The 57,671-nt window shown below is 43.5% G+C and carries 41 protein-coding genes (1 of these 41 running past the window's edge); 19 read left to right on the forward strand and 22 right to left on the reverse strand.

Annotated features, from left to right (window positions below; genetic code table 11):
- Window positions 1-339: RNA polymerase sigma factor (locus AC1DRQ_RS06790; protein ID WP_477423108.1), on the reverse strand; the 339-nt coding region annotated here is incomplete at its 3' end.
- Window positions 340-542: 203 nt separating this feature from the next.
- Here AC1DRQ_RS06790 and AC1DRQ_RS06795 point away from each other — a divergent pair.
- Window positions 543-740, forward strand: coding sequence for a hypothetical protein (locus AC1DRQ_RS06795; protein WP_429399553.1), 198 nt, complete (start codon window positions 543-545; stop codon window positions 738-740).
- Window positions 741-756: 16 nt separating this feature from the next.
- Window positions 757-1,671, forward strand: a complete 915-nt coding sequence (locus AC1DRQ_RS06800; protein ID WP_477423110.1) for a glycerophosphodiester phosphodiesterase family protein — start codon at window positions 757-759, stop codon at window positions 1,669-1,671.
- Between the two features lie 18 nt (window positions 1,672-1,689).
- Here AC1DRQ_RS06800 and AC1DRQ_RS06805 read toward each other — a convergent pair whose 3' ends face one another.
- The 4 genes from AC1DRQ_RS06805 to AC1DRQ_RS06820 form a co-directional block, all read right to left on the reverse strand.
- Window positions 1,690-2,616: a S1C family serine protease gene (locus AC1DRQ_RS06805; RefSeq protein ID WP_477423112.1), complete on the reverse strand. Its 927-nt coding sequence runs from the start codon at window positions 2,614-2,616 to the stop codon at window positions 1,690-1,692.
- Window positions 2,617-2,805: 189 nt separating this feature from the next.
- Complete coding sequence (locus AC1DRQ_RS06810) at window positions 2,806-3,423, reverse strand: gluconate 2-dehydrogenase subunit 3 family protein (protein ID WP_429399550.1); 618 nt, start codon at window positions 3,421-3,423, stop codon at window positions 2,806-2,808.
- 2 nt (window positions 3,424-3,425) lie between these two features.
- Window positions 3,426-5,183 (reverse strand): GMC family oxidoreductase, encoded by a 1,758-nt coding sequence (locus AC1DRQ_RS06815; protein WP_477423114.1) that lies wholly within the window; start codon window positions 5,181-5,183, stop codon window positions 3,426-3,428.
- Window positions 5,184-5,194: 11 nt separating this feature from the next.
- The gene (locus AC1DRQ_RS06820) at window positions 5,195-6,199 is read right to left on the reverse strand and encodes a sugar phosphate isomerase/epimerase family protein (RefSeq protein WP_429399548.1); all 1,005 of its coding nucleotides are present in this window, start codon (window positions 6,197-6,199) and stop codon (window positions 5,195-5,197) included.
- A 141-nt stretch (window positions 6,200-6,340) separates the two neighbouring features.
- Here AC1DRQ_RS06820 and AC1DRQ_RS06825 point away from each other — a divergent pair, with 141 nt between their 5' ends.
- Window positions 6,341-7,117 carry an NUDIX hydrolase gene (locus AC1DRQ_RS06825; protein WP_477423116.1) on the forward strand — a complete coding sequence of 259 codons (777 nt, stop codon included), beginning with the start codon at window positions 6,341-6,343 and terminating at the stop codon, window positions 7,115-7,117.
- 43 nt (window positions 7,118-7,160) lie between these two features.
- On the opposite strand, the gene AC1DRQ_RS06830 is transcribed toward AC1DRQ_RS06825, so the two are convergent.
- The 5 genes from AC1DRQ_RS06830 to AC1DRQ_RS06850 form a co-directional block, all read right to left on the reverse strand.
- Window positions 7,161-7,853 (reverse strand): hypothetical protein, encoded by a 693-nt coding sequence (locus AC1DRQ_RS06830; protein ID WP_477423118.1) that lies wholly within the window; start codon window positions 7,851-7,853, stop codon window positions 7,161-7,163.
- Entirely contained in the window at window positions 7,841-12,799 is a 4,959-nt protein-coding gene (locus AC1DRQ_RS06835; RefSeq protein WP_477423119.1) for an ELWxxDGT repeat protein, read from the reverse strand. Before AC1DRQ_RS06835 ends, AC1DRQ_RS06830 begins: the two co-directional genes overlap by 13 nt.
- Before the next feature lie 398 nt (window positions 12,800-13,197).
- Window positions 13,198-13,515 (reverse strand): hypothetical protein, encoded by a 318-nt coding sequence (locus tag AC1DRQ_RS06840; RefSeq protein WP_477423121.1) that lies wholly within the window; start codon window positions 13,513-13,515, stop codon window positions 13,198-13,200.
- Window positions 13,516-13,616: 101 nt separating this feature from the next.
- Entirely contained in the window at window positions 13,617-14,957 is a 1,341-nt protein-coding gene (locus tag AC1DRQ_RS06845; protein WP_477423122.1) for a serine hydrolase domain-containing protein, read from the reverse strand.
- 120 nt (window positions 14,958-15,077) lie between these two features.
- Window positions 15,078-15,542 (reverse strand): hypothetical protein, encoded by a 465-nt coding sequence (locus AC1DRQ_RS06850; RefSeq protein ID WP_429399542.1) that lies wholly within the window; start codon window positions 15,540-15,542, stop codon window positions 15,078-15,080.
- Window positions 15,543-15,795: 253 nt separating this feature from the next.
- On the opposite strand from AC1DRQ_RS06850, the gene AC1DRQ_RS06855 reads away from it, so the two are divergent.
- Window positions 15,796-18,432 carry a DUF5686 family protein gene (locus tag AC1DRQ_RS06855; RefSeq protein ID WP_477423124.1) on the forward strand — a complete coding sequence of 879 codons (2,637 nt, stop codon included), beginning with the start codon at window positions 15,796-15,798 and terminating at the stop codon, window positions 18,430-18,432.
- A gap of 261 nt (window positions 18,433-18,693) precedes the next feature.
- Here the strand turns inward: AC1DRQ_RS06855 and AC1DRQ_RS06860 are convergent, their stop codons facing one another.
- On the reverse strand, window positions 18,694-19,590 hold the full coding sequence (locus AC1DRQ_RS06860) for a helix-turn-helix domain-containing protein (protein ID WP_429399540.1): 897 nt from the start codon (window positions 19,588-19,590) through the stop codon (window positions 18,694-18,696).
- 200 nt (window positions 19,591-19,790) lie between these two features.
- Here AC1DRQ_RS06860 and AC1DRQ_RS06865 point away from each other — a divergent pair, with 200 nt between their 5' ends.
- The 15 genes from AC1DRQ_RS06865 (at window position 19,791) to AC1DRQ_RS06935 (ending at window position 34,597) form a co-directional block, all read left to right on the forward strand.
- Window positions 19,791-21,431 (forward strand): carboxylesterase/lipase family protein, encoded by a 1,641-nt coding sequence (locus AC1DRQ_RS06865; protein WP_477423126.1) that lies wholly within the window; start codon window positions 19,791-19,793, stop codon window positions 21,429-21,431.
- Between the two features lie 83 nt (window positions 21,432-21,514).
- Complete coding sequence (locus AC1DRQ_RS06870; RefSeq protein WP_477423128.1) at window positions 21,515-22,366, forward strand: aldo/keto reductase; 852 nt, start codon at window positions 21,515-21,517, stop codon at window positions 22,364-22,366.
- Between the two features lie 15 nt (window positions 22,367-22,381).
- On the forward strand, window positions 22,382-22,777 hold the full coding sequence (locus tag AC1DRQ_RS06875) for a (R)-mandelonitrile lyase (protein ID WP_429399536.1): 396 nt from the start codon (window positions 22,382-22,384) through the stop codon (window positions 22,775-22,777).
- Window positions 22,778-22,787: 10 nt separating this feature from the next.
- The gene (locus AC1DRQ_RS06880) at window positions 22,788-23,771 is read left to right on the forward strand and encodes an aldo/keto reductase (protein ID WP_477423130.1); all 984 of its coding nucleotides are present in this window, start codon (window positions 22,788-22,790) and stop codon (window positions 23,769-23,771) included.
- 10 nt (window positions 23,772-23,781) lie between these two features.
- Complete coding sequence (locus AC1DRQ_RS06885) at window positions 23,782-24,243, forward strand: cupin domain-containing protein (protein WP_477423132.1); 462 nt, start codon at window positions 23,782-23,784, stop codon at window positions 24,241-24,243.
- A gap of 28 nt (window positions 24,244-24,271) precedes the next feature.
- Window positions 24,272-24,784 carry a nuclear transport factor 2 family protein gene (locus AC1DRQ_RS06890; protein WP_477423134.1) on the forward strand — a complete coding sequence of 171 codons (513 nt, stop codon included), beginning with the start codon at window positions 24,272-24,274 and terminating at the stop codon, window positions 24,782-24,784.
- A gap of 138 nt (window positions 24,785-24,922) precedes the next feature.
- The gene (locus AC1DRQ_RS06895) at window positions 24,923-25,570 is read left to right on the forward strand and encodes a flavodoxin (protein WP_477423136.1); all 648 of its coding nucleotides are present in this window, start codon (window positions 24,923-24,925) and stop codon (window positions 25,568-25,570) included.
- A complete protein-coding gene (locus AC1DRQ_RS06900) occupies window positions 25,570-26,721 on the forward strand; it encodes a carboxymuconolactone decarboxylase family protein (protein ID WP_477423137.1) in 1,152 nt (383 codons plus the stop codon). The genes AC1DRQ_RS06895 and AC1DRQ_RS06900 overlap by 1 nt, the downstream gene beginning before the upstream one ends.
- Before the next feature lie 253 nt (window positions 26,722-26,974).
- Complete coding sequence (locus AC1DRQ_RS06905) at window positions 26,975-29,236, forward strand: xanthine dehydrogenase family protein molybdopterin-binding subunit (RefSeq protein ID WP_477423139.1); 2,262 nt, start codon at window positions 26,975-26,977, stop codon at window positions 29,234-29,236.
- A gap of 33 nt (window positions 29,237-29,269) precedes the next feature.
- Window positions 29,270-29,743, forward strand: coding sequence for a (2Fe-2S)-binding protein (locus AC1DRQ_RS06910; protein WP_429399530.1), 474 nt, complete (start codon window positions 29,270-29,272; stop codon window positions 29,741-29,743).
- Window positions 29,740-30,339 (forward strand): hypothetical protein, encoded by a 600-nt coding sequence (locus tag AC1DRQ_RS06915; protein WP_429399529.1) that lies wholly within the window; start codon window positions 29,740-29,742, stop codon window positions 30,337-30,339. The genes AC1DRQ_RS06910 and AC1DRQ_RS06915 overlap by 4 nt, the downstream gene beginning before the upstream one ends.
- 850 nt (window positions 30,340-31,189) lie before the next feature.
- Window positions 31,190-31,462, forward strand: a complete 273-nt coding sequence (locus AC1DRQ_RS06920; RefSeq protein ID WP_477423141.1) for a hypothetical protein — start codon at window positions 31,190-31,192, stop codon at window positions 31,460-31,462.
- A 61-nt stretch (window positions 31,463-31,523) separates the two neighbouring features.
- Window positions 31,524-32,969: a family 43 glycosylhydrolase gene (locus AC1DRQ_RS06925; protein ID WP_477423142.1), complete on the forward strand. Its 1,446-nt coding sequence runs from the start codon at window positions 31,524-31,526 to the stop codon at window positions 32,967-32,969.
- Window positions 32,970-32,984: 15 nt separating this feature from the next.
- Window positions 32,985-33,944: a glycoside hydrolase 43 family protein gene (locus AC1DRQ_RS06930; protein WP_477423143.1), complete on the forward strand. Its 960-nt coding sequence runs from the start codon at window positions 32,985-32,987 to the stop codon at window positions 33,942-33,944.
- A 5-nt stretch (window positions 33,945-33,949) separates the two neighbouring features.
- Window positions 33,950-34,597 carry a beta-xylosidase family glycoside hydrolase gene (locus AC1DRQ_RS06935; protein ID WP_477423144.1) on the forward strand — a complete coding sequence of 216 codons (648 nt, stop codon included), beginning with the start codon at window positions 33,950-33,952 and terminating at the stop codon, window positions 34,595-34,597.
- A 148-nt stretch (window positions 34,598-34,745) separates the two neighbouring features.
- Here AC1DRQ_RS06935 and AC1DRQ_RS06940 read toward each other — a convergent pair whose 3' ends face one another.
- From AC1DRQ_RS06940 to AC1DRQ_RS06990, 11 genes are all read right to left on the reverse strand, one after another.
- Entirely contained in the window at window positions 34,746-37,199 is a 2,454-nt protein-coding gene (locus tag AC1DRQ_RS06940; protein WP_477423145.1) for a glycoside hydrolase family 2 TIM barrel-domain containing protein, read from the reverse strand.
- A 594-nt stretch (window positions 37,200-37,793) separates the two neighbouring features.
- Window positions 37,794-39,368 carry a glycoside hydrolase family 43 protein gene (locus tag AC1DRQ_RS06945; protein ID WP_477423147.1) on the reverse strand — a complete coding sequence of 525 codons (1,575 nt, stop codon included), beginning with the start codon at window positions 39,366-39,368 and terminating at the stop codon, window positions 37,794-37,796.
- Window positions 39,369-39,412: 44 nt separating this feature from the next.
- Window positions 39,413-41,521, reverse strand: a complete 2,109-nt coding sequence (locus AC1DRQ_RS06950; RefSeq protein ID WP_477423149.1) for an alpha-L-arabinofuranosidase C-terminal domain-containing protein — start codon at window positions 41,519-41,521, stop codon at window positions 39,413-39,415.
- Window positions 41,522-41,678: 157 nt separating this feature from the next.
- Window positions 41,679-43,862, reverse strand: coding sequence for a glycoside hydrolase family 3 C-terminal domain-containing protein (locus AC1DRQ_RS06955; protein ID WP_477423151.1), 2,184 nt, complete (start codon window positions 43,860-43,862; stop codon window positions 41,679-41,681).
- A gap of 24 nt (window positions 43,863-43,886) precedes the next feature.
- Complete coding sequence (locus tag AC1DRQ_RS06960) at window positions 43,887-45,446, reverse strand: GH39 family glycosyl hydrolase (RefSeq protein WP_477423152.1); 1,560 nt, start codon at window positions 45,444-45,446, stop codon at window positions 43,887-43,889.
- 22 nt (window positions 45,447-45,468) lie between these two features.
- Window positions 45,469-47,556: a beta-galactosidase gene (locus tag AC1DRQ_RS06965; RefSeq protein WP_477423154.1), complete on the reverse strand. Its 2,088-nt coding sequence runs from the start codon at window positions 47,554-47,556 to the stop codon at window positions 45,469-45,471.
- Window positions 47,557-47,607: 51 nt separating this feature from the next.
- Window positions 47,608-49,065: a cellulase family glycosylhydrolase gene (locus tag AC1DRQ_RS06970; protein WP_477423156.1), complete on the reverse strand. Its 1,458-nt coding sequence runs from the start codon at window positions 49,063-49,065 to the stop codon at window positions 47,608-47,610.
- A 225-nt stretch (window positions 49,066-49,290) separates the two neighbouring features.
- The gene (locus AC1DRQ_RS06975) at window positions 49,291-50,505 is read right to left on the reverse strand and encodes a glycan-binding surface protein (protein WP_477423158.1); all 1,215 of its coding nucleotides are present in this window, start codon (window positions 50,503-50,505) and stop codon (window positions 49,291-49,293) included.
- Window positions 50,506-50,539: 34 nt separating this feature from the next.
- Window positions 50,540-52,153 (reverse strand): RagB/SusD family nutrient uptake outer membrane protein, encoded by a 1,614-nt coding sequence (locus AC1DRQ_RS06980; RefSeq protein ID WP_477423159.1) that lies wholly within the window; start codon window positions 52,151-52,153, stop codon window positions 50,540-50,542.
- A 10-nt stretch (window positions 52,154-52,163) separates the two neighbouring features.
- Complete coding sequence (locus AC1DRQ_RS06985; protein WP_477423160.1) at window positions 52,164-55,325, reverse strand: SusC/RagA family TonB-linked outer membrane protein; 3,162 nt, start codon at window positions 55,323-55,325, stop codon at window positions 52,164-52,166.
- A gap of 48 nt (window positions 55,326-55,373) precedes the next feature.
- A protein-coding gene (locus AC1DRQ_RS06990) for a TIM-barrel domain-containing protein (RefSeq protein WP_477423162.1) crosses the window boundary here: on the reverse strand, window positions 55,374-57,671 show its 3' portion. It continues 549 nt past the right edge of the window; 2,298 of the gene's 2,847 nt are visible here — the last part of the coding sequence; its start codon lies off the right edge, out of view; the stop codon is at window positions 55,374-55,376.

The following is a 57,671-nucleotide window of genomic DNA, read 5'->3' on the forward strand; positions in this document are numbered from 1 at the left end:
CTCATAAACCAAACTATCATAAGGTATGGTATCTTCTAACCTCCCCTTATTTGTCGTTTTTTTTCGCAAAAGGTCAACACATTTATTAGAAAATATTTGATAGATGTATGTTTTAAGGGAAGAGCGCCCTTCAAATTTCCCCGAGATTATATTTTTAATAACAGCCAGAATGGTATCGGAGTATATACTTGCAGCTTCCTCATCAGGAATGCCATATTTTTTTTCCGCTTCTTTTATTAAATAGAAAAATGTTTTATAAAGCTCCTTTTCAAAATTACGCCTTGAAGGTTCACCAGATTTCAGTCCGCGCAAGATCAAATTTTCTGAAAATGAAGTCATGGCGTAAAAAATTAGTATTAAGGCATTTAGCGTAGAATTATGGTACAATATTATGAAAAAAAACTACACATACTTTACCATTACTGGCACAATATGGTAACAATAAGTGGTAACTAAACCTCCATAAATGGGTGTAAAATGTAACCATAAAACAAATTTTCGAATTAATAAGAAATTAACCTGCGAACCCTATTTTTGCTGAAATGGAGAATTTGTATGACGAAGCGCTGCATACTTTAATGCAAAATGACAACGTGGGTGCTTTCGCCGTGGTTGTTCACCGCTACCGACAACAACTCCCGATAACTGCCTCTTCCCTACCATACCTGTCAGGGCCGCGCAAGCGCTATCACCAGCATAATGAACATTTTGGGCTTTATGCAGTAAATAAAGCCCGCTAATTTTTAATAAAAGAACATGAAGACAAATTATAACATCGGCATTGCGTTTATTTTAACACTGTTTAGCCAAACGGTAAGCGCGCAAAAAACAACCCGGATAGATAGCCTGGTTAATCAGTTGCACAACCATTCGGATAAGCAGATCATGGTTACCGCGCACCGGGGCGACTGGCGCAATGCCCCGGAAAATTCATTACAGGCTTTCAAAAATGCCATAACCATGGGTGTTGATATTATTGAACTGGACCTGAATAAAACCAAAGACGGTGTAATTGTAATTATGCATGATCAAACTATCGACAGGACCACCGATGGTAAAGGGAAACCGGGCGATTATACATGGAGTGAATTAAAACAGTTCCATCTAAAAAATGGCTTAGGCAGGGTTACCGCTCATACCATACCTACATTGCAAGAGGTAATGCTGCTGGCTAAAGGTAAGGTGCTGATTAACCTGGATAAGAGTTATAACTACTACGATGAGGCTTACCAGATACTAAAAAATACAGGTACTTTAAAACAAGCCATTTTTAAAACAGATGCAGTTTATGAAGCGCTGAAGAACAGGTACCCCAAAGTTATAGACAGTATTACCTTTATGGCAGTTGTTGATTTGGATAAACCTGGTGCCCGGCAAATTATTAAAGATTATCAGCAACATATCAAGCCGRTAGCATTTGAACTTAATTTTAAAACAGATACCTCGGCTATTTTGTCTGATTATGGGTTCATTAAAAATAACGGATCCAAAATATGGATTAATTCTCTGTGGGCAAGCCTGAATGCAGGGCATGATGATGATACGGCTGTTGATTTGGGAAATACAAAGGACAGCTGGGACTGGCTGATCGCTCACGGTGCAACCATCATTCAAACTGACAGACCAAAAGAGCTGTTGGGTTACCTTAAGAAACTGCGATTACATAGGTAAAGCTACCTGGCGACTTATTTAGTCGCCCCTTTCCATTGGTGTAATCCTTAATTCCAGGTTTTGACTCCCTCTGATGATATTCATATATTGAAATTGCCCGATCTTGTCTTCGGAAAGTACTTTAAATAACTGGTCAGAAGTTTCAGTCAAACGATCATTAAACGCGTAAATAATATCGCCACTTAAAAGACCAGCTTTCATCGCCGGGCTATTTCTTTCAACCTGAGTTACAAAAAGCGCTTGTTTGTTTTTCAACCCATGAAAACTCCGCAGTTTTGGAACAAGTTCAATTTGCTGTAAACTGGCACCGATGTAAGCTCTTTTAACCTTGCCGAATCGAATGAGCTGATTTGCGACGGATTTGGCTGTATTAATACTGATAGCGAAACACAAACCCTGGGCCCCATTAATAATAGCGGTATTAACGCCTATGATTTCGCCATCGCTGTTAACAAGCGGCCCACCAGAATTTCCAGGATTTAACGCAGCATCCGTTTGGATCATGCCATCCATCGTTGCCCCACTTACACCCTGAAGTGAACGCCCCAGCGCGCTAACCACCCCTGCGGTAACCGTATACTGAAATCCTAAGGGGTTTCCTATGGCAATCACCATTTGGCCAACTCTCAGCATATCTGAGTCGCCCAGTTTTGCCGGAGTGTAATCATCGGCATCAATCTTTAAAATCGCCAGGTCGGTTAATGGATCTTCCCCTACAAGCTCTGCCAAAAATGACCGGCCATCTTCAAAAATAACTTTGAGTTGCCTCGCTTTGGTTATCACATGACTATTGGTAAAGAGATAACCATCCGAAGAAAACAGGAAGCCGGAGCCTGTTCCGGACGGCACCAGTTTGTCCCTATTGTAAATATATTTTTCGATCTTGACTACTGCCGAACTTACTTTCTCAGTGGCCTGTATAATTGTTTCTGAATATGAGTCCATGTCTTTGTTTATCAAAATGCCGACCATTTAAAATTTGGACAGCATGGCATGTTTTCAGGTCATCGTTTTGTAATCAGGCAAATTGAGGCTGTCTTAATGACACCAAACAGAAGCTGGTGGTGTAATAAAATCCGGTTATTCCCAATAAGGGGTTACATTCCGCCTTCGCAGAAATTCGCTGCATGAAATTTAAACCCCCTCCAACCCATATTGCTTTAAAACACCCGCCGGCACACCCTCCCATTTACCGGGCGAGTTTCCCTTATACCCGAGATCGGCAATACCTATTTTGCTGGTAAAAAAACCAATTGCAGTAAGTTCACGCATTTTGTTGAAAAAAGTGACACCTGGCAGCATATTCGGTTTTGCCTGTGCGGGGTAAGCAATTTCACTAATTATGGCTTCCTGCTGTTGTGGTGTACTGCTTTTAAACTCATTACCGTATATATTTAAACACTTTACATCCAACCAACGCAGGCCGCCACGCATAGGCAGGGCATGTTCGGGTTCGTCCTTTACGATAAACTCAATAAAATCGGTCACTTTAGCGTCCGAAGCACTGCCGCTATGTTCATCCCTTGGGATAATGATATCGGCCAGTACGGTGATCGTGGCGAGCTCATGCGCGGTAAAAAACTTTTCGGTCTGCAGGTGTTTGTCCCTGGCCACTTCGTAATCTTGTTTACCGGGTTCTGCTGTTGGCTTACTATCTTTTGTTTTTACTTCGGGAGTTGTTTTACAAGCATCCAGCAGTACCACTGTTGAAACCGATAAACCAATGGCTTTTAAACTTTCTCTTCTGTTCATAATCAGCTGTTTAGTTTTCTTTTTTGATCGATAATATACTCCGCGGTACGCATGGAAAGCGCCAGAATGGTCCAGGTTGGATTTTTCTCGGATTGCTGCGTAAACACCGCGCCATCAACTACAAAAAGGTTCCGGCAGTCATGTGCCTGGCACCATTTGTTTAATGCAGACTTGTTAGCTTTATCGCCCATACGTACCGTTCCAACCTCATGGATACCCTTGCCCGGCTTATCCAAACCATAATTTTTGTCGGCACCGGCTGGTTGTCCCAGGGGGATGCCGCCCATTGCTTTTATAATTTCCTGCGTGGTTTGCTGCATATGTTTGGCCTGGTTTATTTCTTGTTCGCCCCATTTGTAATTAAAGCGTAATACCGGGATACCATATTTATCAACAACGGTATTATCTATTTCACAATAATTATCTTCCTTGGCGATATCAGTGCCGTGACAGCCCACGCCGGCCATCGTCCCGTAAAAGCGGCGGTAATCTTCTTTTAATGATTTGCCAAAACCGCCACCAGGTTTCATTTTCCCATCAGGTCCGGGCAAATACCCGTTAATATAGGGCACCAGTGTACCTTCAAAACCCAAATATCCTCCGTATGATGGCATCATCATGCCGCCAAATATTTCCAGGTGATAGCCACGTGCAAAATCCAGCTTTTTATGATCGCCCCACCAGGGCGCGTACAGGTGCAGACTGCCGACACCATCCTCGTTAAAACGCTTGCGGTTGAGTAATTGAGGTAAGATAGCGGCAGCACCGCCCTGGGTAGAATCATGCAGATATTTGCCTACCACATTGCTGCTGTTGGCCAAACCGTTGGGATGTTGTGCCGATTTAGAATTAAGGAGGATCCGCGCCGATTCACAGGTGCCGGCCGCCAGGATCACTGTTTTTGCCTTTACCGTATACTCCTGCATATCATCCTTATTGATATAGGACACCCCGTTGGCCAGTCCATCGCTGCCGGTCAGTATTTCGCGCACCACGGCATTGGTAATTACAGTGAGGTTACCGGTTTTCATGGCCGGGATCACCAAGCATGACGAAGCCGAAAAATCGCCATATATTTTACAGCTGCGGTTACATTGCCCGCAAAAAAAGCAGGCTCCCCTATCTTTATTGCCCGGTAACGGTGCGGTAAGTACCGATCCCCGGCCGGCAATTACTTTGATACCCAGCCCGGTGGCGGCTTTTTTTACAAATAGTTCATTTAGCCGGGGTTTTGGCGCCGGCAAAAAAATACCATCCGGATCATTCTCCATACCTTCCATGGAGCCGTATACCCCAATCAGCCGGTCAACCTTATCATAGTAAGGCTTAATATCTTCATAAGTGATTGGCCAGTCGTCGCCTACGCCAAAACTGCTATTGCACTTAAAATCTTTAGGGCCCATTCTTAAAGATATGCGTGCCCAGTGGTTGGTACGACCGCCCAGCATCTTTGCCCTGAACCATTTAAAATCAGTATCTCCTTTTTGGGTATAAGGTTCACCATCTATTTCCCAGCCGCCATAGGCCGCGTCGAAATCGCCCATGGGCCGGGTGGCGTTGCCGCCGCGTCTTAACGATTCATAGGGCCATTTTAATTGCTGCGAATCTTTGGCCGGATCAAAGAACGGTCCCGCCTCCAGCATCAATACCTTGATACCTGCATGAGCCAGCACATAACCGGACATGCCACCACCCGCGCCCGAACCTATGATGACCACATCATAAACTTCGGCCGACTTTTTTATCTGGATATCTTTCATACCGCTCTATATTAAACTGCTTTGCCTGCTTTTTCAACCAGTTTTTTGGTAGCCAGAACTCCTGCGTCATCGTCCAGGTATTTGCTTTCGGGTGCATACATTTTAAACAGACCGCCTTCATATTCAATACTCACCCAGCCATTAAAACCCGATTTTTTGATGATGCTGAACATTTTATTAAAATCGGTTTCGGTGTCATTTCCATCAGCATCAAACGTGTGGGTTTTGGCGTGCACCCCTTTGGCATAAGGCATTAGCTCGGTGATACCTTTATAGCGGTCATACTCTTCCAGGCATTTGGTTTTCATATAGGCAGCCATGGTTTGCGCTTCGGGCTTGGTACGGTTGATGCAAAAATTCCCGAAGTCGGCCAGGGTGCCACTATGTTTGTTGTTTAAGCTTTTCATTACACCAGCCAGCCATGCGCCATTACAGGATATACCCACATGGTTTTCTACTATCACATCGATCTTGCTCTTGCTGCCATATTCAATCAGTTTAGCCAGGCTGTCTTCGGCGGCTTTGGCCACCTCGTCGGGTTTACCTTCACCCTCAACATTCACCCTGATCATGGGGCAACCTAAAAAAGCGGCAGCATCTATCCATTTATAATGTTTTTCAATGGCTTTTGATCTTTCTTCGGTATTCAAGTCGCCCAATACCCCTTCACCATCAACCATGATGCGCAGGTTGTAGCAACCATTATCGGCCGATCGTTTTTTTAATTCGCTTAAAAACGTAGTGTCTTTTGCTTTGTCAGCAAAAAACATGGAACAGTAATCGAGCCCTTCAATACCGAAGGCGGTTTTCGTTTTCAAAGGAAAATCAAGCGGGTCGAGCTTTTTGCTCCAGAACTGGCTGGCCAGCGAAAACTGTGATAAGGCAAGCTTAAAAAACAGTCCATCATCTTTATGTTCTGTTTTAGCATATAAAAAATCGGGAATAGTGCTGGCTATACCAATCCCCGCCGCGCCCATTGCGGTACGGGTAATAAAGTCTCTTCTGTTTAATGTCATAATTGGTTAATGGTAAAAGGAGGTTTCTATTTGGTAAAATTTACACAATAAAGTTATGGCTTAATTTCTATTTTGCAAATTTTACCAAATAGATTTTTTTATTTTTATTTTTAGACTGATTTTGACGTACTTTAAACCGATATGAACAGTGTTGCAGAACTTCAGGATTTTATCATCAACGGGCATAAGCAGTATATGCCGCACATGTCTATTGATGCCGCCATATTCGGATATCATGACCACCAGTTAAAAATATTGTTATCAAGCTATAAGGCACTTGACGGCTATTGCCTGCCCGGCGGGTATATCAGACGAACGGAAACCCTTGATGAAGCCGCTAACCGCATTGTGGCTGAAAGAACCAGCTTAACGGACCTGTACCTGCAACAATACAAAACCTTTGGCGATCCCGACCGCATTAAGTGGAATGATATGGATTTTGAAAGTTTTTCAAAAAAACTGGAGCTAACATATATTAAAGATAGCTGGCTAATGGATCAGACCATTTCTATTGGGTATTATGCGCTTACTGATTTTTCGCTGGTTACACCACAGGCTGATGTCATGTCTGATTTTTGTGCCTGGTTCAATATTAACGAGGTGCCTCCACTGCTGTTTGATCACGATCAGATGGTAAAAGATTCACTCCACGCCTTGCGGATGCAGTTATATTATTATCCCATTGCCGAAAAACTGTTGCCTGCTAAGTTTACCCTTACAGAGATCCATGCCGTTTATGAAACGCTGTTAGATAAAAAGCTGGATATACGCAACTTCCCAAAAAAGCTGGTGTTTTTGGGATTGATCAAAAAGCTGAACGAAAAACGTAATATAGGCCCTCACCGGGCGCCTTTCTTATACAAATTTGATAAGAAAAAATACACTAAGGCATTAGAAACAGGGACAACGCTGACTTAAATATGAAATAATGATGATCAAAGATTATTACTTTAAAGTACGTTTAGTTAACACTGAATTGAAACACCCCGGAATCGGATTTATTACCTTTTGAATCGCGGGTGATGATCTTCCAATAGTATGTTTTTTTAGACGTTACCGCCACAGCTACCTTACTGTCAGTAACGTTTGCTTTCAATAATACAGGAGTTGATGAATTGCCCAGGTAAACGTCATAATCAACAATATCGTTATCTATATCCTTACCGCTCCAGCTCAGGGTAACATTACCGGAAACAGCATCAATTTTTTGCTCCATAGCCGGGCTTATTACTTCGGCTGGAAATGGAGCGTATGAACTTACGCCCGGACCTGAATTATAAAATCGCCAGGTATCACTTTTTGCAGTGCTGCTATTGTTTTTAACTTTTGATGTAACAAACCATGAATAAGGTGTGTTTAACGCCAACGCAATGTCAAGCTGCAGCCCTGATGATGATTTTGTTATGGTATTTCCACTTATCAGGTCTTTTATTGTTATATCATAACTATCAGCTGTGGCGGCACTTTGCCATTTAAAACTAACCGTACTTTGCGTTGCAGATACATTGCCTCCTACTATACAAGCAGCATCCTTATCCGGAAATATTAGTAACGAGGCGGTAGGATTCACCATCGGGTCATTATGCTTACCACCACACGATGCTATAAACACAGCAACCAATAACATCGTTAAGGTATATTTTATTTTTTCCATATTTTGATCACTGATTGCTTATTATCCAATGTTAACTTTAAAATAAAAACGCCTGAGTTCAGCGAACCAAACGCCAGGTTCAGTTTGTTCTCTTCTATAATGGGACTACCAGAATACACGACCTTGCCGCTCATGTCCCGTACCTCAACTGTGGCTTTTCTGGCATTACGGGTATTTAGCTGAAGGCTCACCCTATCAACAAATGGATTAGGATAAGCCACAATATTTTGAGGCAATACAAACAGTTGTTTAACCGCACCCTGACATTCCTTATCGGTTGTTATTATAACCGTATTACTGCCACCTGCAAGCTCAAGTGTAATATGACCAGCAGTAGTAGTGTAAACGGTTCCGTTTAAATTCACATTATAACTTATACCGCCATCTAAAGCAAGGCTTACAGTACGATCGACTTGATTTACTGTTGCATACACCGCCAGATCCTTCGGTTCAGCTATTACAACATCATAGCACTGCTGGTAATCGGGCTGACCGCTCACGCTTATACATACGTGATATGTACCTGTCGTAAGGTTGTTTATGGAAACCGAATCTTTAAAGGAAACTGATTTTCCAAAGTTGCCCATTTGTAGCGTTGCCGTATAATTCAATTTACGATCGGCAGAAATCTTTATTTGCCCGTTATTACTTCCTTTACATGATTCGGCGATAGCCTTGATCTTGAAATTTGTTTGCGGTAAAGAAAATGGCGGATTTTTGATAGTTACGTTAAGAATAGCAGATGTTTTATTGCCTGTGCTCAATTGAGTCTCAATAACTTCAATCTTGCCTGTGCCGGCAGTGGCCCAATTAATAATCGCGTTATTGGCCGTTGTTCTAGTAGTACTATCGCCACTAACCACCCAGCTATAAGTACTATTCTCATGCAATACCGCATTATAGGCAACATTAAGGGAATGCGCGAACACCGTATCAGGACCGGTTACCTTTGACTTAAAGGTTGAATCGACAGTAATATCCAGGGATCGTACGCTGCCTTGTCCGCAATTATTATAAGCGCTAACCTGCAATTGGTATTTACCGGGTGTATTCCATTGTACAGTAGCGGTGTTACCCAACGATGTCAATTTTGCATCGCCGGTAAATGACCATTTAAAATTGGTACCGGCAGTTGCCGCCACCGTATACTGGTTCTTTATTTTTTCAGCTACGGTGGTTTCCCCAGTTATATAACCAAGTTCTGAGAAAATTTCAGGACTGGCTATTTTACTAACCGACCCTCCGTTTCCTGCTATATATACTACATTACCATAACTATCCACTCCGCTTCCTTCGTCATTTGTAGATGTTAAATAGCTCCAGTTTTCCCCTCCGTCAAACGTTTCATAAATATAACCGTAAGAATTACCATAGTTGCCGGCAAAAACATAACCATGATTCTTGTCAAGAAACTTAATGTGACTGATATCCGCCTGTTGTATAGTTGATCTGATGAGGTTCCAGCTTACGCCTCCGTCTTTAGAGCGTAACAGTACGCCATCGAGCCCGCCGGCAATAATATTATTCTCATCAAATATGTGTACACTGGTAAACCAATAGTTTTCATCCGTAATTATTCTTTTCCAGCTATTGCCGCCATCGGTAGTTTTTATAATTGTTCCCTGTCCTCCTACACCAAATCCTAAATTGGAATTAAGAAATTCGAGGTTATTGACAAAGCCAAATTTCGAGATATCTGTTTTGGACCAATGAACACCACCGTCGGTAGTTTTGGCTACAATGCCATTATCCGCATATGTAGAATAAAAACCAGTATCTGCATTTACAAAACAAACACTTCTTATCTGCTCGGGACCATCGCCTGTTAGTATTTTGGTCCAGCTATTACCGGCATCAGTAGTTTTATACATATCCAACAGATCAGCAGCATAACCTGTGTTTTTAACAAAAGCGCTGTGTCTTAAGCCATATGTGCCGGTTAATGGCATTTCGGTCCAGGTGATCCCGCCGTCGGTGGTTTTTGCGGTCTTATATTTTCCAAACACATAACCATTTTTATTGTCAATGAAATTAATACTGTAGTAATCATCACTGCTTGGCAGCATTGATATATTTTTCCAGCTATCAGTACCCTGTTTCATCCAGATACCACGGCCCGCCGCACCCGAATACCCCAGCCCTTGTCCCGAACCTACAGCCACACCAATGGTCTTGTTTTTATTAAATTTTATTCCAAAAAATGTTGCAAAACCGGGTTGCAGGTCATTTGTCCACGTTATACCACCATCTACGGTTTTATAGATGATTGAGCCTCCATAGCCAGCCAAAATATATCCTGTTTTATCATCGGTGAAATAAAAATCTGTTATATAATCATTTACAACACCCACTCTTGTCCAATTATCCCCGCCATCAGTAGTTTTAACTACATCACCTGCTGTACTTATAATATAACCCGTTTTGTTACTCGTAAAAATAACTTTAAACAAATTGGTATACTCCCCCAACGGCACTGTGGTTATTCTCGCCCAGGTACCACCGCCGTTTTTTGTACGGAACAATGTGCGATCAGAACCGCATACGAAACCTGTTTGCTCATCAATAAAATATGCCGAGTTCATAAAACTAAACCCAATTGAAGCATTCTTTTTCCATGAACGGCCGCCGTCGGTAGATTTTAAAGAGGCTTGATCGGTAAAAGCATATCCAACATTGTTATTTACAAAAAAACTATTCTTTACAAGCTGGTCCGTTACATCAATCGGGAACCAGTTATCACCAGCATCCTCAGTTTTCAGTAATATCGACTGATAATTATTTACATAAGATGCATACCCTGTTTTATCATCGGTAAACTGTACTTTGTTAAGCGACATGCCGGTGCCGCTGTTTGCCATGCTCCAATCCTTACCATTATTATCTGATTTAATGATATTTCCATTTTCGCCAACTGCCACTATCCGGTTACCGGCAAAATCAACACTATTTAAGGAATAAGCCATATTTTGGACTACCGTATTACAATTGCCGGCTGTAACAACAGTAGCGTCCTGGGAAGCACTGATGGCGAAAACCTGTTCATGATTAGTTGTATCATGACTGGCTTTTACACGTATGGTGTACGTATTTTTGTCGGCGTATTTAAATACTGAATTGGTCTTTAAAACATTACCTACAATTGTAAAGCTATTATTATCGGTTGATCCGGTTCCGTTTATAAACTGGTAAGTGAAAGCATTATTACTGTCTTTAACCGAAAAGGCCCCAACTACTGTACCTTTAGGCTTGTTTTCATTAACTGTGCCGGCACTTAAATTTATTACTGCGGATGTATCTGTAAAGTCAATATATTTAAGCAGCCCCCCACCCGGTAGCTGATTTTTAATATCCGCTTTACCTATGCTGCTACCTGTTAGGTCAACAACAAAATTACCCTGAAAGCTGTCATTACTCCTGATTAGCAGGCTTCCTTTATCCTGTATTTCTTTTCCCGGCAAATATTCAAGTTTAAAGGTGGCTTGTTCACCTGCTTTTATCACTTGCGCTGGCGTCCCGTTAACATAAAATGGTGTTCCGGCAACACTGATTTCTGATAATACGAGATCTGTATTACCGGCATTTTTTAGGGTGAATGATTTTATAACGGCACTATCAACCTTTGAGCTGAAACTCATCTTATCGCCTGATGCTATGGTGCCATAATCGGCGGTAACTGCAAGCACAGGTCCGGAAACATTATTCCAGAGGGCTGTAACAAAGTTATTCGAACTTTTCACAGTAAAATAAAGCGTGTTATTAAGATCAAACAAAGAGGCCGGATTTGGAGCGCTAAACTGGCTTTTGGCTGTTCCCGAAGCATCAACCGACCATAGGCTGCCCAACGCATTGTAAAACAGACGGTTATTTGATACAACCGGTGTTACCGAGGTGTTAACAGCGGCATCAGATACCTTAACAGTGCCCGCGGTAGTACCGTCGCTACTCCATAAAGCAAAATTTGAGGTAACGGCAAAATATAGTTTACTGTTATAACTAACAAAACTTTGCATTTGTGAGCCACTTAAATATCGTTTCCAGTCAAAACTCTTGATACTAACAGTTCCGTTTGGTGTACCATCACTATGCCATAGGTAATCAATGCCATTGTCATTGGCATCCACCGTTCTGATGGAGTAGAAAAATCCATCGCCTACTGCCGTTATATTGTCAATATCATTTGTTCCGTAGGTTACGGCATCATATTGATGAAGTAAAATGGGCTTATCATCATTAAAACCAAGGTGATATAGGCGGATGTTTTGCCTGTACGAGGTGTTGGTGATAAAAACCAATCCGTCATTCACGGCGCGTAGCGCATCAACCGTATAATAATCATCAACTGCTACTGCTTTGGTACCAGCTATCGTTCCATCCGTTTTCCATAGCGCCCGGTTTCCCTCGCGCGTAAAAAAAACAYTATTTTTAACAACGGTAAACTGTCCCGATCCAAAATAATCCAAATCAGTTAATCGTATAGTTCCGGCTGCAGTGCCATCTGTTTTAAATACTGCCGAAGTAGGTGTGCTGTCTGAATCGGTCCCTGTAAATACCAGTACACCATTTACAACTGTTAGGTTTGCCGGGATTGATCCATTATTGCCAATACGGCTTGGGTTGATATCTTTAACCATAGTTGTACCCGCCGCGGTTCCATCGGTTTTCCAAAGCTCTGCTCCGTTTACGCCATCATTAGCTGAAAAATATACCTTATTATTATATAAAGTTAACCCGCTTACCGTTGATGAAGGAGCACCGGGGGCAATATCCTTTACCAAAACCGTACCTGCAACAGTTCCGTCGCTTTTCCATAGCTCATTCCCGTGAACGCCGTCATCGGCAGCAAACAGCAGGTAATTATTATACTTCGTAATAGGCCCTACAGACGAGAAATTTTTCAGGAATTTTTGGGCATTGGAAATGTTGACACAACAAAATATTGTTATCAAAAGGAGTATGTATTTTCGACACATTTAGCAGAATATGATAAGGTTGTAATTCTATTCGAAAATAGTGAAATATTTCATCAATCATAGAGATCTGCCTAAAACGAAACATATTTTGCAGCGATTACTGGCAGTTTTGAAGTTGCGCTGACGGATTCTGTGACACTTTTACTATACTCCTCTACCTGATAAGATCACTTTGTTTACGATCAGTTTCCAGTCAATAAAGGCAGCCCTGGTGAACCCGGTAAAAAATTTAAAGGCGCAATAAGCGGAGCAAGGATGAACTTTCCTTCAACGTTTTTATAAACGCTGCGCTACCACCCGTATCAAGTGATCGCAGTAAGCCCGGATAACCGGCATTGGCCTTGCGCCGATGTGAACCTGATCAGGTATTTTAGTTAAGAGCGTTTTATTTTACTCAGCAGATAATGAAGGATTATGGCAAGGATAGACCAGTAGAAAGCAAACCCGACAAGAAAAAATGGAGGCGGAGTATCCGGATCTTGACGTAAAAATTTAATAAAAGGCAATAGCGGTCCTATCAAAATAACTTTGATAGGAGATACAATTGCGGATACGACAGATTTCCAGGCTACTTGTGATCCCGATCCGAGTAAAGATTCTGGTGGTTGATCCAAAAACAAAGTGGTGCTAAAAAGAAAGGCAAAAGCAAAGATGAGGAAGAAGAAAACGAATCTTGTTCTTGAAGTTTTCATACGCTATTACAATTAAAATTATGTTTTTATTAATGTCAAACGGAGTCTTATTTTTTTAAACTAAGATTTAACCACATTCACTAAACCTTTAAACCAGGAAGTTAATTTTCCTTTGTGAATACCCTTTCAACACCTGGCCGCTTCATGATCATCTGTTTTTTTGCTGCGTCGAATTCAAATGTTACGCCGTTGGTGCCCTCGATCTTGAATTTATCCCGTGCCGTTGCTTCGAGCGGAGCTGCAGATTGCCCCTGCGGTTGAATGTAAAGGGTAGCGCCATTCCTGGTGATCGTGAATTTTACAGGAGCTCCTGTGGTCGAATAAACTCCTATATAATTGTCCAGAACTTCTGCGCTGATGGCGACGGGTTCGAAGGTGGGGATCTCAAACGGTTTATTGTAGTAAATATCCATAATGTTTTTCATTATGTCTGCTACCGGGTAAACCTTCGCATTTGTTGCATAAGTGACTACCAGCTTTTCTTCCGGCAGATAAGCCAGCCACGCGCCATAGTTGTCGCCTCCGCCGGTATGCCCGTAGAAGGTCTTGCCAGCGAACAGGAAAGGTTCCATTCCTGACCCGTCGCCGTCCCTGATCGTCTTCATCAGTTCGAGGTGTTCCTTAGAGATTAGTTTCAGGTCAAACAACGCGTGGATGAATTTGACCATGTCATTCGGTGTAGAAATGATCGAACCTCCACCGAAAAGAATGCTTGGATGAGTTTCTGGTTCTTGTTTCCAGCCGCCGGTATACCGGTAAGTAAGGCTTTCATTTTTATTTACATCAATATTTCCCGTAGCGATATAGGTATCGTTGAGCCCGATCTTTGAAGTAATACTGCCCCTTAGCGTTTCCACATAGGATTTATTACTCAATTTTTCAACAATAAGACCTAAAAGGGCATAGCCGGAATTGCTGTACAAGTGCTTTGAGCCCGGCTCGAAATCAGACGGGCCTTTTGAAATTATGTTGAGTAATTCCTCTTTCGTTACGGGGCTGGTCTTCGATGCAGGCCGTAATTTCTCATCTAAGAGTGCATCATGGATCCCGCTTCGATGTGCGAGGATCTGTGCGATGGTAACTTTTCCGGCGTTAGCAACCTGAGGGAAGAATTTACCGAGTGTATCAGTGAGCTTTAACTTTCTCTCTTCGACAAGTTGAAAGATCATTACAGCGGTGTACATTTTGGTGACCGAAGCGATCCGGTATCTGCTTTCTGCAGTCAGTGGTTTCTTTACCGTTTCGCTGATCTGGCCATACCCAATAGACCGGTTGTAAAGCACCTTTCCATCTTTTGAAATGACAAGAGTGCCCATCGCCTTATTTCTTTCAGCGAGCCAGTCAAAATACTGGTCTAACTTTGCTTTGTCAAAAGTTTGTGCATATCCGGTGGTAAACACCGCCAGCGTCAATAAAAGCGCAAATGATATTTTAATGTTCATAGCGTTAATCGAGTCTATTTGTTAAAAAAAGTACTTTGCAATACAAAGTTAAATGAAAACATTTTGTATTTCAAGTATTTTTATAAAAAAATTTGGATTAGCGCAGGGAATTTGTTTCTGTTAAAAATGCCTGAAATTCGGTCGGCTGATCAGTGGCGAAAAAGACCAGGGCACCGAGCTTAAAATGACTAACAGGGCTATCGTAAACCAAATTGCTATCGTTTTAAATTTTTCCCTGTCCGTTGTTTTCCGTTTGGCTTTAGCAGAGCCAATCGTGATAACAGTTATCCCTATGAGCATCATGGTAATATGTTCCATGCCAAAAAACCTGATGGCACGTTCATGCACTGCTGTACTGAAGTTATGTAAGAAATAGGAGACTATTGGGCTGAGCAAATAAAGCCAGATACCCAATACTAATTGAATATGCGCCACGGTAGCAGTCGTATACCTTACCGCATTATCGAATTTTAAATAGGGCTTATCCAATAACCAACCGCGATAGCCGCCAAAGATGGCAAAAAGCAGGGTGCATAATACCAGCCAGCGGGTGAAGGAGTGTAATGCTAATAAGGTTACGTACATACTGATGCAGACGATTATTCAATAAAAATATTTTAAACCATAATACTTTTAATTTCACCCGTTACATTTTCGCATTGAAACCCGCGCCACCGAAACTAATTGAAACAGAGCAATTTGCTTAAATATGCCAAAAACATCAGGTTAAATACAGATTTAAGTGTTAATTTAGGACTGAAATTTAAATACGCCCTAACATAATTGAATGACTGTATAAATACCTGCTTTATTTTTTATCAATAAATTATTTATTCAGTTGGCATTTATTTTTTGGAATCCCTCTACACGATTGACTCCCGCTATGCGGATGATGACCGCGTTCCAAAGCGTTTATAAATTAAAGAAACTAAGTTTTTTATACTTTATTTTCATTTCGCTAAGCGTATCGGCCCAACAACAAAGCAATACCGGGGATAAGTCGACACAGGTAAGCGGGCGTATTACCGACGCAGCGTCAGGGGCACCACTTTCATTTATCCGGGTAAGTTTTACGGGCAGTTCTTATAGCACCACTTCAGATAATCATGGCAACTATTCATTAAGTGCTCCCGGTTCTTTTAACCAGGTATCTTATTCATCTATGGGATATATACCAGAAATCAGGAAAATTAATCCCGGGCAGGTCAATAACCTATCTGTTAAACTCAGGTACACTGAAACCCAGCTAAAAGAAGTCAAAATAACATCGGCTAAAAGTAAACGGTACCGTAACAAAGGAAACCCCGCGGTTGAGCTTATTCAACAGGTTATTGATCACAAAGAAAGGAACCGGATGCAAAGTTCAAACTACCTGCAGTATGATTTGTATGAGCGTATCGGGCTTTCAGTTTTCAACCTTTCCAATAAATTCCTGAACGGGCGTTTTTTCAGCCAGTACAAGTTTATGCTTGATACAACTTCAAAAATAAACGGACAAACGCAAACTTCACTACCTGTTTTTTTTAGCGAAAAACTGTTTCAAAACTATTATCGCAAAGATCCATCAAAGTCTATCCAGATCCTTAACGCTCAAAAACAAACCAACATCCTTAAATTTATCGATACCACGGGGCTCGATATTTATCTCAACCGTCTTTATGGTAATAGTGTTGATATCTATTCAAATAACATCTTTATTATCAATCGACAATTCCTGAGCCCGATTGCAAATCATGCACCCGATTTTTATAAGTTTTTTATCACCGATACTGTTAAAACAACAGCCGAAAAATTAATAGAGATCAGCTTTACCCCACGCAACAAGGGCGACCTCTTGTTTGAAGGCAAATTATACGTTACGATGGATGGAAATTATGCCGTTAAATCGTGCGAATTGAAAGTAAATAAAGAGATCAATATCAATTTTATGCGCAGCCTCAACATCCAACAGGATTTTAAGCAGGACTCGGGTCGTTATTTCCTGGTAAAAAGCAATGTCAGGGCTGATTTTGGCCTTTTAAAGGAGAAAGGAATGGGTGTAATTGGCGAGCGTACGGCCGTATTTTCCAATTATAAATTAAACGCCCCCCAGCCCGACGCCTTTTATGCGGGGAAAAGCGAGCAGGTTATTGAAAATTCTAACCAAGCCGATACAAGTTATTGGGCTCATCACCGCCCGGATACATTGAATCATCAGCAAGCTAAAGTATATGCGCATGTTACGCGGCTGGAAAACATGCCCTCATTTAAAAGAACCACCTGGATCGCTTCTGCACTTACCGGCGGCTACGCCAATATCGGCCCAGTGCAATTAGGGCCTCTTGGGTCTACTTACGCCTACGACACACAGGAGGGTTCCAGGCTACAGGTAGGCGGCCGAACGACGCCCCAGTTTAACAGTACCATTTATCTGGAAGATCACATAGCTTATGGTTTTAGGGATCAACAGGTAAAATATAACCTTAACACCTATTTTTCGTTAAATAGGGTGTCTCCTTTCCGGTACCCCCGCAACTATTTTAAAGTAAGTTACCGGTACGATGCCGACCTTCCGGGACAAAGCCTGACCATTATTCCTGAACAGGCGGCACTTACATCCTTCAGCACCGGTAAAACAGATTACTGGTTATATAACAAAACTTATACCGTTGCTTACGTGAGGGATTTTGAAAATCATTTTTCCTTTAACATTGCTTTCAGAAACTGGAACCAGCAACCGGCAGGCACACTGGAATTCCGGTCAAATAATGCTGATCATAATATCATCCATAGCTTAACTACCAGCGAGGTTGAACTGAACATGAGATACGCGCCGCATGAGCAAATTATACAGGGTACGCAGGAACGGCATACCATTCATAGCAGGTACCCGATCTTGAACCTGCAAGTAAGCCACGCGTTTAAAGATGTATTTAACGGCTCATATGCCTATAACAACATTACCGCCAATATTTACAAGCGTTTTTACCTCTCACAGTTAGGTTACTCGGATATCACCTTATTGGGGAGTATCACAACAGGGAAAGTCCCATTTCCGTTACTTAGCATTCTGCGGGCTAATCAGTCCATAGCCTATGATCCCGATGCGTATAACAAAATGAACTACCTGGAATTTGTTAGCGATCATTATATAGGCCTTAATCTTACACACAGCTTTAGCGGTTTCATCCTGAACAAGATCCCGTTGATCCGGCATTTGAAATGGAGAGAATACCTTTCCTTTAAAGTATTATATGGTGGTTTACGTAACGAAAACAACCCATTATTTTCAAAAGACCTTTATCAATTCCCGGTAGGTTCAAACGGATCAAACGGCACTTTTTCGTTAGGCGATACACCATATATTGAAGGAGGTGCCGGTATCGGAAATATTTTCAAATTTTTAAGAATAGATGTGATCAAAAGGTTCAACTATCTTGATCATCCCGCGGTTTCGGCATACGGCGTTAAACTTAGCTTTAGCCCCCATCTTTAAATTCTTTGCTGATCAATCATCGATTTTCGGATTGGTGAACAACAGCTTGAGATATATTGGCATAATTGGCATGGGGCAAAAAAACATAAAACCATGTAAATCAGCATATTTACAGGTTTTTGATTTGATATCGCTATGTAACAGGACAGGATTATTCACTTACCACCATAAGCCGGTTCAACGGTGCACCGTACAGAGTGGGTAATCAAATCACCAATCTCATGTTGGTGATGCCCTGCTGCTTACTGCGAGATGTTATGGTCAATTCATTGAGCGATACTCATTCGGTGTATGGCCAACCCGTTTTTTAAACACCCTAACAAAATGCTGAGGGTATTTAAAGCCCAGCTCGTATGCCACCTGATTAATGGTTTTGCTGCCATCGAAAATCTTTTCTTTCGCAACATCTATTAGTTTAGCTTGTATATATTCCTGCGCAGTTTTGCCGGTATCCTTTTTTATCAGGTCGCCAAAGTAATTAGGTGATAAATGGAGCTGTTCTGCACAATAAGCAACTGACGGCAACCCAACATCCTGTGGCCTGTCAGAAGCAAAATAATCATTCAGCAGGTTTTCAAACTTTTCCAAAACACCCTGATACACATGATCCCTGGTAATAAATTGACGCTCATAAAAACGAACACTGTAATCCAGGAAAAGTTCTATGTTCGATACGATGAGCCGTTTACTGTGTTTGTCTACACCGCGCTCCAGTTCGTAATCTATCTTGGAGAAACAATCTAAAACGATATTCCTTTCCCGACCAGACAAATGCAACGCTTCGCTTGACTGGTAGCCGAAGAAAGTGTATTCCTGAATACGGCGGCCAAGCGATGTACCATGTATCAGATCTGGGTGAAATGCAAGCGCGTAGCCCTTGGGCTGGTAGGTTTCGCCGTTACTGTTTACACCGGCAACTTGTCCCGGTGCCATGAAAACCAATGTGCCTTCCTGGTAGTCATAAGTGTCTCTGCCGTATACCAGATCACCGCATTTTACATCTTTTAAAAATGCAATATAAAAGCCAAAGTACATCCTGGAGCCTTGCCTTGGGTCGGCTTTTGACAGATCCACCACGCTTACTAAAGGGTGCTTTGTCTCATTTTTATTAAAGGCATTATATTCACTGATCGTGTTGAAACGTCGCATGTCATCCATAACCGGTTATTTTTAATTCTAATTTACATTAATAATCAATGGGTTGATACTGAACCTATCTAAATCAGTAATAATGGTATAAACATCCGTAATCTGTATCATGCCAGCGTCGATGAAACACCTGACATTTGTATAACCGGCAAGCTTTTGAGCGTATGCCCGGTAGTCTATAATAAACCTAATCTCAATCTTGCAGTGTTATGAAAAGAACCTTAACAGGTATTGTTTTGTTGATTGCTTGCTCTGTGCACGCGCAGCAAACAGAAAATAAAGTTACTAATGCTGCTACTGGACCTACAGTTCGCACCGCATCCGGCATACTGCGCGGCGTGACTGAGGGAGATGTTTCCAGCTTTAAGGGAATACCTTATGCCGCTGCGCCGGTAGGTGCCAACCGCTGGAGGCCGCCGCAACCCTATCCTGTCTGGACAGGTGACCGTGACGCGAGCAAATTCGGCGCGGATTGCGCACAGATGGGATGGCCCCGTAATGGAACGGAAATATCAAAAACATCTGCTGAAGATTGCCTTTTTCTTAACGTTTGGAAGCCCGCAGATTCCCCGTCGGGCGCAAAACTACCGGTAATGGTATGGATACATGGCGGTGGTTTCGTTGCCGGCAGCGGCAGGCAGACAGATGCTGATTACGTACAATTTGCAAAGCACGGCGTTATGCTGGTCACCATCAACTATCGCCTTGGCCGGCTCGGCTTTTTTGCTTTTCCGGCGCTTAGTGCAGCGCATCCGGAAGAATATAAAGGCAATTACGGTTACATGGATCAGATCGCTGCACTTAAATGGGTGAAGCAAAACATTGCGGCTTTCGGCGGTGATCCGAAGAACGTAACCATCTTTGGTGAGTCTGCAGGTGGGGTTTCTGTACAATCACTTTTGACCATTCCGAGTGCAAAGGGCTTATTTCATAAGGCCATTATCGAGTCTGGCGGTGGCCGCGATGGTGTGCTCACCGGGCGACCGATCAGTAAAGACAACGCCGATGCCTATTATCCGGTATCGGCAGAAGCTATTGGTATAAACTTCGCCAAGAAGCATGGAATCGAAGGCACGGATGCTGGGGCTCTGGAAAAATTAAGGTCCCTTAGTGTGTCAGAGATCGTTGACGGAGGCCAGGAAAGTGATGGTCGTGGAGGGCCGCTGATCTATTCAGGGCCGATCCTCGACGGCAAACTGGTTGTAGAAACTGCGCAGAGCGCCTACAATACCGGCAGGGCTCTAAAAATCCCGCTGATGATCGGGTCGAACAGTGCAGAAGTACCCGCCGGTTTTGTTAACGCCAGTTCGAAAGACTCGTTACTGAATTTGTTCGGTAACATGAAGGCTGAAGCAAAGGCAGTTTACGATCCTGATGGCACTACCGAATTTTCCAAAATGCTTTCCATGGTTAACACTGATAAGGTATGGGCAGAACCCGCCCGGTTTACCGCCAGGGCCTTTACAGCTAAAGGAGCGCCGGCCTATATTTATCTTTTCTCCTACGTATCTCCTTCCATGCAACAGTGGATGCGGTATGGCGCGGCACATGCATCTGAAATAGCCTATGTGTTCGGCAACCCGGTTAACAGGAATGGAGCGCCCGTAGCACAAAAAGATCAGGAGGTCGCCAATATAATGAATGCCTATTGGACAAATTTTTCCAAAACAGGCAATCCTAATGGAGGTGGATTGCCGAAATGGCCCGTTTATGATCCCAAAGAAAATCAACTTTTGGAGATCCAGGCGGATGGCTCAGCAGTGGGTAAACCAGATCCAAAGAAAGCAAGGATCGACGTTATCGAAAAGGCCGTTACTTCCGGGAACCTGCACCAAACCATCAATCTGTAATAATGGTATAAATGTCCGTAATCCGTATCCCATTTATCAGAATTATAGATGTGACCTTTGTACAGGTTTAGTAAAAAGAAATTATGCAAACAGTAAAATTAAATAACGGCGTTGAAATGCCCATCTTAGGATTCGGCGTCTTCCAGGTGACCGACCTGGCCGAATGTGAAAGAAGTGTAGTTGATGCTATAGAAACCGGCTACAGGCTAATCGACACCGCGCAATCTTATATGAACGAAGAAGCCGTTGGCAAAGCCATAAAGTCTGCCGGCGTAACTCGCGAAGAACTGTTTATCACCACCAAGCTGTGGATACAATCTAATGGTTACGAAGGAGCGAAAAAGGCTTTTGAAAACTCTTTAAAGAAACTGCAGCTGGATTACCTCGACCTGTACCTCATCCATCAGCCTTTTGGCGATGTTTATGGAGAATGGCGGGCGATGGAAGAACTTTATAAAGAAGGAAAGGTGAGAGCCATCGGGGTAAGTAATTTTCAGCCCGACAGGTTGATTGACCTGATCATTCACAACGAGATCGTTCCGGCGGTTAACCAGGTAGAAACACATCCGTTCCACCAGCAGCATGATGCGCAGCAGTTCATGATTGATAATAAGGTGCAGATCGAATCATGGGGACCGTTTGCGGAGGGCAAGAATGATATTTTTAAGAACGAGTTGCTTAAATCTATCGGTGATAAATACAATAAATCAATTGCCCAGGTTATCCTGCGTTGGTTGACGCAAAAAGGCGTGGTTGCCATTCCAAAATCTGTGCGTAAAGAACGCATGGCCGAAAACCTGAACAGCCTTGATTTTCAGTTAACCGCTGAGGAAATGGATAAGATCAAAACAATGGACACAAACACCAGCAGCTTTTTCGATCATCGTGATCCGAAAATGGTGAAATGGCTTGGAGAGCGTAAACTAAACGATTAATTATTCTATCAAATTATGGAAATCAAACGTATTGGCTCCAGGTCTTCGGGAAAAGGACCTGCTGAATATTTTACCGGCTCTGTCCGGATTGACCCGCTGAATGAACCGCCTGAACCTGCCCGCGTTGTGATGGCATTAGTCACATTTGAACCCGGTGCACGTACAGCCTGGCATACGCATCCTTTTGGGCAAACATTAATCGTTACAGCTGGTGCAGGCTGGGTACAACGTGAGGACGATGAAAGGCAAAATATATACCCCGGCGATGTGGTTTATTTTGAACCGAATGAAAAACATTGGCATGGCGCAACCGCTGTTACGGCTATGAGCCATATCGCCGTCCAGGAAAAAGAGAATGGTTCGCCGGTAGACTGGTTGGAGCAGGTGACAGACAAACAATACCATAGTTAAAAACATCAACATGAAAAAGAGACAATTAGGAAATAGTGGATTAGAAGTTTCAGCATTAGGATTAGGCTGTATGGGTCTCAGCTTTGGTTATGGACCAGCGACTGAGAAATCCGCCGCGATAAAATTGCTGCACGCGGCGGTAGAACGCGGTGTGACCTTTTTTGATACTGCCGAAGCATACGGTCCTTTTGATAACGAAGAGTTGCTGGGCGAGGCGTTGGCTGCATACCGCAACAACGTAGTTATAGCAACCAAATTTGGCTTTAAAGAAGGAAAAACACCTTTGGGGACGGACAGCCGCCCGAAAACCATCAGAGCAGTAGCAGAAGCCTCGCTTAAGCGCTTGAAAACCGATGTGATCGACCTGTTTTATCAGCACCGGGTTGACCCAAACATTCCGATGGAAGATGTGGCGGGAACGGTTAAAGACCTGATACAGGAAGGTAAAGTAAAACATTTCGGCCTTTCGGAAGCCGGCGTACCATCTATCCGCAAAGCACATGCGGTGCAGCCAGTTGCAGCCCTGCAAAGTGAATATTCACTTTGGTGGCGTGAACCGGAAAAGGAGATACTGCCAACGCTTGAAGAACTTGGAATAGGCTTTGTGCCTTTCAGTCCGCTCGGTAAAGGATTTTTGACCGGAGCGATAAATGAAAATACGACTTTCGATAAAACCGATTTCCGGAATACCGTTCCTCGTTTTTCGGAAGAGAACCGCAAAGCCAATCAGGCATTGGTTGACCTGTTGGGCAAAATTGCTGCTGACAGAAATGCAACTTCGGCACAAATAGCCTTAACCTGGCTGCTCGCCCAAAAAACCTGGATCGTTCCGATCCCGGGTACAACGAAACTGCACCGTCTGGAAGAGAACTTGGGTGCTGCTGATATCGAGCTGTCAGGCAATGACCTTAAAGAGATTGGGGATGCCCTGTCTCAGATTGAAGTACAGGGGCACCGTTATTCAGAACAGGCACAAAAAATGATTAACCGTTAAAACTACTACCATGAAAAAAATACTTTTCATTACCATTGCATTAACTGCAGGCATCGCAATCCGTATAGCGGCGCAAACCGCGCCCATTTTTCCAAAGGGTGAGATCGCTACCGTAAATAACCATACCGGAACGGTTTGGCTTACCGAACTCAATAAGCCTGACAGCACCATTGATATTGCTGTGGCAAATGCAACTTTTGCACCCAGTGCAAAACTCGACTGGCACATTCATCCCGCAGGGCAGATCCTGATGATTACAGAAGGTACCGGTTATTACCAGGAAAAAGGTAAGCCTATCCAGGTGGTTCACAAAGGAGATGTCATTAAATGCGTTCCGGGCATTGCACACTGGCACGGCGCATCACCCAAAAGTTCCTTTTCCTATCTGGCGGTAAGTACAAACAGCGCAAAAAACAAAACGGTATGGCTTCAAAGGGTAACTGATGCGGAATACAATAGCGTTAAAAATTAAGCAACATACAAACTTAAAACCTAAGATTATGAAAAAAGCTATTATCGGAATGTTCCTGTGTTTCGCCACCGTGCAGCTATCCCATGCTCAGGCTAAATTGCCAAATGCAGCAACAACAAGCACTACAAAAGAAGAGCAGGAGATCCTTGATCTATCCAAAACGAAATGGACATGGATGGCAGACAAAAATGTAGAGTCTCTAAACGGACTGTTTACCGAGAATTGTGTCTTTGTTCACATGGGGGGAAGCTGGGGAAAGACCCAGGAATTGAACACAATTAAAGGCGGCTTTATCTGGTATAAGAAGGCAGAGGTTTATGGCGCGTCTGTAAATATTTTTGGTAACACCGCTATCCTGTTAAATGATATCGATTTGCTGGCAGTAGTTGGCGGCAACGAAGTAGTCCATGCGTTTATGGTGACGGAAGTGTACCTTAAGGAAAAYGGAAAATGGAAAATGGGCTCACTCACTTTTTCAACGCTGGTGAGGCCGGTTAAAATGAAAACCAACATCCCGCAAACGGCGCAGCCGCAACATTAACATCAACTTATAAGATATGAACCGTCGTGATGTTTTAAAACTGGCCTGACACTTGCAGATGGCACCTTGCTTGCTTCAAATGCAGCCGCCAAAAACCTGATTTCAGAAGCATCGGTAAGGGATAAAAAACTTAAATCTATGGAAAAAGTAAAAGTCCTTTTTGTAATGGCAACTATTGCTTTCAGCACCATAGCGGGATGTTCGAAGGCYCAAAAATTACCCGGTAACACAACAGATAAACCAACTGCCACGGTTATCGATGGTAATAAAAAAATACTGATCGTGTATTTGTCCCGGACGAATAATACCAAAGCAATCGCACAGATCATTCAGAAACAGGTTGGCGGAAAACTGGTCGCCTTGGAGCTCGTTAATCCTTATCCCGAAAACTATCAGGCTATCGTTGCGCAGGTAGTTCGGGAGAATGAAACGGATTTTTTACCACCGCTTAAAACGAAGATCGACAGCATTGCGAAATATGATATGATATTCGTTGGTTTTCCTACATGGGGCATGCAACTGCCGCCGCCAATGAAAAGCTTTTTGACGCAATATGACCTGAGCGGGAAAACTATCATTCCTTTTAATACCAATGCCGGTTATGGCATCGGCAGCACTTTTGAAACTATAAAAGCGCTTTGTCCAAACAGCACCGTATTGGATGGGTATACTATAAAAGGTGGAATTGAAAGGGATGGTATCCTCTTCGTGATGGAAGGTGCAAAAGAAAGGCAGGCACAGACAGAGATTAAAACATGGTTGAAAAAAATAAAAATCATTAAGTAATGAGTAATATTTCAAAATTGATCTTTTCCGTATCTCTGACTTTAATCATATGCCTCGGCTCAGTTGCTTACAGCCAGCAGACGACTAAAAGTGAATTGCCTTTAACTTCCAGACAGCAAGCCATTGTTCCTATTTCAGCATATGCCGCTAAAGGAGATCAGGTTAATTTAAAAGTTGCTTTAGCCAAAGGCCTGGAAGCAGGCCTGACCGTAAATGAGATTAAAGAAGTTTTGGTTCAGCTATATGCTTATGCAGGTTTCCCGAGAAGTTTGAACGCGATCAGCACCTTTCAAAATGTTGTTAATGATAGAAAGAAAATAGGAAAAACGGATATAGAGGGTAAGAAACCGGCAAAAATAAATTATGGTGACGATAAGTATCAGTTTGGGAAAAATGTCCAGGCAAAGCTGACAGGCAGATCCGCAAATTCCACACAAGGTTTCGTTCCGGTGATTGATACCTTTTTAAAGGAGCATTTGTTTGCTGACATTTTTGGCAGAAATAATCTTGACTATCAAAGCCGGGAGATCGCGACGATCTCCATATTAGCAACTATCGGTAATGCCGACGCTCAGCTTGGCAGCCATTTAAGTGTAGGACGAAACACAGGCCTAACAGAAGGGCAATTGCTGGGAATCGCTGCCCAATTGTCGAAAGCTGTTGGTCCGAATGCTGGCAATTCGGCAATCCGATTCATAGACGCCATGTTCGGTTCCAAGGGCAACGCCCCAACTCCTGCTTCAGAGCAGACGATAGTCTCGGAACCGACTTTCCCAAAAGGAAACAAAGTTTCCAATGGTAATTTCACCGGTGATGTCTGGGTAAGCATGCTAACGAGCGTAGACACGGCGAACAGTACCTCGGTTGGCAATGTGACCTTCGCACCAAAAGCGCGATCAAACTGGCACTTGCATCCTTCAGGACAAATATTATTAATCACAGACGGTGTGGGGTATTACCAGGAAAAAGGCCAGCCTATCCGTTTGATCCGCAAGGGTGATGTCATCAAATGTCCCGCTAATGTAGCTCATTGGCATGGAGCATCGCGGGATAGCTCTATGTCACATATCGCTTTGGGACCAAATAACGGCAAAGGTATAGTGGTGTGGATGGGCAGCGTATCAGACGAAGAGTATGCTAAGTTTAAGTGATAAAATGGATGCCCAATTTGTCTGATAAAAGCAGGGGCAACAAAATCTATTACGATAGCTCAAGCTCAATTTATAGCAGTTCTATGATTTAAAATTAATTATTTTTTGTACCTTTTAACTTATAAAGCACTATACCTAAGATAATTATATTAACCACTATGATTTTTTGCGAACCTCTCCACCCGTTAAAAGCGTGTGAAATTCGTTGTTCAATATTAAAAGTTTGATACACCATTAGAAAACTAATATTAAAATGGAAAAGACCAAAACCAATTTCAGCAGGCGTGCCTTTTTAAAGGCTTCTGCACTTGTCGGAGGCGGACTGATGATCCAATTCAGTGCACTCGCAAAATTTGGGCTTGCCGCCAGGGGCGTTGACGCTGGTACTACTGCAGAGTGGAATGAAATAAACGGATATATCAAGATCACCGCGGATAATATCATAAAAATCATTTGCCCTAACCCGGAATTCGGACAAAATGTGATGACTTCACTTCCTATGATCGTAGCCGAGGAGCTGGACGTGACCTGGGAAAAAGTAGTGGTTGAAATGGGGCCGCACGACAACGTAAAATTAGGCCCTCAGTTTACCGGAGGCAGTAATTCCGTGAGGATGTACTGGAAGCCGCTCCGCGAAGCGGGCGCAACTGCCCGCCGCATGCTGATGGAGGCCGCAGCCCAAACCTGGGGAGTACCTGTGGAAGAAGTGACAACTAAAGCCGGAGTGCTTTACCATGAAAAAAGCGGTAAAACAGGGAAGTATGGTGACTTTGCATCAAAAGCTGCAGGTATTCCCGTACCCAAGGGCGTTAAGTTAAAAGATGTCAAAAATTTTAACGTAGTCAGAAGTTCACAAAAAAATGTTGAAGGGACGAAGATCATCAGCGGCAAGCCGCTTTTTGGGTTGGATTATAAACATGAAGGTATGCTGATTGCCATGATCCAGCATCCGCCTGCATTTGGTACGAAACTCAAATCGTTTGATGCATCCCAGGCTTTGAGAATGCCCGGTGTAAAAGATGTCTTCACCCTGAAATTATATGAAGATGGATTTGAACAGGGAGGTTTTGACACGCGCACCTTCAATGATCTGCTGGTGGTGGTAGGCAAAACCACCTGGGAAGTGATGAATGCCCGTAAAAAACTCATCACAGAATGGGAACCTACCGGCGATACCAAAGATACTATGGGAGGCAGGGGAGGAAAAAGGGAGGTTATCGTTCCCGGGGAGCTTGAAAATACTGCCACCCAATATGAAAAAATGCGAGAGTACGCCAGTAAACCCGGACAGGAATTAAGAAAAGACGGCGATCCGGAAACCGCGTTCAAGAATGCGGCGCAAATCATCGAACGCACTTATAATGCACCTTTCCTGGCACATAACTGCATGGAGCCGATGAATTTCTTTGCCCACGTCACCGATGAAAAAGCTTTAGTAGTAGGCCCTTTACAAGCCCCTGGCTGGACAGAGCCGACGCTTTCGAAAGTTTTAAAACTACCCGCCGACAAGATCGAAATTCAGATGACCCGTATGGGTGGAGGGTTTGGCCGCAGAGCTTATGGACATTATCTGATAGAGGCAGCTCTGATCTCTAAAAAAGCAAAGGCACCTGTTAAACTCATCTACAGTCGCGAAGATGACACGACCTATGGTATTTATCGCCCTATGTACACAGCTACCTACCGGGCTGCGCTGGATGCCAATAAAAACCTGATCGCCTTTCACGTTAAAGGTGGCGGGATACCTGAACATGCCATTCATGCAAACAGGTTTCCGGCCGGTGCGATAGATAATTACCTTGCCGAAGGCTGGCAGATCGCATCCAACATTACCATCGGTGCGTTCCGGGCTCCGAGATCTAACTTCAATGCGGCCGCAGAACAGTCTTTCCTGGATGAATTGGCGGAAGCAATGGGTAAAGACCCAATAGACTTCCGGTTGGAGTTGTTAAAAAGAGCAAAAGAAAATCCAGTAGGTAAAAACAATGAATATGATGCTGACCGATACGCCGGCGTGTTGAAATTAGTTAAAGAAAAATCGGGGTGGAATGGCCCGGAACATAAAAAATTCAGCCGTGGCGTTGCCGCTTATTTCTGCCATAATTCTTATGCGGCCCATGTAGTAGATATGACGACCAAAGACGGGCAACCGTATGTCGAAAGAGTATTCAGCGCCATGGATTGCGGAATAGTGATAAACCCGGATGCAGCAACGAATATGGTACAGGGCGCAGTTGTTGACGGAATTGGAAATTCTCTTTATGGCGGATTGACGCATAAAAATGGCGTGGTAGAAGAAAATAATTTTCATAAGTACAGGATCATCCGCATGCACGAAGCACCTAAAAAAGTTGAGGTCCATTTTGTTCAGAATGATATTGACCCTACCGGATTGGGTGAGCCACCCTTTCCTCCTGTATTTGGCGCAGTAGCTAACGCGTTGTACAGGGCATCCGGCCGGCGTTACTATCAGCAGCCTTTTTCTTCACCACAGCCTGAGATACCTGCGGTTTAATTCATTGATTTTTTCAACCATAATATTTTAGTTATGATCACACTAAACATTAATAAGAAAACCTACAATATAGATACAAACCCTGATACACCATTGCTGTGGGTGCTCCGGGATATCATTGGTCTTGTGGGAACAAAGTATGGCTGCGGGGTGGCACAATGCGGTGCATGTGTAGTTCATTTGAATGGTGAGGCCGTTCGCTCCTGCGTTACAAAAGTAAGCCGTGCCGAAGGAAAAAAGGTAGTGACGATTGAAGGCTTATCTGCAACCAACACCCACCCGTTACAAAAGGCCTGGCTGGAGTTAGACGTGTCTCAATGCGGCTACTGCCAGGCCGGGCAGATCATGTCAGCTGCTGTGCTGCTAAAAGAAAACAAAAAACCTACAGACCAGGATATTGATGACGCCATGGCAGGCAATATTTGTCGCTGCGGTACTTATTTGCGCATACGTGAAGCCATCCATTTAGCGTCAGAACTGCAAGGGAAGGAGACTTTAGGGAAATGAAAAAGAGATCTCTTGCTGTAATAGGCACCTTGTTGATCATGGTTGGCATAATGGCTTTTAGCCTGAATACTTCAAAAACAATTGTCCCCTTAGTTGTAGTAAAAAAAGATAGTTTAGCTTCTGTAGCAGCTTTCAAGCAAGTGTATACTGTACTAATGAGCGCCCGTTGTATGAATTGCCATCCATCCGGAGATGTCCCACTTCAGGGAGACGACAGCCATTTGCACGCTATGCTTCCCAAGAGAGGCGTAGAGGGTAAAGGCTTGTATGCGATGAAATGCTCAAACTGCCATCAGCCGACAAATATTGCGGGGTTGAATAAACCTCCAGGGAATCCTAATTGGCATCTACCTCCGGCAAATATGAAAATGGTTTTCCAGGGAAGGACGCCAAATCAACTGGCCAAACAGTTGGTGAACCCAAAGACAAATGGTAATAAAACATTGCAGCAGTTGATAGCACATGCTGACGACGGGTTAGTCAAGGCAGGATGGAATCCCGGTGAAGGGCGAACACTTCCACCGTTGAGCCATGCAGCGTTTAAGAAAGCATGGATTACCTGGCTTAAAAACGGTGCTTATGCACCTGCAAAATAATTCATGACACACTTAAAGGTCTATCAGATCTCCACAGAGCCTTTATTGTGCTTCAGAAATTGATAGCGAATATTGATAATCTCCTGTGTTGCAACTTCCCTAACAAATTCACAAAAATTGGAGGGGGATCTATCGCGAAATTATCCATATCACCCTATTAAAATCAATTCACCGGAAAGCGAAAAAAGAGACCTGAATGCGTCCTTTTTAGTCTGATTTTTTTTGATGTAATTATCTATTAATTAGATCCTTTATGGTGAACAAATCAAAAAAACGGATTTTGTTCACCTTATTGTTCACATAAAGCATGGAATAGTATGTACTGACAGGACGATTAATCCTTTCCACAAATAACTATATATCAATAAGTTGATAGAGAATATTTAGAACAACTCACTATTTTACTCACATATTCTTTAACAGCGATTGATACAAGTTTAACGATCTATTTTAAGTTATGCAACAACAATTTAGATTAGTTTTGATACGCGTAATAAGTATTTGGCCTTGCGGGCGACATATAGTATCTTGTTCATTGTAACCTGGTTTTGAATGTTATCAGGCAACAAAGTAAAAGCCCCGTTATACCGTGTCGAACCCACCAGGTTTGTACTTTACAAGCTGGCCGTTGTTTTATATATAAGCAAAGCGAGATTTAAGGAAGACCAAGTTGCTCAAAGCTTATCCTCGCTACCCTGCTGATCGCTGATGATATACTAAAAACACTGCATTAAGTAAAGGTATGCAGTAACCACAAAATGTCGGTTTTGTACAAAAGAAAGTCCTATTAGGCAATTATTAACCATTGTTTAATTGATAATTTTGATTTATCGATGGCAATTATAAGATTATGCCTCGAATTAATGGACTTGGCCCGCACTGGAGGTGCGAACCAATTGCCACGGACCTAAATACAAAAGAGTTTGAATTTTGCAGGAGCATGCCGGAGGTAGCGCATTTAATGTGTCGACCAAAAAATATATTGGAACGGCTGACGGCGGTAACCCATGGCGATATACCTGCCGTGTTGACAAATTCCATGGGCGGTTTGAACGCGATTATGGTGGATTTCAATACATGGTCAGGTACGCCTGCCCTTATTTCAAGTGTAAAATCGCGCTGACATACAATATCGGCTAATTGTGTAAAAGGCAAATAAACTAATTCAGACACTGATAAAAAATATGAATCTTACTAAATGTAGCTTTTTAGCCTATTTTAAAAAACAACACACGTCTGCGCTCTTCGGATTGATTCTGCTGCCCGCTTGCTTTGGTTTAATTTCACTTCCGGCAAAATCACAGGTGCCCAACCCTTTCGGACATGCACTTATTCCCGACATGGTCGCTGATGCAAGCATTCAATTGATCGATGGCGTATTCTATTGCTATGCGACGACAGATGGCTATGACCGGGGACTGGATGCGTCCGGGCCGCCTGTAGTCTGGAAATCGAAAGATTTTGTAAATTGGAGTTTCTCGGGATCTTATTTCCCTTCAGCTGTGAATCAGAAATACTGGGCTCCAAGCAAGGCCATTTCGGCAAATGGCAAATATTATATTTACCCCACAGTCAATGGGTTTATGTACCCGGCAGTTTCGGCTGCACCCGATGGCCCGTTCAAGTTAGCGAAAGGCCCGGATACTTTTATCATGCCCTATTCTGCCGGAACGTTATTGGCGTCCAAAAATGCCAAACCTCCACTGGGTATCGACGCCGAGATTTTTATAGATGATGATCACCAGGCTTACGTGTTCTGGCAGCACCGGCGCGCGGCCAAACTGGCGTTGGATATGGTTACTGTCGACAGCAATATCATTACCATACCTACTCCCAGAACAGCCTATTCTGAAGGCCCCATTTTCTTTAAACGTAAGGGTATTTACTATTATCTGTACACCCAGGGAGGAGACGAGAAATATCAGTACGCCTACGTGACCAGTACGGTCTCCCCGTTAGGCCCGTTTGATTTTCCAAAGGAAGATCTCGTATCGACCACGGATCACCAACGGCAGATCTTTGGCCCCGGTCATGGCTGTGTTTTTAATGTACCGGGAACTGATGATTATTATTTTGCCTATCTTGAATTTGGCCGCGGCAGTACCAACCGGCAGACTTATGTCAATAAGCTGATCTTCAATGAAGACGGAACAATCCGCCCCGTGGAACTTACGCTGGATGGTGTAGGCGCGCTGGGTCCCGTTCGGCCGGATAAAAAAATAAAGGTTGTCGCTGCTACTGCTTCTAGTATTCGCCCGGATCTGCTGATAAAACCGAATCAAGACAGGTTGCTGCACAGGACAGAATCTTTTGTGCCCGCGTTAGCGTTCGACGGGCAGAACGGCTCACGCTGGATGCCTGCTTCGGAAGACAGGGCCAACTGGATGGTAGCCGATCTGGGTATTGCTCAAAGGATCAAACGGAGCGAGGTGTATTTCGTCCGGCCGACAGCGGAGCATACCTACAAACTTGAATACTCCACAGATGGCAACAAATGGCGAACATGTGCCACGCATTCCGACCTGAAAATTCAATCGCCTTATACAGACGACCTCCGGATCAGAGCCCGTTATTTAAGAGTGAAAATAACAAGCGGTGTTAAAGGAATATGGGAATGGAATATTTATTAGACCAAGTTTCTTAAGATGAAAGCGATAAGGGTATTTTCCATAGTATTTTTTCTGCAACTCCAGGCCTTGTTCCTGTACGGCCAATTATCGGAGCGATGGGGTGACCAAAAAAATGGCACATACGTTAATCCTGTCCTGCCTGCAGATTACAACGACCTCGATGCCATCCGTGTTGGAGCAGATTACTATGCCATTTCGTCGACCATGCAGTTCTCGCCGGGAATGGTTGTACTGCACTCCAGAGACCTTGTCAACTGGGAGATCATCGGCCATGTTGTTAAAGATATTACTACCATCAGTCCGGAACTGAATTGGAACCGCATGAATGCTTACGGCACAGGTATATGGGCGGGGTCTATACGGTACTATAAAAACAGGTTTTGGGTTTATTTCGGCACTCCTGATGACGGATTTTTTATGAGTTCGGCCATCAATGCCGGCGGGCCCTGGGAACCCCTGCATCAGGTTTGGAAGACCGCGGGCTGGGATGATTGCAGTTCTTTTTGTGACGATGACGGCCAGCTTTATTTTATCGCTACGAATTTTAAATTCGACCCTAAAACCAACAAACAATACAACATCCACCTGTTCAGGATGAGCCCGGACGGCAAAAGCCTTATCACCTCATCAGATACGATCATCCACCAGTCCAAGGGTAGCGAAGCCAATAAATTGTATAAGATAGGTGGTTTTTATTTCCATTATTTCAGCGAGGTCAGGAAAGAGGGACGTGTGATGATGATGGAACGCGCTACAAAGCTTACCGGCCCCTGGGAGGTCAGGCAGTTAAACCATGTCGATTCAAAGGTAGATAGAGAGCCCAACCAAGGCGGTTTGATACAGCTTCCGAACGGTCAGTGGTATTTTTTACACATCACGGTACAGGTGACTGGGAAGGCCGGGCCGCCAGTCTGCTGCCCGTACAATGGATTGATGGATGGCCCATCGTCGGAGCGGTTGGAGAAGATGGTATAGGCCGGATGGTGTGGTCGGCCGCTAAACCGATCGATGTCAAAAACGACCTTGGCATTTTAGGCAGCGATGATTTCAGTTCATCGATCCTGAAAGCTCAATGGGAATGGAATTACCAGCCCAGAGCCGAAAAGTGGTCGCTGACAGAGCGTCCGGGGCATCTCCGTCTGCATGCGTTCAAACCGCTCATGCCCTACGAACCGAAGAAACTCATTCTACGGGCAGGGAACACCCTGACGCAACGGACGATGCGAACCAAAGCCAATACGGTAACCATTCAAATGAATATTGACCATATGGTCAACGGTCAATACGCGGGCCTGACACACTTTTCGACCACCAGTTATAGCACATTGGGTATCAGGCAGGCCGAAGGTAGGCGGTACTTGGTATATGAGTGTAACGGGAAAGATACTGTTGGCGTCAGAATCACCGGGAAAACGATCTGGCTTCGTTCAACCTGGGATTTCAACGGCGAAAACACCTACTCGTTCAGCATTAATGGGCGGGTATTCACCCCCTTTGCCGGAACGTCCCAACTGACCTGGGGCAGTTACCGGGGAGACCGGATCGGCATCTATAATTTCAATACGATTAAGGCTAAAGGCTATATTGATATTAATTGGTTCAGATATGAATTCCAGAAAAACGAATAAAAAATGACCAACGATATATGATGAACTGACCTGCACATTCATGTTTGTTACCGTTGGCCACCTTTTGACATTTTTTGATCGCTTGCTGCGTGTAAAAGAACTAATGTCCTGACGAAAACTTAAGCAGGTAGAGCGAGATATACGTCTTTTACTTGTTTGTTCCGGAAATTGCTTTAATATTTAAAGTAGTCCCTGATAAACCAACTGAACTAACTGTCAATTTTATATCACCGGTACTATGAGTGCTTCTGATTACAACCAAAGCACGTCCGTGCCAGGCTTTGTGCGTATTTCCAACATAGGAGTCCGTATCTTTCATATCCGCATTGGCTACTCCCGCAATTATTCCGGGTCCTTCAATTTTTAGTTGCAGACAGTTTACAGCGTTGGGTTGCGGTATGCCGTTCGCATCTGTTAGTTCTATTGTGACATATGACAAATCTTGTCCATTAGCTGCTATCTCTTTTCGATCAGCAGTTAATTGAATTTTAGCAGCATCGCCGGAAGTTTGCAAAATGGTTGATTCAATTTCCTTATCCTTATCTACACCGATTGCTTTAAGCTGACCAGGAGAATAAGGCACATTGAAATCGGCTTTATATTCCTGTTCTTCTGTCGTTAGCTTTTCGCCAATGAGTTTGTTGTTGAGGTAAAGACGAACCTTAGGATACTTTGAATAAACTTCTACGGTAATAGACTTTCCCACATAATCTGGCCAGGTCCAGCTTTCCCAGGTCGGCCACACCGACCACCATGTAGTTTTAATTTCCAGGGGAGACGGTTCAGGCTCACGAACGGCCATGTACAGCTTTTCGGTATTATTATATAACAGGCTACGGTAATGCGAAATCGGCTTCCTCCATCCAATCAGATCAATATCGCCACAATAGGCACCGTGCCAGGGAAAAAAATCATGTTCCCAGTGCTCACCGGGCACATCACCCGAATAATACGAACGGCCTATCCCCGATTCTCCAAGATAATCCATAGCTGTCCAAACAAAATCCCCAAGAACATAATTGTTGTTTTTCACCAGCTTCCAGTTGGCAAAAGCATCCTTGGGATACGACTCCGTTTGAACGATCATTCGGGAAGGTACCCGCTGATGATCAGCAGCCGCACTCCATAAATGATAATTATACCCGCCGACATCATGGGCCGCCATCAGGGAATCAAAAGCCGCCCAGTCTTTACCACTTTCTACAATAGCGGATGTAACCGGGCGAACAGTATCTATTTTTTTGATAGCATCTGCAAGCATTTTGGCTGTTTGTACAGCTCCGGGGCTACCCCGCTCCACTATTTCATTGCCAATGCTCCACATGATAATTGATGGATGATTACGATCTCGCAAAACCATGGCTTCTAAATCACGTTTCCACCATTGGTCGAAATATTGGGCATAATCATGTTTGTTTTTACCTGTTCTCCAACAATCAAACGATTCATCAATAACCAAAAGGCCTAACTTGTCGCAAGCATTTAAAAAAGCCTCAGAGGGGGGATTATGAGAAGTTCTTACAGCATTAAAGCCCGCTTCTTTGAGCAGCTCGACCTTACGTTCCTCTGCACGGTCAAAAGCAGCGGCACCCAGGCAACCATTATCATGATGTACACATCCGCCATTGAGCTTTACTGTTTTGCCATTAAGCTGAAATCCATTCTCAGCAGTAAATTTTATGGAACGTATGCCAAAACCCGTCTTCACCTTGTCCGCTACATTTTTACTTTGTATAATTTGTATTTGGGCATGGTATAAACGGGGTGTTTCCGGTGTCCATTGCAGCGGATTTGCTACGATTATGGTTTGAGCGATTTCCTGTTCACTATTGGCAGCCAGCTTAACCTTTATTTGATTATTTCCTGCATTTTTAGAATTTACGTCCAGTAACCGGGTGCTGAGAACAATATTTTGAGGCAAACCGGTTTCGTTTTTTACCAAGGTTTTAATTTGAACGGTTGCTTTCTTTGGAGACACATCAGGAGTGGCAATTGCAACTCCCCGATCAGCTATATGTACAGCATCGGTAACCGTTATCCAAACGTGGCGATATATCCCGGAACCGCTGTACCACCTGCTGTTCACTTGCTCCGAATTGTCTACCCGCACCGCTATTACATTTTCATTATCAAAATCCAAAAACGGCGAAAGGTCATAACTAAAGGATGAATAGCCATAAGGGTAAATTCCAAGTGATTTTCCATTAATAAATACTTCGGAATTCATATAAACCCCTTCAAAGTAAATGGAAATCTTTTTACCCTTCCATTCAGCCGGGGCTCTGAACGTTTTCCGGTACCAGCCAGAACCTGCCGGAAAGTATCCACCCGCACCTCCTGTCGGGTTTGTAGGTCTTATTTTACCTTCAATGCTCCAATCATGTGGTAAATCAAGGCTCCGCCAACCCATATCGTTAAAATCCTTTGATTTTGCCGATGCTGTATCTCCCTGAAAAAACTTCCAGTTATTATCAAATAATTGTTTTCGCTCAGTTTTATCAGGGTTCTGAGCCCGACAGGCGATGTTACCGGCTAAAAACAGCAGGGCAGTAGCTATTGCTCTAATATGCCATGTAATTTTGTTCGTAATATTTTGTTTCATAGTGATTTACATTTTTTTTGAAGTAACGGGATCCTACCTCTCCACCGAAAATCTTGTTAAAAACATTTTAAAATCCTGTAAATCAAATGATTACATGATTATTTTTTGATGCAAAATTCCCATTTTTATACACCAATTAGCAACAAAAAGTGAGTACTTCGGTGCGTCAATTTTCAGTTATACCCTATGCACCGAATTAAACGTACATAATTGATTGTCAGTTAGTAAGTCGATAAAAATAAACTTGATTCCATTCAACTTTTGGACATTTGGACTTGTTCCATGATGATACCTTATGTTTCCAAGAAAAATTAACTTATTGCTTCGAGGTACAATATCGCCATGCTGATTTGCGTTTGCTGTGGCTTTTTGACGACCGAAAGGCTCTCTTTGGTAAAAACATTCCCTCGGGCACTTTTACCACCCGGGTTATTTCGGGTGGTAAAAGTGAACCTCAACCGAAATTCGGTTAACTGATGCCTTTAAACCTAATGCCGTTTTTTGATAGCTTTGCGCCCTGCAAACAACCGGGGCTGTAAGCATAATACATTAAGGTATATTTTTCATTTTTTGCGTTCGTTGATTTAACAGGCTTTATTTTTCCGTGGAAATGGAACTTGTTATATGAAAAAAGTCAAAGTCAGCAGCCCCACCTATATTTTTTGTAGCATAATTAAACAAAGCAAAACGATAGCCCATGAAATGTGGGAAGGTATAGGCCATTTTTAATTGTGTGCCCAATGGGATCCATGTTTTCCCGTCCAGGCTATAAAAAAAATCTGCCACGTCTTTTCTGTTCGTAAAATTGCACTCCGCCTTAAAGTATACTACTTTTTGGCTCAAGGGGATTTTTTGTGCTTCTACGGGTTTCCCAGTGCTTGCATTGATCATCAGGATAGCTTTGCTATCCCCGGTTATTTTTACACCAGCCAACCCGTAATTTTTTTGCAAAAGACCCAAACCCGCAAAATCACCATCTTTCATTTTAGAAACGTCGAGCGAAGCTGTCCCGGAGCACACCGGACCGATAGTGCGTTGTGTCAATGAATTTCGTGCCATCACGAAATCGGTGTCAATCCTGCCGGTAGTGAGCCGTAAATACCCTTTCCGCGCTGTAACAGACCACAAACTATTATCCGGGTTATGATTCCATTGCCAAACCAGTGGTAATGCACGTTCACCTTTTTTACGGGCAAACTCGTCTGAAGCAACTATGCCCGGGATCAAACCTTTACCGGCCGGCAGATCGAGTGTATCGGGCACTTTGCCGCCAGTGCCCAAAACGGGCCATCCATCCACCCACTTTACAGGGACTAAATAGGGAATACGGCCCACCGAGCCATAATCACGGAACAAATAAGCATACCAGGCCCCATTTGGCGCTTCGACCAATCCACCTTGTGCCACACCAAGATCCTGAAGGCCAATTCGTCCTTCGTACGGGCCGGTGATCTTATCTGCCCGGTGTATGATAACAGTGCGCATGCTGCCCTTTGGCCATGTAATATTGAAAAGGTAATATTTGCCGTTTATCTTAAACAGTTGGGAGCCCTCCGGACCTAGGCCGGTACCGCCCGAAGGCTCGCCTGCCTTTTCAATGATAATTTTGTCCGTTCCGCCGAGTTTTATACCGGAAAGATCATCCTTTAATTCAACTAACCTTAAATCTCCGCTCCCGCTAATCATATACGCTTTTCCGTCATCATCAAAAAACAACGAGTGATCACCCAGGTCGGGGGCAAATGACCTGGCTTTCCACGGACCTTTTTCGATATTTTTAGTACTGTAAATGTGCGTTTTATTGGTATTTGCAGAAAATGTGCTTACATAATAGGTACCATTATGGAAACGAATAGAACTTGCCCACGACCCCTGCCCATATGCGTTTTTGCCATTTGTGAGATTTAATGCATCAACGTTTCCTAAAGTATCATATGCATAACCCACCGTTTTCCAGGTCACCAGGTCGTTTGACTTCATGATCGGTACACCGGGACTCATGTGCATTGTTGTGCTGCTCATGTAATAGCTATTGCCTACACGTTCTATTGATATGTCCGGTACATCGGCATAAATAATGGGGTTAGTGGCTTTTTGTGCGTATAAACACGGCATTATAAGCGTGATAATTAATGCCGTCATCCATAACCTGTAAATCGCATTTCTCATATTCACATTTGTTTTTTTGTCCTGCTATTCGTAGCTGGTTTTAATTATTTAGTTAATGTATTTATTTGAAGCACGCTTACTGAATATGGATCGAAGGTCCTTGTAAATTTAGCGCCGGCCACTTTTATCTTGGAGGTAACCGGGACTATTTTTACCGGATCGCTGATCGTGTTCGTATCTTCGGGCTTATCACCTTTTATGACCACGATACTACCCTCGGGAGAAAACTTTCCAGCCCCCTTTAAATCAATATCAACCTGCTGCGGCTTTCCTGTTGCATTTACTACTTTAAGAAACAGTTTTCCCGTTTTGGTGTCCCGGGTAGCTACATAAAACATGGCTGGTATAGGTTGGGGCATTTTGTTCGCCGCGCTGTCCTGCTTGGTGGCAGGCCTGGTTTGGGTAGGGATATTGGCGCCTGCTATAGGCACCACTTTATTGCCGATATAGCTGTTAAACATCTTTTGCACATAATACGATGGTGAACCAAAACTTTTTAAAGCATCGTAACCTATCAGGTCCGAGTCCCATTGCCAGGCTTTTGGGGAAGTTGCCGTTGCTTTATTTACATTTACAAATAATGGCGCGTAGCACGACAAGATAACCAGGTCTGAATTTCGTTCCATGCCCGTCATCCAGGCAGCATCGCCCAGGGCAGCATTCAAATTAGTGGTTGGTTCGCCTTCACGCGTTGCCCACTCACCTACAAACACTTTATATCCTTTGCGGTCGTAATTATCATAATGTGCCGCATCCTCTTCCATTTCCCAGGCAGTGCGGTAATAATGTTCATCTACAATTTCGGGCTTGCGAATTGTTAATTTGCCCCTGGTCCCAAGCCAGTCCTTACCACCGATGGTTGCGATACAGTGAAGGCTAGGATATTTGGCTTTAATGCCATCATAAAACTGTGCAAAACGTCCGTCGTAACTGCCAGACGCGTCAAACCCGTCTTCGTTACCAATCTCCACATAGTTGAGTTTAAAGGGTGCCGGGTGCCCATCTGCCGCACGCTTAGCCCCCCAGTAGGTATGTACGTCGCCCGTAACATATTCAATTTCATCCAGCGCATCATCTACGTATGGCTTTAAAAGCGGGCCTGCGTCCACATGGTCGCCATCGAGTGAATAGCCGGCATGAACGGCAAGCAGTGGTTCCATCTTCAGGTCTTCGCACCATTCTAAAAATTCAAGTAAGCCCATCCCGTCGGTAGGGCGATAGCCCCATGAGCCGGTATGGCCGGGGCGCCCCTCAAGCGGTCCCAAAGTAGTTTTCCACGGAAATGCATCGGTCAATTTCGGGCCTTCAAGGAAATTACCGCCTGGAAAACGTAAAAAGCGGGGTTTCATATCAGCCAATAATTTCATTATGTCTATCCGGTTCCCATTGGGACGGTTATGATAGGTTGGCGGAAATAAAGAGACGAGGTTAAAATAATAAACCCCGGTACGGTTCGTCGAAATAACAAAACGGGCGGCAGATGTTGGTTTAACATCAGCGCCGGTTGTTAATTTAAGTTCATATTTTTTCCAAAAGGCGCTTTTTATTAAATTAATAGTCCCCGAAGCATATACCGTTTTACCGTCATTGCTTTCTATACTTACGGTTATAGGCCCGGCAGTGTTATCAGCAATTACCGGAACTGCAGTTTTAGGCGCGGGAGCCCATTGCTCGGTCAATGGCTTGCTTTCCATACCTTTAATATAAAAAGAGGCGTTATAAGTTGTATTAGGCAAAACGGGTATGCCCCAATAACCTTCATTTGCAATACCGGCCCGGCCACCGCCGGTATCCACCAATAATCTTAAACAAGTGGTTAACGCGCCATTAATTGCATGGCGCCGCTCATCTGCAGGTATATAGTTGGGGTTTGCGGCAACTAATTGCATTGTAGCCTTCGCGCCACCTTCCTTGATTACGCTCCATGCTTCCGGCGTATTTGGGTTGTCCTTAAATATCCTGTTTTTGATCAGCTCGGCATACAAACCCCCATCGTACGAATGGTTGATCTCTTCGGTCATCAATCCATACAATTGCGGGCTTACATTTGCTCCGGGCTTGGTTAAATCAAGCGTAAGCTTAGGGTTTTGCGCTTTTAAGCTTGTTGCAGTGAACAGGAACAATCCTGAAATGGCTAATAACTTTTTCATCATGAAATTTAATATTATTTATTGTGTTTTTTACACTTATTTTATAAGGCCAGCGAGCCATTCCCATTGAAAATTATTTCTGAGTTTATCGGTATTCCGGATAGCGTGTATGTCCGGTTCACAGATTTCCCATAAACCTCACACGGCTTCCGAAATGAGTTTATTTAACCAAGATTTTTACTGTTTTTGAAATATTACGTGATGAATTACCTAATTGAAGAATAAATTCGCCGGCTTCAACTTTCCATGTTTTTTTTGTCTCGTCATAAAAAGCCAAATCACCAACCATTACATCCAGTTCAACTGTTTTAGTTTCACCAGGCTTTAAAAATATCTTTTTAAAACCTTTAAGTTCCTTTTCCGGGCGCAAAACAGAACAAACCGGGTCGCTTACATATAATTGTACTACTTCGGCCCCATAGCGGGTACCGGTATTTTTAATCACCAATTTCGCATGAATGGTATCGTCTTTTTCATAGTCCTTCTTGTCTGTTGAAAAATTACTGAGTTCAAAACCAGTATAAGAAAGGCCGTATCCAAAAGGAAACTGAGGCTGGATTTTTTTGGTATCAAACCAACGGTATCCTATCAGAATGTCCTCCTCATAATTTACTTTCATACCCCTTCCAGGAAAATTACCCAAAGCATGAGCGGGTGACTGATCCAGCGTTACCGGCATGGTAAAAGGCAATTTGCCCGATGGATTTACCTTGCCGCTTAATATATCTGCAACCGCATTACCCGCTTCCATCCCGCCATACCACGACCATAAAATAGCGGGCACACGGTTAACAATGCCTGCTAATTTTACAGGAGAACCAGCTATCATAACAACAACAGTGTTCGGATTGGCCTTGGCTACTTCCCGGATCAAAACTTCCTGTCCATAAGGCAGATCCATATTTTGTTTGTCAAAAGATTCGGTATCAAAATCATGGTTCAGACCTCCGAAAATGAGCACCACGTCCGATTCCCCGGCAACTTTAACAGCCTCCTGAATCAGTTCCCAATTGACTTTATCTGAATTTGCCTGGCCTGCGTTGCTGCCCTCTTTAAATACAGATTGTTTTTCATACCCCTGGGCGAAATTTACTTTTACGGTAGCGCCGAACTTTTGCTTAATGGCCTGTAAGGGCGTCACTTCGTATAATGCTTTTATTTCGGAGCTAAGCCCCGCCCCGCAATGTTTCCGGGTGGCATTATCACCAATAATAGCAATCGACTTTATTTTGTTGAAATCAACAGGAAGAATGTTGCCTTTGTTTTGAAGCAGTACCGCTGCTTCGGCAGCAGAATTGTAAGCTGCCTTTTGATGCTCCGGCGTATTCATTTTTCCCTTTTCCCGGTTACTTTCATCAAACATCTTTGTTTTGAACATGACGCGCAGCACATTCGCTACTTTTTCATCAACTACCGATAAAGGTACTTTTCCTTCTTCTACAGCTTTTATTAACGGATTGGCAAAATACCATTCGTTGTAATCTTTTATATCGGTGCCCATTTCCAGATCAAGCCCGCTTAACGCAGCCTTTACCGTAGTATGCGCCGCAGACCAATCGGTCATTAATACCCCTTTAAATCCAAATTCTTTCCGAAGAATTTGCCTGTTGAGATATTCGTTTTCCGAACACCAGTCGCCCCTGAATTTATTGTAAGCAGCCATTACCGTATATGCTCCGCCTTCTGTGACAGCGGCTTTAAAGCCTGGTAGATAGATTTCACGAAAAGCCCTTTCGCTCACCTCGACATCGATAGAGTCGCGATGTGTTTCCTGGTTGTTGGCTATCCAGTGTTTTACGCTCACTGCCACATCTTTTGACTGCAGGGCTTTGATATAGGAAACGGCCATCTTTGAAATAAGAAAGGGATCTTCACTCATATATTCGAAGTTTCGGCCGCAAAGCGGGGAACGAATGATATTGATACCAGGCCCCAGCAAAACATCTTTTTTTCGAAACCGGGCTTCTTCACCCAATACCAGTCCCTGTTTAAAGGCTAATTCAGGATTCCAGGTTGCGGCCAGGGTTGTTCCGGGAGGAAAGCAGGTTGCCGAATCGGTGGTCCACCCTGAATATCCCCAGTCGTGCCTGTTAATTTCAGCACGTACCCCATGCGGTCCGTCACTCAGCGCCCATTCGGGGATACCTAACCGCTTTATTCCGGATACATAAAACTTGGAATTCGCGTGCAGCAGGCTGACTTTCTCCTGCAAAGACATCTGGCTGACCAGGGAACGGATTTTTTGTTCCTGATCGCTATTATTCAGGCTCTGCTGCGCGTTCGCCATTCCTGCTGCCAGTGCAAAAAAAAGCACACAGCTGCATGTCCTCTTTATTCTTTTCAATTTTGGTATTAATATATTCATGGGTTAAGATTTTTTAATCAGGTTTATCAGGATAACATCATTTTCACGTATATCAAACTCCGGGGAATACACAGCATTCGGCTTGATTTCGATCTCTTGTTTGGCGACAGGAGAGCCGTTTTCTTGTTTTAACTTTTCAACCTGCTGCCTGTTTAACTGGCCGGGCCTGCCCATATCCACATAGCGTGTATAGGCATCGTTTACCCTATAGCCAACTTTATAAATTTCCATGGTGTATTTTCCGGCAGGTACATGCGATAGATTTATTTTCACTTTCCCTTTCGATCTGGCAGGCAAATCCTTTATATAATAAGATTGATTATTAACAGAATCCGGTAAAGTATAGGTATAGTTCCATAATAATGCCTGGATGTCCCCTTTATCATTTTTGCAAACCCATGAACGTTTGTCGGTATTAGCTAACTCGGTTCCTCCAAGCTTATTCATAAATTTATAAGCATAAAAAGCCGGCTTGTTTATGCCTTGAATGTTAAGTAAACCAAAACCTCCATGAAAGGGCGTATAGCGGGGCCCTGGCTCTTCAAAAATATCGGTAAACACCCAGTATGACATGGAGTTGGCCGCATGACCAACTTGTTTTATTTTTTCCAGAATATAGGCTGCTTCCTGATAACTGTCATGCACAGGATCTGCCGGTGTGTACGATGAACTCCATTCCGTATAATGCAGCTCCAGATTAGGTATCGCGGATTGAGAAATTTGTTTACGGGAATTCAACACGTCGCCACTTACCGCCAGTGAATCTTTACTTAATACCGTGCCCGAATTGCCATACTCATCCAGAAAGCCCTGGTTTACACCATAGGAATGGGTGCTGATGAAGTCAATTGGAACCTTATTTTTGCTGCAATGACTGATCATGTCAGGAACCCACGCCGCGCCTGCAGTGCCTGGCCCGCCTACCTTATATTCGGGGTTTACGCTTTTAACCGCCTTTACAGAATAATCGTACAGTTTGAAATAATCGTCCTGCGTTCCCGTCCAGAATCCAGGAGATAAGTTAGGTTCATTCCATACTTCAAAATACCAGGACTTTACTTCTTCGGCACCGTACCGTTCTGTAAAATGCTGAACAAGGTTATGAATGAGCGCCTGCCATTTGTTATAATCTTTTGGCGGGGTAACATTGCCGCGCCACCAAAAAATTGTCTGTTTTCCGCTTGCCAGAGCATTAGGCATAAAACCTAACTCTACAAAAGGCTTCACGCCAATTTTATGCAGAAAATCAAACAGCGCATCTACATACATATAATTATACTGAGGATTTCCTTTTGCATCTTCGGTATATACGGCCATATCATCGGTGAGTAAGCCATGCATCCGGATATACCGAAAACCACATTGTTTTCTTACATATTCCAGTTGTTGCTGCCAGTCGGCACGCAACCCTTCATTTGCCCGGCCTGCACCCACACAGGCATTAAACATGGTATTAAGCTTGCCCGAAGTCTTGTTAAAATCCACATTGATCGCCCTCTGGCCATTTACATTTGCCAAAAAAAGGAATTGCAAAACCACCAATGCCCCAATTATTTTTTTCATTTGTTTGTTTATTCTTAATAAGTTATTCTTTCCATATGAGTACTCCCGCAGGTTTCAGTACCTTTTCTCCAATCAAGATCTTTGCAGTATCCGGCAGATTTACCGTGTAATTTTCTGATGAGTAATTCAATGCCGTATAAAAACCATCACGCCAATAAACAAAGACACCGGGAGGATAATCCTCCGTTGTAGCACCGGCCTCTTTATAAATCTTCTGCAATAAATCCTTCTCTAACTTAAAATCATCAGTATCAACACCGATATAGGTTACACTACCCCTGCCGATCTTGTGCACTACAGCAGCAGCTGTTCCTTTATAAAACTGGTTATTATAAGTGACCAATACCGCTGTAGTGGTGTCCGGCAGTAGCAAATCTGCCCAACTATGCCATGAATAATGATTCGAATTCATCAAAACATCGCCTTTTCCATAAGAAGAGAGCATATCAGTCTGATGGATATATGCCCCGATCAGATTTAAAATCGGCATAGCAGCTTCTCCTTCCCAAAAATGGCCCCTACGGTCTTTGGTAGCGGTACGACAGGTGATGATCAGGTGCCCTCCTTTTGTTACGTAATCGTTCCATTTCTTCACCAAAGCAGCATCAACCATTTCATAAGCCGGAACGATAACTACCTTATACTTTGACAAATCTGTTGTTTCCTGGATTACATCGACGGGCGCTCCCAATGACTTTGCTGTTTTCAGGAATTTAACCGGGTAGTCCCAGGTATTCCATTGTCCTGTTTGTTTTTGCCTGTCAATGCTCCAGTAATTTTCAACGTTCCAGAGAATCGCCGTTGACCGTGCGGCCAGTTTTGCGGGCATTTTGGTTTCCGGCTTAAATTGTTTCCGCAGATCTGCTATTTCTTTCATGAACTGCATATAGTCTTTACCGCCCTGCGAAGGTGTTACACCATCTGTTTGGATTACCCCGGCATGATACTGTTCTGCGCCATATAAGATTTGACGAAAACGGTATGAACAGGCGATCTTTCCTCCCGCCGCAAAACTATGGTACAACCATAGCCTTACGGTTCCTGGCAAAAGCAACGGATTGTAACTACCCCAGTTAACCGGCCCGGGCTGAATTTCCATAACACCGGACACGCCGCCTACCGATTTGTAATATTCTGAAGCAAAAAGAACAACATCACTGTTACCTAAACGGAAGCCTGATTCACCAATATTATCAGTACCTCCGTTTGGATACGCGGTGTATGCTGCAAAATCCAGTTTCCTGGTACGTCTGGGGTCTGAACCCGTACAAACGGCGGTATAGTTGGTCGTAACAAATTGCGCCTTTGAAATATAATCGCGTAAAATGCCGGCCTGAAAATCAAGGAAATCAGCCTGTGAGTCTGCTGAATATCTTTTAAAATCCAGCAAGGCATGAGGGTTGTTCCCCCACCAGCCTACCAGGTTCGTATTCGGGATGATTACCTGATCAAAGCTATTGAACCACTGGCTCCAGAAAGCAGCTCCCCAGGCGGTATTTAATGCATCAATGGTTTTGTATTTATTTTTCAACCAGGTTCTGAACGCTTCCTGCGACGAGGGGCTATAATCGGGTATAGCACCGGGTTCATTATCTATTTGCCACCCGATCACATCTTTATTTTGTCCGTAACGCCTGGCCATTTCCGCTACGACTTTTTTCACAAAGTCCCGATATTTCGAATTAACAATTGACTCCAATCCCCGCGTACCATTCTCCGCACGGATATAATGACCGTCCATAACAAACGTCTCCGGGTAGTTTACCCGCATCCAGGTTGGAGTGGTTGCAGAGGGTGTACACAGCAACACTTTGAGATGATACCTGGTGCAAAGGTTCACCACCCTGTCAAGCCAGTTAAAATCAAACCGCGCTTCCTGGGGTTCCATTTTAAACCAGGCAAATTCAGCCAGATGAACAAACTCAAAACCCATCTCAGCTATTTTTTTTATATCCCTTTCCCATTGGGCTTCATCCCAATGTTCAGGGTAGTAATAGATGCCGGTAGTCACCAGATCTTTTTCCTTAAAAAAGCGGCTGGTTTCCTGTGCTTTTGAAGCCGACGGGGAAATTAAAAAGGTTATAATGAATATGGTTATAAATTTTCTCATCTGAAGATGCAGGGTTTATGTATATAATTTTCAGATCTTCTGTTAAATATTTTAGTTAGCGCCTGCTTTAAGGGACTTGATCGTACGCTGATCTTTTACTGAATAATTTTGTCTGTCCAAAGCACCACCGGTGTCCCAGAAAAATGGCAGCATTCCGTTAGCTTTCGCCTGTTTGGTAATATATGTTATCCAATAATCCACAGCGTCATTGTGCGTTGCCAGATCTAAAGGCACATGCGCGGTGTTGTTTCGCCTGTATGCTCCGTACTCGCCCAATAGCACAGGAACACCTTTGTCTGCAAATTTTGTCTTCATTTTGTTGAAGGCGGTATTAACATCGCTCTCTTCACCCCAGGTGGCGTTGCGTTCGGGTTCTATTGTAGAATGATGGCCTGCTCCCCAGTAATAGAACATTTTACCCCAATCGGCGTCGTCCTCCAACAGGCAAAATTGAAATGGAGAGTAGTAATGCACCTCCACCATCATTCGGGCGGGTACCTGGTCATGGGGAAGAGCAGTCATCAGGTCATTGGTTTTGTCGATATCTGTAGAAGGCCCTTGAACAACCAGCACCCTGTAGCTGTTCCTGCCGCCGGTGGCTCGCACAGCATTAATAAAAGTCTGATGATAGGTAGTAAGTATGGCCATTTTTTCCGCATTGTCTGTGGGCGGCTCATTAGCGCTGGCAAACATCAGGTGCTCATCAAAATCGCGCATGGTTGTAGCAATTTGTTCCCACAATGCCCTTTGTCTGGCATTGACAGAATCTTGCATAGCCGCGTTAATGTTACCATCTAACCAACCACCATCCCAGTGAATGTTGAGCAGAACATACATATCATTTTTCACACAATACCCTACTACTTCTTTTACCCTTTTTAGCCAGTTGGAATCAATTTGTTCCGTGGCCTGGTTGCTTAGGTGCTTCCAGTTCCAGGCGCATGGAAGGCGAATGGCATTAAATCCCTGCTGTTTTACAGATTTTATATAATCCTCGGTAATGACCGGATTTCCCCAGCCTGTTTCACCGCCGGGCGCTTCCAAAGTATTGCCAATGTTCCAGCCTAATTTCATTTTAGCGGCAAGCTGAACGGCATTGCTATTCATTCCGGTTGCATCAGGTGCTTTTGGCGAAGTATTATAGTTGGGGAAAATATTAGATGTTTGAGATACTTTTAAGCTTCTTGCCTGACCATTGGCAGAACTTATAGTTAAGGTACTTGAACGTGATGATCCTGTACCGTTTTCTGATAGCGTTGTTAAATGAATAACCGTATTGCCGCTGCTGCCGGATGTGGTGTTTAATTGTAGCCAGGAAGAACCAGGATTAACGATGTTCCATGTTGCATTACAAACAATTGAAAAATCCTGGTTACCGCCATCAGGGGTAAAAACTATAGCAGTTTGACTTAATGTTAGTTCCGGTGCCGCATTACTTGTCTTTTTACAGGAAAAAAAAGATATAATTGTTATTGATATGAATATTTTAAAAAAAAACAGTTTCTTCATTTTTATAATCCTTAGTGATTTAAATTTTTATCGATCAATTTCTACGAAATGTTTTTACTCACGCCAGCCGCCTGCATCGTTATGTGATTTTTAAAAAGCTTTGACCGTAGGCCTGCTTAACAGCCTGATACCGGGCGTACAATATCTGAGCTACTTTGTTACGTAAAAAATGCCGGGGCCATCTCAAGGCCCCTGGCACTCACTTATAATCAACTAAAACTCTCTTTATTTAATTTTTACTACCCTGATATTATCAACAGCTATCTCAAAAGCATTGATAAAACTTGCGCCATCGTTGATAAATGTAATATTGATAGCACCTGCCCCAGTTGAACCAAGCAAATCCGTAAGCGTTGGTGCAGGAAAACCTTTTTCATTTACAAAATTTGAAAATGGAATTGTAACCGTTTGCCAACCCTTTGTAGTAAATGCAACTGTTGAACCGGTAACGGTTTTCCAGGGATGATAAACTGCCGAATAAGTCCAGGAGTAATCTTTTACAATCTGGATAGACCCAGCTGTCCATGGCTTGGAAACAGCTATTTCAAACTTTAAAGCATAATGGCTTAATGTGTCTTTTAAGCTGGCCAGAGGCACCCATTGCGCCCCATTCGTATTGATCGACCGGCCATCGTTCCACCATGATCCGTCTCCGGCAGGAATATTAGATCCTTTCAACACCCCATAGAAACCGTTGTTACCAGGATAGGCCGTGGAATTATCGGAAGTTCCGGAGCCCCATGAAAAATTACTTATGTTATCGTAATTATTCAATACACCGGTTACAAAATTATGTACCGAATAAACGCTGGTAGCTTTACCCGATTTTGTTTCAACGCTTACAGTGCCACCTGTTTGTGTAACGCCCGCGGGCACCGCAAGACTGATACTAGTGCCATCATTTGATGGTTTATAACTGGTAATATTAATCCCGGCATAGGTAACGCTTTTAATAAAGAAAAAGCTAAGCCCGTTAATTTTAACCGAATCGCCGGGATTGGCGTCTTCGTTGGAAACACCCGAAATGGTAGGTGCCGGTGCAACGATAGGGAACGAAAACGTGGTTTGACCATGATTGGTAACGTATTGTATGGTATTCAGCTTATCTGAGGGTACTGAAGGAAATGCGATAACCGCCGGTATCAGGGCGATTGCACTGGTATCGGAAAACCAGGCATCGTTAAAAGAACCTTTAACGCCGTCAAAATTGATTGCGAGTGCTCCTTTTAAATTCTTACCAGAGATCACGATCCACTGGCCCGTGCCAACGCTGCTTAAAAGCGAATCGCCTGGATGAGCTACATAATTACGTATGGCGGTAATTACCGGAGCGCCTTTTGATGGTGAATTATCCTTTTTACAGCCGGATTGTGAAAATACAGCGGCAGTAAGCAAGGCAAGCAACAAACAGCTTTTAATATATTGATTTGATTTTTTCATAATTTTAAGAATTATCTAATGATTCTGAATACTACTAATAATAAGCTACAGGCTCCTGCAGCAACTTAGGATCTGCTGTCTGATCATTTGCCGGTATAGGCAGGGTAAATGTATTGACGCTTGGCGGGGTTATGATCAGGCTATTAGCCGACGGTGTTTTAACTCCTGTGGCCGGATCATAACTAAATTGTGACCGGGGGACATACCTATTATTGGGATCAGGATCATTGGTAAGGGTTGTCTGTATACGAAGTATAGAAATCGCTTTCTGCGGATCATAATAAGAAAGCCGTACCAGGTCAAACCAGTACTGGCCTTCAAATGCCAGCTCAATCCGTCGTTCGTTCCTGATAATATCAGGAGTAAGGCTGGTAACCTTATCAACCCCGGCCCTTTTACGTATTTCATTAAAATACTGCAATGCCTGTCCATTACTGGTAGAGCCGTTGTTACCCAATAAGGCTTCGGCGTATATTAAATACACATCGGCCAAACGTAACACAGCATTATGCTCAATTGACGACCACAGGTCCATGGTAGGCGAATTATTATCAGCGGCAGTACCAACCACGTGTTTTTTAACATTTACACCTGTGGAGGTATATCCGCCGCCCGCTGCATTAAGCTCAGGATATTTATCGCCGGTAAGCATAAATGTGGCTTTTCGGCGTACAGAGTCCTGCGCGGTATACAAGTTGGCAAGATCTATTGTAGGGCCGATGGCTCCTCCCCAGCCACCTCCTCCTGTAACAAGGCTGCCGCTTGGTGCGAATTGTGCTTGTATGGAATTACCTTGTCCGTATCCAACGCCAGGAGCCCATTGAAATGCGAACAATGATTCGGGATTATCATTATACTGAGTTCTGAAAAGGTTGTAGTAACTCGGTAAAAGCGTTAAACCACTCATGTTGCAAACATTACCAGCAAAATATGCGGCACTGTCCAGATCAGATTGCTTACGGGTACCCTTTTGACCTAAACCGGCCCTTGTTAAATATACCTTTGCCAGCAAACCCTGGGCAGACCACGTGGTTACGCGTCCCGGCTGATCTGTTTTTGGCAGATTAGTAACTGCATATCTTAAATCATTGATAATAAATTTATAAACATCTTCAAGCTTATGACGCGGCACCAGTGGATTGGCAATCAGTTTGTCATTATCTTCAATAATAGGCACTGCTCCCCATAACTGAGCCAGGTAAAAATAGGATGTCGCGCGTATAAACTTGATTTCACCAAGCGCGCCTGTTTTACCTTTTACTCCTACGCTATCAGGCATTTTGGTATTAATAGCTTTAATATTGATATTACAATGCGCTACTATGTTATAAAAACTCTGCCATGACTGAGCTAAATAGCTATTTTGGGGTGTAATGGAAAAGGAAGTAAATTGAACAAGGTCGGCATTATATGGCTGTAGCATATTGCCGCTCATGATATCTCCAATACCCAGCAACGGAAAATTATTCCAACCGGCCCAGGGCTGGGCATAAAGTGTAGCTGTAGCCAACCTTAAATCTGAGCTGCTTTTATAAAAATTATCGGTAGTAATACCGGTTAAAGGAGGTCGGTTAAGGTAATCTTTTTTGCAGCTGCTTATCATAATAATGATAACCAACATGGCTATATTTATTTTAATGCGTTTCATAATCTTGATTTTAATTATTTAGGGATACGTTAAGACCAACTGTGTAAACCCGTGGCTGTGCGTAATATCCGTTATCAACACCTGCAGCTAACGGGTTCCAGGAACCTATTTCCGGGTCATAGCCGGTATATTTGGTAATGGTGAAAACATTGGTGACGTTAACATATACCTTTAATGACCGTAATTTGATCCTGTTTAAAAAGCTGTTTGAAAAACTATATCCTAAAGCAATGCTCTTACACTTTAAAAAAGAACCGTTTTCGATGTATTTGTCAGAAAAACGCTGATTATCGTTACCACTGCTTTGGCTTATCCGGGTAATATTGGTTGATGGGTTTGTAATGTATACATTGTTGATATCAGACGTAGACCCGGTCGGATCTATCAACCCGATTTTGGCATAGTTGAATACAGATGGGAAATAGCCAAAATTTTGATTTGGGTTATCGCCGTTTACCTTTAACTGGTTATAAATTTTATTACCATAATTGCCGGTCATAAAAATATTCAGGTCGAAATTTTTATAGTTGAAGCTATTGTTGATCCCATACTGAAATTTAGGTAAAGGCGAACCCAAAAAGATTTGATCGTTGGCGTCAATTTTACCATCGCCGTTAATGTCTTTAAAAATAACATCACCTACCCAAACACCGCCCGTGCCAGGTGTTATAGGTATCGCGCCGCTTCCGTTTTGAGGTAGTGCGGGATATTTTGCAAAGTCGGCGGCATTTTTGTAAATACCCAATACCTGATACCCGTAAAATTCGCCGATAGAACGGCCCACAACAGTTTTGGTTACAGGGCCGTAAATTGCCGGAGTACCGTCAACTAAATTGAGTACCTTGTTGATATTCCTGGTGAATGTAACGTTGCTGTTCCAGTTAAAATCTTTCGATTTGATGTTTTGGGTAGACAATGTAAATTCGAAACCCTTGTTGCCTACCGCACCTATATTTACATACGGGGCCTGCACAGCACCTGGTGAATACCCGCCGGAAGCAAATGTGCCCGAGTAATAAGGCATGGTAAGGCTTAGCAACAGATTATTTGTTTTGCGGTAATAGACATCGGCCGAAAAACTGATCCGTCCGTTGAAAACAGCTGCATCGAGGCCAACGTTGTATGATTTTGTAGTTTCCCACTTGATGTTCGGGTTTCCCGTAGTGGTAGTTATCTGCGAGTTACCCGACAAGCCGGTAGGTATTGTACTTAAAGTAGAACCATAAGCATACTCTGCAATGTTTTGGTTGTTTACAAGCCCATAACCAAGCCTGAGCTTAAGATCATCTATAGATTTTACATTTTTAAGGAAGCTTTCGTGGCTTATCTTCCATGCCAGGGCGCCGGAGTAGGTGGTATTCCAGCGATATGCTTCGGCAAATTTTGATGAGCCGTCGTGCCGTACGGTAGCCGTTAACAAATAACGGTCATCATAGGTAAAGTTTGCCCTGCCGAAGTAAGCTTCTAAAGCACCCTGCCCTTTAACACCGGTATTGGTTGCGGTTGTAGCGTCGCCGCTGCTGATCGTTTGTACATTGTTACTCGCAAAATTGGTGCGGGTAGCAGAAACACCGCTACTTTTAAGCAATTGGGCCTCGTGGCCTGCCACTACGTTTACCCAGTATTTTTTGCCAAACGTATGTTGATAGGTTAAATAATTAGTGATTGAATTATAGAAATTTTGCGCGTTTGTAGCCGTGCCGCTATTGTTGTTCTTGGTATAAGCGCCCATAACATAGCTCGGATTAAAATAATCCTCACTGGCAAAGTCAAAATTTCCGGCTACTTCATTGCGCAGGGTTAAATCCCGGGTAAATTGAATTTCCGCATAAGCATTACTAAATAGCTGGTAACGGCTTTTAAAATCTTTCACAATAGTGGCTATTGCGAATGGGTTGGTCCCTGTAGCACCATAAATGTTCGGGTCATTGCCACCCCAGGTACCGTCTGGGTTTACCACAGCTACATCGGGCGTTTGATTAAGTGCCTGCAAGATCACGCCTGTATTGGAAGTGGCAACATTTTCGGCTACATGCGCCATATTCAGGTTTATGCCAACCTTTAACCAGTCAGTGGTTTTATTATCAACATTTGCTTTTACCGAAGTTCTTTTAAAATCTGATCCTAAAGCGATCCCTTGTTGCGAGAAATATGTACCTGATATATAATACTTGGTCCTGGCATCACCACCGCTAATGGCTAAATTATGGTTTTGCATAGGGGCCGTACGGAACAAAGCTTTTTGCCAGTTGGTACCCAGTCCCAGGTATTGCGGATTGGCAAACTGTGGCCGCACATCGTACCCAATAATCGCTGATTTTTCATTCATGAAAGTGGCGTACTCCCGTAAATCCATGACATCATAGTACTTAGGTAATTTTTGCCAGCCCCTGTAACCGTCATAGCTAATAAGCGGTGGCCCGGCGCTTCCTTTTTTTGTCGTGATAATAATTACGCCATTGGATGCTTGCGAACCATAAATAGCTGTGGCGGAAGCATCTTTCAACACGTCTATCGAAGCTATATCTGATGGATTGATGCTGGATAAAGGGTTGGTGCCATTGCCTGGAATAGCCGACTGTCCGTTTGGAGGTATCTGCACGCCATCAATAACATATAAAGGGGGTGCACCTGTAAAGCCGCCCAAACCACGGATCTGGACATTCACATCACCACCGGGCTGGCCAGATACCTGCTGCACAACTACACCCGCTACCCTTCCCTGCAGGGCCTGGTCAAATGTCGCAGGCTGTGTCTTTAACAGATCTGCACCTGTAACCGATGATATTGCACCGGTAAGATCGGGTCGCTTCCTTGTACCGTAGCCAATTACCACAACCTCACTCAAATCGTTGGTTGAGGGCTTGAGCGCTACGTTAATAACTGTAGATGAGCCTATATATATTTGCTGAGAGTTATAGCTAATAAAACTAAAAATCAGCACATCTCCATTTTTTGCATTGATCGCGTAACTGCCATCTGCACCGGACAGCGTACCTGTTGGTGAGTCCTTTACTTTAACGGTTACACCAGTTATAGCCTGGGCATTATCCGCACTGGTAATTTTACCCGTAATTTTTATGGTTTGGGCATAACCGGGGAAGCTTTGCCACAGCATCGCCAATAACAGCAATGCATAACGCGTTAATTTTCTTCGTAAATTTTTTTTCATGTTAATAGGGGTTCATAATTGGTAATTGATTTCTTAATTGAATTGTGGTTAGAATTTTAGTGTTACTTTTTTTCCTTCATAATTTATCTGCTGGTTACTGTTCGATTCAAAATTCAGCGGGACGGGATTATTCATGTTAACCCATACCACATTAAACTTTCGGCTGCTAATCATGCCTGCAAAACGGCCTTTCCGGTCATCAATGGACAGGGTTTTATTGGCCTCATTGTAGTTTATTTGAATGGTGCTGAAAGCGCCTTTTTCATAGTTGTAATTAGTTCCTTCGTCTTCGTAAAGAGTAAATTCTGCATCCTTACCTGTGTATACATATAAGGTGATCGGATCGGCTGGCTTTTCACCGGTATATTGTATCTCAGGGCCGAAAGGAATAATCGAACCTTCTTTTACATATACCGGGATGCGGTCATAAGGTGCAGCAGCGGTTATGGTTTGACCCCCTGCTGCGTATTTACCGCTATACAGATCATACCAGCCATTACCCTGGGGCAGGTAAACGTTCCGGCTGGTGGCACCATAGTTATAAACCGGGTTAATGAGTAAAGCCGGGCCAAAAAGATATTCATCAGTGATGTTTTTCACCTTTTCATCTTTCCTGTAATCCATTGTTAGGCCACGCATCAGGGTATAGTCATGGTGATAGGCCATACCTGCCAGACTGTAGATATAAGGCATTAAACGATAGCGCAGCTTATCATAATAAAGCATGCTTTGGTAAGCGGGATGGTTTTCCGGAGCCACGTTATAGATCTCACGGTACGGAAACTGCCCGTGTACACGAAATAGTGGCACGAAAGCACCAAACTGGTACCAGCGTGTTATCTGCTCGCGCCATTCGGCAAGATCTTTTTCGTTTGGTTTCTCGTAGCGGTGCTCTACTGCAAAGCCACCAATGTCCATAGTCCAATAGGGTATACCCGACAACGCAAAATTGATTCCCGCCGGGATCTGGTTTTTCATATCATCCCAACGGGCAGCAACGTCGCCACTCCAGGTAGCTGCAGCGTAGCGCTGCAAGCCTGCATAAGCCGATCGGGTTAACAGGAATACACGCGTATTGGGATTGGTGCCACGTTGCCCCTCATAAATACCCTTAGCATTTTGCAGCGGGAAAGCATTAAAATATTGTGTGGACGACCCAAGGTAGGTAGGGTTCATCAGGTCTTTACGGCTCTGAACATTCAGGTTTGACGTAATATCAGGCTCGGAAGCATCCATCCACCAGGCATCCACCCCTTTGGTATATAAATTCTTATTCATCAGGCCCCAGAACGCGTTCCTGGCCTGCGGATTATAGGCATCATAAAAAGTAGAGAAATACCCCTTGCCGATCCAGTCGCGCTGACGCTTTGCTATATTGCGTTTGTACAACCAACCGTTTTTATCAAAATATTGATAGTTCTCAATACCTTCGTAGAACTTGGCCCATACCGATATCATGAAATGAGTATGATACTGATCATGCAAAGCGCTGATCATCCCAGCCGGATCCGGGAAGCGGCTTTCATCAAACTCCTGGCTTCCCCATTGGTTTTCTTTCCAGTATGACCAGTCTTCCACAATATTGTCAAGGGGGATTTTCCTGGAACGAAATTCCTTTACCGTATTCAGAATTTCATCCTGTGTTTTATAGCGTTCACGGCTTTGCCAGAAACCCATGGCCCATTGCGGCATAATTACCGCTTTACCCGTAATATTGCGGTACCCGCTGATAATCTCATCAGCATTTTTGCCATATACAAAATAATAGTCAAGCTGATTACCTGATTCGGAGTCGAAAGCATATTTCTCTCTTTGTTCCTGATTTAAAGGGCTCAACCACTTCAACGCGATGAATGATTCATCGGCATCGGGCAGCCACTCTATTTTAATGGAATATTTTTTGTTTTTGATCAGGTCTATATCCAATACAGCAGTCCCCGGATTCCAGCCCTGTCTCCAGCGGTCGGCAAGCAATTTACCGTTGATCCATATTTTTACATAACCTGCATATTTAAGCCAAAACTGATGGGTACCGGTGTAAGTTGATGCTATGGAGCCTATCCAGCTTACTTTTCCCTCTCCCAACTTGTAACCCTGGGGGAAGTTCTTCATGTCCTCCAAAAAAGAATAATCAATATCAGATTCCGGGCGCTGTACAAAAACATCGGTCGAATCTGATTTTTTTGCATAGGTAGCCGTTAACCAGCCTTCACTACCATCCGCAGCAAATAATTTCAGCCCCGAAACAGGTTGGTAATCGCGAGTATCGCCAAATTTAGTAAGGGAGTAATTGTCCCAAAGAATACCGTAATTCTTACTGGATACCAGGAATGGCACCGCTACCTC

The sequence above is a fragment of the Mucilaginibacter sp. P4_E8 genome (assembly GCF_056401495.1).

What these genes read in the sequence shown, in the direction of transcription:
- AC1DRQ_RS06795 (WP_429399553.1), top strand. Translation starts at nt 543, where the DNA reads ATGGAGAATTTGTATGACGAAGCGCTGCATACTTTAATGCAAAATGAC.
- AC1DRQ_RS06805 (WP_477423112.1), bottom strand. Translation starts at nt 2,616, where the DNA reads ATGGACTCATATTCAGAAACAATTATACAGGCCACTGAGAAAGTAAGT.
- AC1DRQ_RS06810 (WP_429399550.1), bottom strand. Translation starts at nt 3,423, where the DNA reads ATGAACAGAAGAGAAAGTTTAAAAGCCATTGGTTTATCGGTTTCAACA.
- AC1DRQ_RS06815 (WP_477423114.1), bottom strand. Translation starts at nt 5,183, where the DNA reads ATGAAAGATATCCAGATAAAAAAGTCGGCCGAAGTTTATGATGTGGTC.
- AC1DRQ_RS06820 (WP_429399548.1), bottom strand. Translation starts at nt 6,199, where the DNA reads ATGACATTAAACAGAAGAGACTTTATTACCCGTACCGCAATGGGCGCG.
- AC1DRQ_RS06825 (WP_477423116.1), top strand. Translation starts at nt 6,341, where the DNA reads ATGAACAGTGTTGCAGAACTTCAGGATTTTATCATCAACGGGCATAAG.
- AC1DRQ_RS06830 (WP_477423118.1), bottom strand. Translation starts at nt 7,853, where the DNA reads ATGGAAAAAATAAAATATACCTTAACGATGTTATTGGTTGCTGTGTTT.
- AC1DRQ_RS06840 (WP_477423121.1), bottom strand. Translation starts at nt 13,515, where the DNA reads ATGAAAACTTCAAGAACAAGATTCGTTTTCTTCTTCCTCATCTTTGCT.
- AC1DRQ_RS06845 (WP_477423122.1), bottom strand. Translation starts at nt 14,957, where the DNA reads ATGAACATTAAAATATCATTTGCGCTTTTATTGACGCTGGCGGTGTTT.
- AC1DRQ_RS06850 (WP_429399542.1), bottom strand. Translation starts at nt 15,542, where the DNA reads ATGTACGTAACCTTATTAGCATTACACTCCTTCACCCGCTGGCTGGTA.
- AC1DRQ_RS06860 (WP_429399540.1), bottom strand. Translation starts at nt 19,590, where the DNA reads ATGGATGACATGCGACGTTTCAACACGATCAGTGAATATAATGCCTTT.
- AC1DRQ_RS06865 (WP_477423126.1), top strand. Translation starts at nt 19,791, where the DNA reads ATGAAAAGAACCTTAACAGGTATTGTTTTGTTGATTGCTTGCTCTGTG.
- AC1DRQ_RS06870 (WP_477423128.1), top strand. Translation starts at nt 21,515, where the DNA reads ATGCAAACAGTAAAATTAAATAACGGCGTTGAAATGCCCATCTTAGGA.
- AC1DRQ_RS06875 (WP_429399536.1), top strand. Translation starts at nt 22,382, where the DNA reads ATGGAAATCAAACGTATTGGCTCCAGGTCTTCGGGAAAAGGACCTGCT.
- AC1DRQ_RS06880 (WP_477423130.1), top strand. Translation starts at nt 22,788, where the DNA reads ATGAAAAAGAGACAATTAGGAAATAGTGGATTAGAAGTTTCAGCATTA.
- AC1DRQ_RS06885 (WP_477423132.1), top strand. Translation starts at nt 23,782, where the DNA reads ATGAAAAAAATACTTTTCATTACCATTGCATTAACTGCAGGCATCGCA.
- AC1DRQ_RS06900 (WP_477423137.1), top strand. Translation starts at nt 25,570, where the DNA reads ATGAGTAATATTTCAAAATTGATCTTTTCCGTATCTCTGACTTTAATC.
- AC1DRQ_RS06905 (WP_477423139.1), top strand. Translation starts at nt 26,975, where the DNA reads ATGGAAAAGACCAAAACCAATTTCAGCAGGCGTGCCTTTTTAAAGGCT.
- AC1DRQ_RS06910 (WP_429399530.1), top strand. Translation starts at nt 29,270, where the DNA reads ATGATCACACTAAACATTAATAAGAAAACCTACAATATAGATACAAAC.
- AC1DRQ_RS06915 (WP_429399529.1), top strand. Translation starts at nt 29,740, where the DNA reads ATGAAAAAGAGATCTCTTGCTGTAATAGGCACCTTGTTGATCATGGTT.
- AC1DRQ_RS06920 (WP_477423141.1), top strand. Translation starts at nt 31,190, where the DNA reads ATGCCTCGAATTAATGGACTTGGCCCGCACTGGAGGTGCGAACCAATT.
- AC1DRQ_RS06925 (WP_477423142.1), top strand. Translation starts at nt 31,524, where the DNA reads ATGAATCTTACTAAATGTAGCTTTTTAGCCTATTTTAAAAAACAACAC.
- AC1DRQ_RS06930 (WP_477423143.1), top strand. Translation starts at nt 32,985, where the DNA reads ATGAAAGCGATAAGGGTATTTTCCATAGTATTTTTTCTGCAACTCCAG.
- AC1DRQ_RS06935 (WP_477423144.1), top strand. Translation starts at nt 33,950, where the DNA reads ATGGTGTGGTCGGCCGCTAAACCGATCGATGTCAAAAACGACCTTGGC.
- AC1DRQ_RS06940 (WP_477423145.1), bottom strand. Translation starts at nt 37,199, where the DNA reads ATGAAACAAAATATTACGAACAAAATTACATGGCATATTAGAGCAATA.
- AC1DRQ_RS06945 (WP_477423147.1), bottom strand. Translation starts at nt 39,368, where the DNA reads ATGAGAAATGCGATTTACAGGTTATGGATGACGGCATTAATTATCACG.
- AC1DRQ_RS06950 (WP_477423149.1), bottom strand. Translation starts at nt 41,521, where the DNA reads ATGATGAAAAAGTTATTAGCCATTTCAGGATTGTTCCTGTTCACTGCA.
- AC1DRQ_RS06960 (WP_477423152.1), bottom strand. Translation starts at nt 45,446, where the DNA reads ATGAAAAAAATAATTGGGGCATTGGTGGTTTTGCAATTCCTTTTTTTG.
- AC1DRQ_RS06965 (WP_477423154.1), bottom strand. Translation starts at nt 47,556, where the DNA reads ATGAGAAAATTTATAACCATATTCATTATAACCTTTTTAATTTCCCCG.
- AC1DRQ_RS06970 (WP_477423156.1), bottom strand. Translation starts at nt 49,065, where the DNA reads ATGAAGAAACTGTTTTTTTTTAAAATATTCATATCAATAACAATTATA.
- AC1DRQ_RS06975 (WP_477423158.1), bottom strand. Translation starts at nt 50,505, where the DNA reads ATGAAAAAATCAAATCAATATATTAAAAGCTGTTTGTTGCTTGCCTTG.
- AC1DRQ_RS06980 (WP_477423159.1), bottom strand. Translation starts at nt 52,153, where the DNA reads ATGAAACGCATTAAAATAAATATAGCCATGTTGGTTATCATTATTATG.
- AC1DRQ_RS06985 (WP_477423160.1), bottom strand. Translation starts at nt 55,325, where the DNA reads ATGAAAAAAAATTTACGAAGAAAATTAACGCGTTATGCATTGCTGTTA.